Consider the following 57671-nt stretch of genomic DNA (forward strand, 5'->3'; position numbering starts at 1 on the left):
GACGAGACGCCTGAGCCGGCCGGCTTTTCGCGTAAGGGGCATGACAAGCCCGGGTCTGGAACGCACAAGGACACCCCGTTTTCCATGAAGAGGGCAGACGGGGGCCCCACTCGAAGAGGTGACGTGTGCCGTGGCGGCGGTCAGAGCCGCCGGCCCCTCCCCATGGCGACGCTGTTCCCCCGGTCGCTGATGGTCGTGCGCGGTGGCCAAGTGGTCGGCTCAGCTCAGTGCGCGCACCCCACTTTAGTAAACTTGTGTGACACCTTTGAAGAATTTTTGACCGAACGAGATCATCGTGCACCGGTCCGCGGGGCCCCGCGGACACGACGAGGGCCCGGTGGTCTGTGACCACCGGGCCCTCGCAACATGGAGATTGTGGAGATGGCGGGAATCGAACCCGCGTCCAACGGTGCAGAACCAGGGCTTCTCCGTGTGCAGTTCGCTGTGCTTTTCTCGGCCCCGGCGATCACGCGAACAAGTCGCCGACGGGCCCAGTCACTGTTAGATTTCCCTCTTCACCCCGTGACCGGGATCAAGGTTTAGTCCCCTAGCTGATGCCAGGATCCGGGTCGGGAACAGCCCCGGGCTGACACTCCCTTTGTAGGAGGCTCGCTATCGCTACCTGAGATCAGGCAGCGAGGGCGAAGGCCTGCTGGGAGGAATCGCGCTTGGAAGTGGCGATTATTTTTTTCGGCCTGTGGTTTACGAGATCATGGCCGCTTTCTCGACACGCTTCCCCTGCCTCGACATCCGCTGTCGAAACCGATCATCCCCATGTTGATTTTTCAATCTTCACACCGGCTTCCTCCGGTGTTGGTGCCATCGTACGTGACTAACGCACGCGGGTGCCACTACATTCCCGTGGCCCTACGCGTCCCGCTGCCGCCGCTTCGCCGCCGCGATGGCACGCCCGGCCTCCCGGCGGTCCTGCTGCTCACGCAGGGTCTGCCGCTTGTCGTACTCCTTCTTGCCTCGGGCGAGCGCGATCTCCGCCTTCGCCCGGCCGTCCCTGAAGTACAGGGCGAGAGGCACGATCGTGTGACCGGTCTCCTGGGCCTTGACCTCCAGCTTGTCGATCTCCTCCCGGTGCAGCAGCAGCTTGCGCTTGCGGCGCACCGAGTGGTTGGTCCAGGTGCCCTGGCTGTACTCGGGGATGTGCGCGTTGTGCAGCCACGCCTCGTTGCCGTCGATCTGCACGAAGCCGTCGACCAGCGAGGCCCGGCCCTGCCGCAGCGACTTCACCTCGGTGCCGGACAGCACCAGACCGGCCTCGTAGGTGTCGATGATCGCGTAGTCGTGCCGCGCCTTCTTGTTCTGCGCGACGATCTTGCGCTTGCCGCCCTTCTCGCCGTCCCGGGCTTTGGCGGCCGTCCCCTGCTGCTTCTGCTGGGACTCTTTCGGTACATACATTCCCTTGGCCATAGTGCCCTCCATTTTCGCACTACGGAGGGGGTGCGGGGGAAGCGGATTAGCGGCGGGTTCCACAGGGCCGCGAGAACCCTCGCCGGGCTACGACGGATCGCCCAGGCCGCTGAGGACCGTCTCCGCGCGCCGCAGCGCCCCGGAGGAGACCTCCAGGTCGGGGGTGATGCCCCGGCCGTCGACGGCGTGGCCGGAGGGGGTGCGGTAGTGGCCCACGGTGAGCTCGGCGACCGAGCCGTCGGGGAGGCGGGTGGGCATCTGGATGGAGCCCTTGCCGAAGGTGCGGGAGCCGAGGACGACCGCGCGGCCGCGGTCCTGGAGGGCGCCGGTGAGCATCTCGGCCGCGCTCATCGTGCCGCCGTCGACCAGCGCGACCAGCGGCCTCGCGGTGTCCCCGCCCGGTTCGGCGTGCAGGGCGCGCTGGACGCCGTCGACGTCGTAGGTGGCGACCAGGCCGCCGTCGAGGAAGGCGGAGGCGGCGGTGACGGCCTCGCTGACCAGTCCGCCGGAGTTGCCGCGCAGGTCGAGGACGATGCCGGCGTCGGCCGGGGCCTGGCGGACAGCGGCGCGCACGAGCTCCCCGGAGCCCTTGGTGAAGGCGGAGATCTTGATGACGGTGATGCCGGCGGACGGCTTCCGCACGGTCACCGAGTCGGTGGACAGCAGCGCCCGGCACAGCGTCTCGCTCCACGCGCGCGTGCCGCGCTGGAGGCCCAGGGTGACGGTCGTACCGGCGCGGGCGTCGGTGGCGTCACCGCGCAGTAACGCGACGACGTCGGTGACGGGCCGCCCGTCGACGTCCTCCCCGTCCACGCTGCGCAGCCGGTCGCCCTTCCTGATCCCCGCGGCGGCCGCGGGCGACCCGGCCTGCACCTTGCTCACGTCGATCCGCCCGTCCGCGGTCCGCCGGGCCCACAACCCCACGCCCGTGTACTGGCCGTCGAGCGCTTCCTGGAACTCCTGGTACTCGCCCTCGGAGTAGACCGCGGCCCACCGGTCCCCGCTGCGGCTGACCGCGCGTTCCGCCGCCTCCACGGGGGACTTGCCGTCAGCCATCGCCTCGGCGGCGGCCTTCGCGACATCCTCGTGCCCGGTGCCCGGGTGGGCGGCCCGGGCGGGCGTCTTCCGGTCGGACTGCCCCGGGTCGGGGAACGCCCCGGTGGCCGCCCCGGTCACCAGCAGCCCGGCGAACACCAACGTCAGAGCCGCCCCCCGGCGAACCCGGCGGGGCTGACAGAACAGCTCTCGGCCTGACATGCGGGTGAGTCTAGGACAAGGCAAGAGGGCCGTACGGGCTGTTGCCCGTACGGCCCTCTTGGCATGCGTCACACCTTCAGGTACTTGCGCAACGCGAAGAACGCGGCAAGCGCGGGCATCAGAAGGCTTGTTGCGAGGATGAGGGGGAGCTTGGTCAACACGGCGTCCCAGCCGATGAAGTTGATCAAGTTGAGCTTGTGGGACAGGTCCAGGCCGTGGTCGATGATGAAGTAGCGGGCGATCACCAGGAATCCGCACGCGACCGTGCCGCCGATGAGGCCGGCGACGGCGGCCTCCGCGATGAACGGGGCCTGGATGTAGAAGCCGGAGGCGCCGACCAGGCGCATGATGCCGGTCTCGCGCCTACGGCTGAACGCGGAGACGCGCACCGTGTTGACGATCAGCATCAGGGCGACCACCAGCATCAGGGCCATGACCATGCGGGCCGCCCAGTTCATGCCGTTGAGCAGGCCGAAGAGGTTGTCGAGGATGCCCTTCTGGTCCTGGACGGACTGGACCCCGTCACGACCGTCGAAGGCGGTCGCGACGACCTGGTACTTCTCCGGGTCCTTGAGCTTGATCCGGTACGACTCCTGCATCTGGTCCGGGGTGAGGGAGTCGGCGAGCGGCGAGTCGCCGAACTGCTCCTTGTAGTGCTTGTACGCCTGGTCCTGGGACTCGTAGGTGACCTTCTCGACCACCGACATCTTGCTGAGGTCGGCCTGGATCTGCTTCTTCTGGTCCTCGGTCACCGCGCCCTTGGCACAGTTGGGGTCGGACTCGGCGTCGCTCTTGTTGCAGAGGAAGATCGAGACGTTGACCTTGTCGTACCAGTAGCCCTTCATGGTGTTGACCTGGTCGCTCATCAGGAGCGAGCCACCGAAGAGCGCCAGGGACAGGGCGACCGAGACGACGACCGCGAAGGTCATCGTCAGATTGCGGCGGAGACCGACTCCGATCTCCGACAGTACGAACTGGGCACGCATGGCCTCGGGTTATGCCTTTCCGTAAACGGTCGCGGTCAGTGCTGGTAGCCGTAGACGCCGCGGGCCTGGTCGCGGACGAGGCGGCCCTTCTCCAGCTCGATGACGCGCTTGCGCATCTGGTCCACGATGTTCTGGTCGTGGGTGGCCATGATCACGGTGGTGCCGGTGCGGTTGATGCGGTCCAGCAGCTTCATGATGCCGACCGAGGTCTGCGGGTCGAGGTTGCCGGTGGGCTCGTCCGCGATCAGCAGCTTGGGCCGGTTCACGAAGGCGCGCGCGATGGCCACGCGCTGCTGCTCACCACCGGAGAGCTCGCCGGGCCTCCGGTCCTCCTTGCCGCCGAGCCCGACGAGGTCGAGCACCTGGGGCACGGACTTGCGGATCTCGCCCTTGGACTTGCCGATGACCTCCTGGGCGAAGGCCACGTTCTCGGCGACCGTCTTGTTGGGCAGCAGGCGGAAGTCCTGGAAGACCGTCCCGAGCTGGCGGCGCATCTGCGGCACCTTCCAGTTGGACAGCCGGGCGAGGTCCTTGCCGAGGACGTGCACCTGGCCTTGGCTGCACCGCTCCTCACGGAGGACCAGCCGCAGGAAGGTGGACTTTCCGGAGCCGGAGGACCCCACGAGGAACACGAACTCGCCCTTCTCCACTTCCAGGGACACATCCCTGAGTGCGGGGCGGGTCTGCTTGGGGTAGACCTTGGAGACATTGTCGAATCGGATCACGGATGCACCACGGGTCGCCGGGGGTAGATGAGCGTGACCATACGCGAGTCGGGTGAGGAAGCGCAGGCGCCGGTCACGGTTGGGTGAGGCTTGTGCGGTTTTATTCCCTGGCGGTCCCGGCCGAGTACCCCCGAGCGCCGGGGCGAGGTCGCCGGACGGCCGCGCTCTTTCCGGGGGAACCTGGCACAGTGGGAGGGGAACGTTCTCGTTCCGCGGAGCGTTGTGTAGGCGATGGCCGGTGCAAGGAGGGCGAGCGCATGACGTACGACCGGTTGGTGTGCGCGAACTGCGCGGCGCCCGTGAGCGAAGGCCGGTGCCCTGTGTGCCGCGCCAACCGCGAGCGTCTTCAGCAGGAGAGTTTCCTCGGCGGTCTGAACCCGATGGCGCTGATCGGGCTGCTGGCGGTGCTGATCGCCGCGGTGGCGCTGCTGGCGGCGCACCAGACCGCGTAACGAAACTCACACAAGCAGGGTAAGGGCCCGGAGCGGTTGCTCCGGGCCCTTCACCGTGCGATGCGCGTACGCTCCGTGAGCGGCCGCCTACGGTCAGGCGGCGGCGCCGCCGCGGCCGCCCATGAGGCGCGGCAGGACGCGGAAGCCGATACCGCCGGCGATCATCGTGGCGGCGCCGACGATGAGGAAGGCCGTCTGTCCGGCACCGGTCTCGGCGAGCTGGTCACCGCCGCCCTGGGCCTGGGTGTTCGACGAGCCGGTGTCGGTGAGGGCGGAGGAGCCCTCCTCCTGCGCGGAGGTGCCGGAGTTGCCGTCGGTGCCGGTGTTGTTGCCGCCACCGTGGCCACCGTGGCCGCCGGTACCGCTGCCGCCGGTGCTGCCGTCGGACGGGGTGTCGCTGGTCGGCTCGTCCGTGGGCTCGGTGGGCTCGTCGGTCGGCTGGGTGGGCTCGTCCGTCGGCTCGCTGGACTCGGAGGGTTCCTGAGTCGGCTCGCCGGTCGCCGTCTCGGTCGGATCGGCCGAGGTCGTCGGGATCTCGGTCGGGTTGTCCGTCGGGTCGTCGGCGCCGAGGTTGACGTTGGCCGAGACACCGCTCTCGTCGGCGCTGACGCCGATGGAGAGGGCGGAGGCCGCGCCGGCCGCGGTCAGCGAGGCACCGGCGGCGATCACGGCGCCGGCGGCGAGCCGCGCGACCCGGATCCGCGTCTTCTTGGTCATCTGGTTGCTACCCCCAGTAGCTGATAGTCAATGAGCGGGCGCATGGGGCCGGCCGTGATCGACGGGGGCGGTAAAGGCGTTGCCAAGTCCCCCGGTTCACATGCGCCCCAGAGATACGCATGCCACGCTTCACCCTTCCCACTTTTCAAAGCAACGTCAAGGCCGTTGCGGGCGCGATGTCCAATTGCGCGCCGAATGCGGGGAGTTGAAGCCTGTGAGTGTGACGTAAAACCCAGGCATACCAGAACTGCCGCCCCTGGGGCGGCAGTTCCCGATGAGACGACTTACCGTGGGCAAGTCGACAAAGTTACTTCTCCTGCTGCTTGCGCCAGCGAATTCCGGCCTCCAGGAACCCGTCGATCTCGCCGTTGAAAACGGCCTCGGGGTTGCCCACCTCGTACTCGGTGCGCAGGTCCTTGACCATCTGGTACGGGTGCAGGACGTACGACCGCATCTGGTTGCCCCAGGAGTTGCCGCCGTCGCCCTTGAGTGCGTCCATCTTGGCCTGCTCCTCCTGGCGGCGCCGCTCAAGGAGCTTGGCCTGGAGCACGTTCATCGCGGTGGCCTTGTTCTGGATCTGCGACCGCTCGTTCTGGCAGGAGACCACGATCCCGGTGGGCAGGTGCGTGATGCGCACCGCGGAGTCGGTCGTGTTGACGCCCTGGCCGCCGGGCCCGGAGGACCGGTAGACGTCGATCCTGAGCTCGCTCTCGTCGATCTCGACGTGGTCGGACTGCTCGACCACGGGGAGCACCTCGACACCGGCGAAGGAGGTCTGGCGGCGCCCCTGGTTGTCGTACGGCGAGATCCGCACGAGCCGGTGCGTGCCCTGCTCCACGGAGAGGGTCCCGTAGGCGTACGGGATCTGTACGGCGAAGGTGGTCGACTTGATGCCGGCCTCTTCGGCGTACGACGTCTCGATGAGCTCGGTCTTGTATCCGTGCTGCTCGGCCCAGCGCAGGTACATGCGCTGCAGCTTCTCGGCGAAGTCGGCGGCGTCGACGCCACCGGCCTCCGCGCGGATGTTCACGAGCGCTTCCCGGGAGTCGTACTCCCCGCTGAGCAGCGTCCGGACCTCCATCTCGGCCAGCGCCTTGCGGACGGCGGTCAGCTCGGACTCGGCCTCGGCGCGGGTGTCCGGGTCGTCCTCCTCCTCGGCCATCTCGAAGAGCACGGCAAGATCGTCGATCCGCCCGCGCAGCGCCTCCGCCTTCCTGACCTCGGCCTGCAGGTGGCTCAGCTTGCTGGTGATCTTCTGCGCCTCGTCCGGGTTGTCCCAGAGGGACGGCGCGGCCGCCTGCTCCTCAAGCACGGCGATGTCTGCCCTCAGCTTGCCGAGGTCCAGAACGGCCTCGATCGACTCCATGGTCGAGGAGAGGGACTTGAGCTCTTCGGATACATCGACAACTGCCACGCCTCCAGCGTAACGGCTCGTTCAACCAACGGACGCCTGCCCACCCACGCCGGGGGCGCCCGCGGGGCCACGCCAGGGGTGCCCGCGGGGCCACGCCGGGGTGCCTGCGGACCCACGCCGGGGGCGCCCGCCGGCCCACGCCGGGGGTGTCCGCCGACCCACGCCGGGGGTGTCCACGGGCCCGCGTACCGCGTACGCGCGGGCCCGGCACTGGGCGACGTCTCGCCTGCCTCTGTGCAGGGTCTTCGCCCATCCTCAACGGGCGCCTCGTCCCGCTCACGCGCGGATGCCCGCCCCCACCACCGGGCGCTTCGACCGCTTGCCTGCCGCGTGCTCGTCACCCGTCGGGGTCCGGGGCGGAGCCCCGTGACGGTGACTCGCCGTCTACCGAGTCGGGCGGGCGAGTGGGCAAAAAGGACCGCCGAAGCCACCACCCGCACCCGACCCATCACACCGTCGGCCTGCTCGCACCCCTCCGGGTCCGGGGCGGAGCCCCGTGACGGTGACTCGCCGCCCACCGAGTCGGGCGGGCGGGTGGGCGAAAAGGACCGCCGGAGCCACCACCCGCACCCGGCCGGTCACGGCGTCGACGTGCTGTGCGTCTCCTGCGAAGGAGCCGAGTCGTCCCCCGACGACGCCAGCCACGCGCCGACACCGACCACCGCCGCGACCACGACCCCGGCCACCGCGAACGTCACCCTCCGCCGCCGCGCCGCCACGCGATGCCGCGCCGACCCCGGCCGCGGCGCCCCCGCCGCCCTCGGCACCCGTGCCGTGCCCCGGGCGCCGCCCGCCAGCTCGTCGGGGCCCGGCACCCGCATCGACGTGTGCGTGTCCCGGTTGGAGTCCGGCTTCGCGCCCGGCACCAGGGAGACGGCCCCCCGGCGCCGTACCCGCTGCTCCTCCGCGGCCGGAGCGGCGGCGGCCGGCTCCTCGGTCTCCTGCGGCGTCTCGGTCTCCGGCTCGTCGACGTCCAGCGGCGGCATCCCCGCCAGCGTCTGCAGCTGCTCCCGCAGCCGCGCGGCCAGCTCGGACGCCCGCAACCGGGACGCCGGCGCCTTCGCCAGGCACTGGACGAGCAGCTGCCAGAGCTCCTCGGGGATGCCGGGGAGCGGGACGACGGTCTCCGTGACATGGCGGCGCAGGACCGCGCCCGGGTGGCCGCCGCCGAACGGGGTGAAGCCCGCGAGAAGCTCGTAGAGAACCGTCGCCAGTGCGTAGATGTCCACCGACGCGCGGGGCGGCAGGCCCTCGACGATCTCCGGGGCCAGGTAGTCCGGCGTACCGATGATCTTCGTGGCGCGGGTCCGCTTCGGGGAGTCGATGAGCTTCGCGACACCGAAGTCGGTCAGCAGCGCCGGGTGCGAGCCGCCCGGTCCCAGCGGACCCTGCATGTCGAGGAGGACGTTCTCCGGCTTCACGTCCCGGTGGACGATCCCGGCCGCGTGCGCCGCCGCCAGCCCGTCCGCGACGTCCGCGACGATGGCGACGGCGGCCTCGGGGGCGAGCCGCCGCTCCCGGTCCAGGCGGGTGCGCAGATCCGTGCCCCGGACCAGGTCCATGACGAGGGCGAGGTCGTTGCCGTCGACGACGAGGTCACGGACGGACACCACATGGGGGTGCTCAAGGCCCAGCAGTGCCGTGCGCTCCTGCACGAAGCGGCCCACCAGCTCCTCGTCGGACGCGAGATCCTCGCGCAGCAGCTTGATGGCGACGGGCCCCTCCGGCCCCTCGCCCAGCCACACCGTGCCGGCGCTGCCCCGCCCCAGGATCTGGTTCGCGGTGTACCGGCTGCCGATCTTCCGTGCCAAGGCTGCTCCTACAGACGCGTGTTGCCGACAAAACTACGCGCACGAAGAGCCAACCTTCACCAGGGAGGCGGAAATCACCCGTCAGATGTCGACAAATCCACAGACTGGCGGTCAGTTGCTGGAGCTGTTGCCCAGGTCGCCGATGAAGCTGCCGACCGACTTCGCCCAGTCGCTCAGCTGGTGCCAGTAGCCCCTGCCCTGGCCGACCCAGGTGTGCACCGGGGTCAGGTCCCAGATCAGCCAGCCCGCGACGAACAGGATGACGACCAGGAAGAGACAGCCCTTGAGGCAGCCGAGCCCGGGGATCCGCATCGGGTTGGCGCTGCGCTGCCGCGGCTCGCGCGGGGCCCGCTGCTGCGGCTCGGCGGGGGCGGGGGGCGCGTACCGCTGCTGGGGCTGCTGCGGCGGCGGGGCGTACTGCTGCGGCCGCCCGCCGCCGTACCCCGCGGGCTGCTGCTGGCCGTACCCGGCGGGCGGCTGCCCGTACCCGCCCTGGCCACCCGGCCCGCCCTGGCCGCGCGGCTGCGGCCGGCGCACCGGCTGCTGCTGCGGGGCCTGGCGTGGCGGCTGCTGCTGCGGCCGGGCCACCTGCCGCTGCGGGCGGCGGCGCAGGGGGTCCTCACCCGGGTCGAAGTACTGGACCTGGGTCTGCTCGTTGCGGTCGCGGGCCGCGCGGAGCTGGCTCTGCCAGGGGTGCGGCTCCTCCGGCTGCTGCCCGCCGGACTGGCCCGGCTGCCCCTGGGGCATCGGCGGCATGACGGCCGTGGGGTCGGCGGCACCGGTGTTCGGCAGCACGGCCGTCGGGTCGGCGGCGCCGAACGGCCCCGGCCCGCCGGTGTGCGGGAGGACGCTGGTCGCGGCGTTCGGGTCGTACGCCCCCATCGGCGTGCCGGTGTTCGGCAGTACCTGGGTCGGGTCGGCCGCGCCCGGTACGGCGGTCGGCGCCGGGTCGGGTGCGAGCAGCGCGCCGACGCCCTCGGCCGCCGCGATCTGCGCGGAGTTCGCGTGCACGCCGACGCCCTCGGCGACGACACGCAGGCCGCGCGCGAGGTTCTCGGCGCTGGGGCGGTCGTCGGGGTTCTTGCGCAGGCAGCGCTCTATGACCGTCCACAGCGGGTCGGGGACGGTCGAGGGGCGGCGGGGCTCGGCGCTGAGGTGCTGGTGGAGGACTTCCAGGGCGCTGCCGCCGGAGAACGGCGGATGGCCGGTGACCAGCTCGTACAGCAGGATGCCTGCGCCGTAGATGTCGACGGCGGAGGTCTGGGGGCGGCCCTCGGCGGACTCGGGAGCTATGTACGCGGGCGTGCCGACGAACTCATGGGTGCGGGTCAGGCCCGGGGAGTCGGCGAGGCGGGCGATGCCGAAGTCGGTCAGCATCGGGTGCATCTGGCCGTTGTACTGCGCGAGCAGCACGTTGGCGGGCTTCAGGTCGCGGTGCACCACGCCGTCGGCGTGGCTGGCGGCGAGCGCGTCGGCGACCTGGGCGGTGAGCAGCGCGGCGGCGACGGGCGTGAAGGGGCCGTTCTCGCGCAGGTAGCGGTGCAGGTCGGGGCCCTCGACGAGGTCCATGACCAGGGCGAGGAGATCGCCCTCCACGACGAGGTCCCGGACCCGGACGATGTTCGGGTGGGTGAGCCGGAGCAGGACGGAGCGCTCCCGCAGAAAGCGCATCACGATGTCGGAGTCGTTCGCGAGCTCTTCCTTGAGGACCTTGATCGCGACGGTCTCGCCGGGCTGGCCGGGCACGGCCGCCTCGGCGCCCGCGGTCTCCCGCTGGCGGGCACGCCAGACGGTACCGGTGGCGCCGCGTCCCAGCGGCTCCTCCAGGAGGTACTTGCTGCCTACCGGCCGCACGTCATGCGCTCCCTGCTGCTTGCTGAATGTCTCCGACCCGTGTGTCCGACCCACTCTAGTGCCGTGGCCCCTGGGACCGGGCTGTCGTCCGGCTGTGCTTTCCCCTCCCCGGTAGGGAGCCGATAAGCGTTCCCGACGTATCCCCATACGTTGGCGTTCCGGCCTGCGTTCGATGGAAAGACGCTTGCTTCGGTCCACTGGTTGCCAGGCTCGGACGTGACCGATCTCAAGTGATCGTCCGCGCGGTGTCGGGCAGGCACTTTTGGGGGCAGAGCTGACCAATCAAGATCACTTACCATCGGGGCGTGGGCGCGTTGTCAGTGGCAGGTGCGAGGATGCGTTTGACAGCAGAACTGGCCGACGTGCTCGTGGCGGTGGGGGGAATTCCGCGCCCGCGCAGAAGGGACCGCTGACGGCGATGCAGATCCGGCTGACCGTCGTAGACCCGCTGGGTCCTGCCGCGCAGCGGGGCCGGGCCGTGAGCCGCGACGTGCTGGTGACGGCACCCGCGGGCACGGACCTGGCCGCGGTGGCGTCGGGGCTGGCCTCGGCGGTCACCGGGGACGGCAGCCTGGGCGGCCGTGAGCAGAGCGGCGCCCCGGTCGTGCTGTACGCCGGGGCGGAGCGGCTGGACGCCCGCCGCCGCGTCCTCGGCGAGCCCCCGCTGGTCGACGGCGCGGTGCTGTCCCTGGGCGCCCCCGCGGCCCCCGAGCCGCACCCCGAGCTGGACGACGCCCCGACCCAGCTGCACGTGATCGCCGGCCCGGACGCGGGCGGGGTCCACCTCCTGCACGGCGGCCAGATCACCATCGGCCGCTCCGCCGAGGCCGACGTCCCGCTCGACGACCCGGACGTCTCCCGGCTGCACTGCGCGGTCACGGTCGCGGCCGACGGCCGGGTCTCGGTCGCCGACCTGCACTCCACCAACGGCACGTCGCTGGACGGCACCCGCGTCACCGACCGCCCGGTCCGCCTCACCCCGGGCTCGCTCCTGCGGATCGGGGAATCGGCCCTGCGGCTTACGCCGTCCGGGGGACCGGGGGCCCGGGTGGGCACGGCGCCCGACGGGGAGGGGTACGTGCGCGTCCTGACCGGGGACGAGGAGGCCGACGACGGTTCCGCCGGCCCGGGGGGCGGTACGGCAGGTCCGGCGGGCCGTACCCATCACGCCTACGGCACCGCGGGCTGGGGAGCCGCGGGCGGGGGATCCGGGGGCCAGGAGCACGGCCCGGTGGTGCCGGCGCAGGGGGAGGCACCGCGGATCGAGAGCCGGGACGGCGGGCTGCCGATGGCCGGCCGCGGGGGCGGATCACCGCGGACCGAGCGGGAAAGCGGGCGGCCGACCGGGCACGCGGGCGGGTTCCCGTCGTCCGCCGGACAGGGGATCGAGTCGCCTCCGCCCCGGCGCGGGAACGAGAGCGGCCGCCGCGGATACCCGCCGGCCGGCGATCGCGGGACGCTGCCGGGCCCGCGCGGCGGTTCCGGCGCCGCACCCGCCTCCGCCGCGAACGGCGGTGCGGGTGACACGCATGCCGGCCGAGCCGGAGCGCTCGGCGGCCCGAGCTCCCCGGGAAGTCCCGGAAGCGCCGAAAGCTCCGCCACCAGCTCCCCGGCCCCGGCAACCGCGTTCCCCGCCCACACCGACGGCGGCGTCCACCCCGACGGCGGCGCCCTCGCCGGCACCCCCACCGATGCCGCCGCCCCCTCCGGCAGGCGCAAAGGCACCCCCCTCCGCGGTACCGACGCCCCCGTCCTGCCCGGCGCCCGCAGGCGCGGCGGGCTCGGGGCCTGGGCGCGGCGGCTGGCCGGTGGGCGCGGTGAGCCCCCGTCGGCCGCCGACGACGAAGCCGCGGCGGCGGACGGCGGCATCGCGTCCGTCGGTGTGCCCGCCCACCCGGAGACCTGGCCCGATCCCGCCGCGCTGCTGCTGACGGCCCTCGGCCCCGGCCCCCGCCTCTGGGAGCGCGGCCCCGGCCACCCGGAGGCGCTCACCGTCCGGCTCGGCACGGCGGACCGCCCGGCGCCCGACGGCTCGGGCCTGCTCCCCGCCGTCCCGGTCACCGCCGATCTGCGCGAGGCCGGCGCCCTCGGCCTGGCAGGACCGCGCACCCGCCTGTCCGGCCTCGCCCGCGCGGTCCTGGCCCAGCTCGCCGCGCTGCACTCGCCCGACCTGCTGGAGATCGTGCTGATCAGCGCGGACCGGGCCCATTCCCTGGAGGAGCGCACGGCCGAGTGGTCCTGGCTCGGCTGGCTTCCGCACGTGCGCCCCGGGCACGGCCAGGACTGCCGCCTGCTGCTGGCCTACGACCGCGAACAGGCGGCGGCCCGCGTCGAGGAGCTGCTGCGGCGCACCGAGGAGCTGTCCGCTCCCCGCAGACCGGCCACCCCCGCCGGCCGTCCGGCACCGGCCCACGCACCCGCCCCGCCCCGTCCGGCGGCGCAGGCCTCGCCCGCGGATGCCGCCCACCGCCCCTCCTGGGCCCGTGACCTCGGCGCCGACGAGGACGGCAGGGGCGGCTTCCCGGGGCCGTACACGGTCGTCGTCGTGGACGGCGACCCCGGCGGCTCCGCGCTGCGCGACGCGGTGGCGCGGCTGGCCGTCGCCGGACCGCGGGCCGGAGTGCACGTGCTCTGCCTGGCGGAGACGGCCCCCGCCTCGTCCGCCTCCCCGGTCGACCGGACCTACGAGGAGGCGTGTGCGGTGACGCCGACGTTCCGGGAGTGCGGCGCGGTGGCCCTGCTCAGCGGAGACGTGGCGACGGCGCTGCACCTGATGCGGGTCTCGGCCGCGCACGGCGGTCACCCGGGCCCGGTCGGCCCCGGCACCCTGGCGGCGGTGGACGCGGTCTCCGCCGCCTGGGCCGAGCGGTTCGCGAGGGCGCTGTCCCCGCTGCGCCCAGGCGGCCCGGCCGCCGACCGGCACCCCCGGGTCGCCGCGCCGCTCCCCCAGTCCGCCCGGCTGCTGGACGAACTGGGACTGGCGAGGGCGACCCCGGCGTCGCTGATGGCCCGTTGGGCGGACGCCGCCGACGACACCGAGTCGCTGGGCGGCCGGGCGCGGGCGGTGCTCGGCGCCGGACCGCACGGCCCGCTCACCGCCGACCTGGTGTCCGAGGGACCGCATCTGCTGATCGAGGGCCCGCCCGGCAGTGGCCGTACGGAGCTGCTGCGGGCGATAGTCGCCTCGCTGGCCGCCGCCGAGCGCCCCGACCGGCTCGGGATCGTCCTGATCGACGGCCGCGACGGCGTCGGCACCGGTGCCGGGCACGGCGAGGGCCTGCGGATCTGCACGGACATACCGCATGTCACGACCCACCTCACCGCCAATGACCCGGTGCGGATGCGGGAGCTGGCGCAGTCACTGAGCGCCGAGCTGAAGCGGCGGGCCGAGCTGCTGGGCCGCTCCGACTTCACCGACTGGCACGGCCGGCGGGAGGTCTCCGGCCGCATCGTCCCGCAGCGCGCCCGCCCGGCCGCCTCGGGCGCCGGCGACATAGAGGCCCCGCCGAGTTCGACACTCCGCCTGCGCCCGTCGGCCGGCGCCGCGGCCCGCGGACGGGCGGAGGTGCCGCCGCCGCTGCCCCGGCTCGTCGTCGTGGTCGACGACCTGGACGCCCTGGTCTCCCCCGCCCTCGGTTCACCGGGCCGCCCGGCCGCCGGTTCCGTGATGCGGGCGCTGGAGGCGGTGGCGAAGGAGGGCGAGCGGCTCGGCGTGCACCTGGTCGCGGCGGCCGGCACCGGCGGCCGTACCGCGGAGACGGAGCCGGCCCGGCAGGCCACCCTGCGCATCACCCTGGACACCCCGGCCGACGGCCCCGACGAACCGGCGCCCGGCCGCGGCCGTCTGACCACCCCGGACGGCCGGACCACGGGGTTCCAGACGGGCCGCGTCACGGGCCGCATCCCGCGCACGGCGACCCAGCGCCCCACCGTCGTCCCCCTCGACTGGCACCGCATGGGCGACCCCCCGGCCCGCCGCCCGATCCGAGAGCTGGGCAACGGCCCGACCGACCTGGCCCTGCTGGCCAGCGCGGTGGAGCGGGCGGCGAAGGAGGTTTCGGCGGCGGAGGTGCCCTCGCTTCTGTGAACGAGGGCGGAACACCGGCCCGTCCGGCGTTCGAGGACGAGGCCGTTCAGGCCGAAGCGGGGGTCCGGGGGCCCCAGCCCCCGGTGGACACCCGCACCGACCCCGGTCACTGATCACGAGGCGATCACGATCCCCGGCACTCCCCCGTAGGCACCCTTGCCGCACAGGCGGCCCCCGCGTAGACCGGTTGCCCACGGGACAGAGTTCTGACGTTCAACGAGGAACGACGAACGGGGAAGTGATGCGCGTCATGAGCAACACCAGCCGGACACACAGGGCCCTCGCCGCACTCGCCGCACTGCTCGCGGGATCCCTCGCACTCACCGCGTGCGGTGGCAACGACAAGAAGTCCGACGGCGACAACAGCACCGGCGCCACCGAGACCAGCACCCTCACCCTGCCGAAGCTGGACGGCACCACCCTCGAGGTGGCCGCCGTCTGGACCGGCCAGGAGCAGAAGAACTTCAAGCAGGTCCTCGCGGAGTTCGAGAAGCGCACCGGCGCGAAGGTCACCTTCGTGCCCGCCCAGGACCCGATCATCAACTTCCTCGGGTCGAAGATCGCGGGCGGTCAGCCGCCGGACATCGCGCTGCTGCCGCAGCCCGGCGCCATCAAGCAGGCCGTGCAGAAGGGCTGGGCCAAGCCGCTCGGCGCGGACGCGGTCACGGAAGTGCAGAAGAACTACTCGCAGGGCTGGCAGGACATCGGCAAGGTCGGCGGCAAGCAGTACGGCGTCTACTACAAGGCCGCCAACAAGTCGCTGGTCTGGTACAACACCAAGGTCTTCGAGAACGCGGGCGCCAAGGTGCCGGCGACCTGGCCGGACCTGCTGACGACGGCGCAGGCGGTGTACGACTCGGGGGTCACCCCGTTCTCGGTCGGCGGCGCCGACGGCTGGACGCTGACCGACTGGTTCGAGAACGTCTACCTCTCCCAGGCGGGCCCGGAGAAGTACGACCAGCTCGCCCAGCACAAGATCAAGTGGACCGACCCGTCGGTGAAGCAGGCGCTGACCACGCTCGCCCAGGTCTGGGGCAAGAAGGGGTACGTCGCGGGCAACGCGTCCGGCGCGCTGCAGACGGAGTTCCCGGCCTCGGTCACCCAGACCTTCACCGGCGGCGACCAGCCGAAGGCGGCGATGGTCTACGAGGGCGACTTCGTGCAGGTCAACATCGGTGAGACCAAGGCGAAGGTGGGCACGGACGCCAAGGTGTTCCCGTTCCCGGCGGTCGGCTCCACCGCCCCCGTGGTCTCCGGCGGTGACGCGGCCGTCATCTTCAAGGACTCCAAGGGCGCCCAGGCGCTGGCGAAGTTCCTGGCCTCCCCGGACGCGGCGACGATCCAGGCGAAGCTCGGCGGCTACCTCTCGCCCAACAAGAACGTGCCGAACTCGGCCTATCCGAACGAGGTGCAGCGCACGATCGCCAAGTCCCTGATCGCCTCCGGTGACGACTTCCGCTTCGACATGTCCGACCAGGCCCCGCAGGCGTTCGGCGGTACCCCGGGCAAGGGCGAGTGGAAGGACCTCCAGGACTTCCTGCAGAACCCGGCGGACGTGGCGGGCACGCAGGCGAAGCTGGAGAAGGACGCGGCGGCCGCCTACGGCAGCGGAAGCTGACCGGGCCCCGGCGATGGCATCACCCGCAACGGCGGGGGTCGCCGCGACCCCCGCCGCCCCCAAGCCCCGCAAGAGCGTGACCGGTACCCGTAGGACCGTGGCGGCCCTGTTTCTCCTCCCCGCCCTGGTGCTGCTCGGCGCGCTCGTGGTCTACCCGATCGGGTACTCGCTGATCCGCAGCCTCTACAACGCCGACGGGAGCGGTTTCGCCGGCTTCGACAACTACAAGGCGATCTTCACGGACGACAGCATCCGTACCGCCCTGAAGAACAACGTCATCTGGGTGGTGTTCGCGCCGGCCGTCTCCACGGCCCTCGGTCTGGTCTTCGCCGTGCTGACCGAGCGGGTGCGCTGGGGCACGGCCTTCAAACTGGTCGTCTTCATGCCGATGGCGATCTCGATGCTGGCCGCCGGGATCATCTTCCGCCTCGTCTACGACCAGGACCCGGACAAGGGCGTCGCCAACGCGGTGTGGGTCGGCATCCATGACACCTTCGCCCAGTCCTCGGCGTTCCCGAACGCCCACCCGGGCCGCGAGTCGCCCCTCGAACCGGACCAGGGCGGCTTCATCACCAAGGCGACGGTCCACACCGGCCGGACCGTCACCCTTCCCCTCGTCGGCGTCGCTCCCGACCAGATGCCCGACGGCGTCGAGAAGGCCGTGGCGGCCAAGCCGGACCCGGGGAAGATCACCGGCACCACCTGGCAGGACTTCACCCGAGGCAAGGGCGTCGGCAGGCTCGGCTCCCCCGACCCCTCCGAGCTCGGCTACTCCGGCATGCGCATCGAGGCGGTCCGGAACGGCGTGGTGGTGGCGTCCACCAAGGCCGCCGGCGACGGCACCTTCACCCTCCCCGCCTCCGCCGACGGGGCCCAGCTCCGGCTGCCGGCGAGCAACTTCAAACAGCCCTACAACGGCGTCGACTGGCTCGGCCCGTCCCTCGTCACACCCGCGATCATCGGATCGTACGTCTGGATGTGGGCGGGCTTCGCGATGGTGCTGATCGCGGCCGGGCTGGCGGGGGTGCCCCGGGAACTGCTCGAGGCCGCGCGGGTCGACGGGGCGACCGAGTGGCAGGTGTTCCGCAAGATCACCGTGCCGCTGCTCGCACCGGTCCTCGCGGTGGTCACCGTCACTCTGATGATCAACGTACTGAAGGTCTTCGACCTCGTGTACATCATCGCGCCGGGCTCCTCACAGGACGACGCCAACGTGCTCGCCCTGGAGCTGTACCGCAAGGGCTTCTCAGAGGGCCAGCCGGGCATCGCGAGCGCCATCGCGGTGTTCCTGCTGCTGCTGGTCATCCCCGTGATGCTGTTCAATGTTCGCCGGCTGCGGCGGGAGGAGCGGCGATGAGCTGGCTGCTGGAGAAGATCAACGGCGGGCTGGTGCGGGTCTTCCTGATCGTCGTCGCCCTGTTCTGGCTGGTGCCGACGATCGGGCTGCTCGCGTCCTCCCTCAGATCCCCCGAGGACATGAGCGCGAGCGGCTGGTGGCAGGTGTTCGGCAAGCCGTCCCAGCTCACCTTCGAGAGCTACCAGAAGCTCCTTGAGAACGGCGACATCACCAGCTCGCTCTGGAACACGGTGCTGATCACCGTCCCCGCGACGATCCTGGTCGTGATCATCGGGGCGCTGGCCGGTTACGCGTTCGCGTGGATGGAGTTCCCGGGCCGGGACTGGTGGTTCCTGATCGTGGTCAGTCTCCTGGTCGTGCCCGTCCAGGTCGCCCTGATCCCGATCGCCGAACTCTTCGGGAAGATCGGCCTGTTCGGGACGATCTTCGGGGTGATCCTCTTCCATGTCGGCTTCGGGCTGCCGTTCGCGGTGTTCCTGCTGCGGAACTTCTTCGCGGAGATCCCGCGGGAGCTGCTGGAGGCGGCCCGTCTCGACGGCGCCGGTGAACTGCGGCTGTTCACCCGGGTGGTGATGCCGCTCGGCGGGCCCGCGATCGCGAGCCTGGGCATCTTCCAGTTCCTGTGGGTGTGGAACGACATGCTGGTCGCGCTGGTGTTCACCAAGTCGGGCACCCAGCCGATCACGGTCGCGCTGCAGACCCAGGTACGCCAGTTCGGCAACAACGTCGACGTCCTCGCGCCCGGCGCCTTCATCTCGATGGTGATCCCGCTGGCCGTTTTCTTCGCGTTCCAGCGGCAGTTCGTGTCGGGGGTGATGGCCGGCGCGGTCAAGTGACCGCACAGTCGGACAGCCTCACACGGGGCGGACAACCACGCGAAGGGTTCTGAAAAGGGGCGAGCCGGCCAGCGGCTCGCCCCTGACCTCTCACGGAACGTAACCCACATGACGTAGGGAACCGTAACCAAATCACTCCATTGGCCGTTCCCGGGCAGAACGCCCGCGCCGACCGACCCATGGATGTCCCTTGCCCAGGTTCAGTGTCATCGTCCCCGCGTACCAGGTCCAGGCGTATCTGCGCGAGTGCCTGGACTCGGTGCTCTCGCAGTCGTACCCCGATCTGGAACTGATCGCCGTGGACGACTGCTCACCGGACGCCTGCGGCGCGGTCATCGACGAGTACGCGGCCGGGGACGCGCGCGTGCGGGCCCTGCACCTGCCGGAGAACCAGGGCCTGGGCGGCGCCCGCAACGCGGGGACGGCGCAGGCGCGCGGCGACTACCTGCTCTTCCTGGACGGTGACGACACGCTGAGGCCTCACGCGCTGCGGGCGATCGCCGACCGGATCAAGGAGACCGGCGATCCCGACGTGCTCGTGTACGACTACGCGCGGACGTTCTGGACCGGCCGGGCGGAGCGCAACAGGCTCGCGTCGCACCTGACCGAACAGGGCCCGGCGCCTTTCCGGCTCGAAGACCGGCCGGGCCTGCTCCGCGTGCTGATGGTGGCCTGGAACAAGGCGTACCGGCGGGAGTTCGTCGAGGAGCACGGCTTCGTCTTCCCGCCCGGCTACTACGAGGACACGCCCTGGACCTACCCGGTCCTGATGACCGCCGAGTCGATCGCGACCCTCGACCGGGTCTGCGTGGACTACCGGCAGCGGCGCCAGGGCAACATCCTCGGCACCACGAGCCGCCGGCACTTCGACATCTTCGAACAGTACGACCGGGTCTTCGCGTTCCTGGCACAGCGGCCCGAACTGGCGCACTGGCGGCCGGTGTTGTTCCGCCGCATGATCGACCACTTCAGCACGGTGTTCACCAGGCGGAACCGGCTCCCGAAGGGCAGCCGCGCCGAGTTCCTGCGCACCGCCCGCGCCCACTACCGCCGTTACCAGGCCAAGGGCACGCCGTTGCCGTGGCGCACCCGGCTGCGTCACGGCCTCGTCCACTACGGCCTGCACCGCACCTATCGCGCCCTCCAACTGGCGATGTCCGCCCGCCGCCGCGCCCTGAAGGCCGCCGTCAAGTCCGCCCGCGGCCTGCGGTCGGCCCTGCTCCAGCTGCACTACCGCGTCCAGCTGCGGCTCCCGCTGCGCGCCGACCGCGCGGTCTTCGCCGCCTACTGGAACCGCGGTCACAGCTGTAATCCGGGCGCGCTGGAGAAGGCGTTCCGCACCCATGCCCCGCACATCCGCACCGCGTGGATCGCCCGCTCCGAACACCACCACACGATCCCGCCGGGTCCGCGCCGGCTGCGTCCGGGCACCTTCGCCTACTGGACGGCGCTGGCCCGCTCCAAGTACCTGGTCAACAACGTCAACTTCGACCGGCGGCTGCGAAAACGCCCCGGTCAGGTGTTCGTGCAGACCCAGCACGGCACCCCCCTCAAGCACATGGGCCTCGACCTCCAGGAACACCCGGCGGCTGCCGCCGGCATGGACTTCGAGGAGCTCCTGCGGGGCGTCGACAAGTGGGACTACGTACTGTCCGCCAACCGGCACACCACCCTGACCTGGGAACGCGTCTACCCCGGCGGATACCGGACCCTCGAATACGGCTACCCGCGCAACGACGTGTTCCAGCAGGCCACCTCGGCCGACGTCACCCGGATCCGCGAGTCGCTCGGTGTCCCGCGGAACACGGTCGCCCTGCTGTACGCGCCGACCCACCGCGACTACCGGCGCACCCAGCGCCCCGTCCTCGACCTGGACCGGATCGCGCGCCGCCTCGGCCCGCGCTTCGTGATCCTGGCCCGCGCCCACTACTGGCACGGCGCTCCGCTGTCGTCCGGGGACCGGGTGATCGACGTCAGCGGCCACCCCAGCGTCGAGTCGCTCTGCCTGGCCGCGGACGCGCTGGTCACCGACTACTCCTCCCTCATGTTCGACTACGCCAACCTGGACCGGCCGATCGTCGTGCACACCGAGGACTGGGACGCCTACCACGCGGCCCGCGGCACCTACTTCGACCTGCGCTCCAGCCCGCCCGGCGCGGTCGCCCGCACCGAGGACGAACTGATCGACATCTTCGCCACCGGCCACTGGTGCGGCTCCCGCTCCGCCCAGCTGCGCGCCGCGTTCCGCGAACGGTTCTGCCGGTACGACGACGGACGCGCCGCCGAGCGGGTCGTCCGGCACGTGGTGCTCGGCGAGACGGGCGGGCTGCCGGAGTTCATCCCGTTGGCCAGGCGGCACCCCGTGCCCTCGGCGGTCCCGGGGCTCACCCACTCCCCGCTGGCCACCGTTCCGCAACCTTCCGGCCATCCGCCCGTCACCGAGGGCCGCTGAACGCCGTTTGCCTTGCAGGGAGTCCTCTCATGTCCCCCAACACCTCGCGGCCCACTCCGTCCCGGCCGTCCACCTGGCGGCCGGCGGGAAGGCCGGGCCGCGTGCACACCTGAGAAAGAGCAGCATGCCCCGCTTCAGCATCATCGTCCCGTCCCACGGGGTCGCCGGCCGGCTCTCCCAGGCGCTGGACTCGGTCCTCGCCCAGTCCTTCGGCGACCTGGAGCTGATCCCGGTCTGCGACGCGCCCGACGCCCCGGCCGCCTCGGTCGCCGCCGCCTACGCCGAGCGGGACTCCCGGGTGACCCCGGTGCACTCACCGCCGTCGGCCGGGCTGAGCGGAGCCCGGAACACCGGGATGCGGGCGGCGAACGGCACATACCTGCTGTTCCTCGACGGCGACGACGTCCTGGTCCCGGGCGCGCTGGCGCTGCTCGACGCGCGGCTCGCCGAGACAGGTGACGTGGACGTCCTGTACCTGGAGCACGAGCGGACCCCCTGGTGGGAGGGCGAGCCGACCAACCCGGCGGCACCCCTGCTGGCGGGCGCCCCGAACGGCGCGTTCTCCCCGGACCGGGCGCCCCGGCTGACGGGCGTGGCCCTGCCGGCCTGGAGCGCGGCCTACCGCCGTTCCTTCCTGGCCGAACGGCGGCTGCGCTTTCCGGACGGGCACTTCACCGACCTCGGCTGGGGCGGCCTGACCACGGTCGCCGCCGAGCGGATCGCGGTGCTGCGCTCGGTGGTCGTACGGCACCGGCTGCGCAGGCAGGGCAGCCGGCTGAATCTGCCCGGGCCGCACCAGCATGAACTCCTCGACCAGGCGGAGCTGGTGCTGGAGCGGGCGGCCGGGCTGCCCGGCGACCGGGCGCGGGCGCTGTTCGAGCAGGTCTTCGGGGTGGTGCTGAAGACGGCCGCGCGGCCGGACCGGATGCCGTCCGGGCACCGGGCGTTCTTCCGGCGGGCGGCCCGGCTGCACCGCACGCACCGGCCCGCCGGGTTCCGGATGCCGGGCGGGAGTGTGGGAGTCCAGCACCGGCTCCTCGCGGCGGGCGCGTACACGGCGTTCCGGGTCCTGCGCGGGGCCAACCGGGTCGTGGACGGCGCGGCCGAGCTGCTGCCCCGCCCGCACCTGCCGCTCACCCGGCTGCGGTACGCCCTCGACCTGCGCCGCCCGCTGGATCCGAACCTCGCCGTGTACTGCGCCTACTGGGGGCGCGGCTACGTCTGCAACCCGGCCGCGATCCACGCCGTGGCCCGCGATCTCGCCCCGCACATCCGCTCGGTGTTCCTGGTCGAGGCCGGCCAGGAGCACACCATGCCGCGGGACGTCGATTACGCGGTGATCGGCAGCCGCCGCTACTGGCAGGTGCTGGCCCGCGCCAAGTACCTCGTGAACAACGCCAACTTCGCCGAGGGGGTCGTCAAGCGACCGGGCAGCGTGCACGTCCAGACGCAGCACGGCACCCCGCTGAAGAAGATGGGCGTCGACCAGTCGACGTACCCGGTGGTCGCCGCGCAGACCGGCAGCTTCACCAAGCTGCTCGGCCGCGTCGACCGCTGGGACTTCAACCTCTCCTCCAACCGCCACTCGACCCAGACCTGGGAGCGCGCCTTCCCCGGCTCGTACCAGACCCTGGAGTACGGCTATCCGCGCAACGACGTCTACTACACGGCGACCGCCCACGACGTGGTCCGGGCCCGCCGCAGACTCGGCGTCCCGGACGGCAGGACGGCCGTGCTGTACGCCCCCACCCACCGCGACCACCACACCGGCTTCGAGCCCGGCCTCGACCTGGAGGCGTTCTGCGAGGCGGCCGGCGAGGACGTCGTCGTCCTGCTGCGCGCCCACTACTTCTACGACCGGGGCGCCGGCAAGGGCGGCGGCCGGGTCATCGACGTCACCGCGCACCGCTCGGCGGAGGACGTGTGCCTGGCCGCGGACGCCCTGATCACCGACTACTCCTCCATCATGTTCGACTACGCCAACCTGGACCGGCCGATCGTCGTCTACGCCGACGACTGGGAGGTCTACCGGCAGACCAGGGGCGTCTACTTCGACCTGATGGCCGAGCCGCCGGGACCCGTCGCCCGCACCCCGGAGGAGCTGGCCCGGCTCTTTCGCGACGGCTCCTACCGGGGCCCGGAGTCCAGGCGGCTGCGGGCCGAGTTCCGGGCGCGCTTCTGCCAGTTCGACGACGGCCTGGCCGCCGAACGCGTCGTACGGCGGGTGTTCCTCGGCCGGCCGCCCCAGGACATCCCGACGGTGATCCCGCTCGCCGAACGCCTGCCCGCCCCGGCCGCGACCCTCGTCAGGAGCTGACCGTGCCCCGACTCAGTGTGATCGTCCCCTGTTTCAGGGTGCAGGGCTTTCTCCGTGAGTGCCTCGACTCGGTCCTGGAGCAGTCCTTCCACGACATCGAGGTGATCGCCGTCGACGACCGCTCCCCGGACGGGTGCGGCGCGATCCTCGACGAGTACGCCGCCCGCGACCCCCGGGTGAAGGTCCTGCACCTGCCGGAGAACGTCGGCCTCGGCCGCGCCCGCAACGCCGGCATCCCGCACGCCACCGGTGACTTCCTCCTCTTCCTCGACAGCGACGACACCCTCACCCCGGGCGCGCTGCGCGCGATCACCGACCGGCTGGCGGAGACCGGCGATCCGGACGTGCTGGTCTTCGACTACGCCCGCACCTACTGGTGGGGCGGGACGCGGCGCAACGCCCTCGCCGAGGTGCTCGGAGTCACGGCGGACGTGTTCACGGCGGCCGAACACCCGGAGATCCTCGACCTGTTGATGGTGGCGTGGAACAAGGTCCAGCGCCGGGACTTCGTCGAGGAGAACGGCTTCCGGTTCCCGCCGGGCTACTACGAGGACACCCCCTGGACCTTCCCGGTCATGCTCAGCGCGGCCCGGATCGCCACCCTCGACCGGATCTGCCTCAACTACCGGCAGCGCCGGCAGGGCAACATCCTCTCCACCACCAGCCGCAAGCACTTCGACGTCCACGACCAGTACAAGCGGGTCTTCGCCTTCGTCGACGCCCGCCCGGAACTGGCCGGCTGGCGGCCGTACCTGCACCGGAAGATGGGCGAGCACTGCCTGGACATCCTCGCCAAACCGGACCGGCTGCCGCCGGCCGCCAAGGGCGAGTTCTTCCGGCGCACGGCGGAGCTGTACCGGGCGTTCCGGCCCGCGGGAACCGGCCCAGCCGGCCCAGCCGGCCTCGGTGACCTCGGTGACCTCGGTGACCTGGGTGTGCTGGGTGGCTCCTACGCGTCGTACCGGCTGCGACAGGAGGCCGGGCGGGCCGGACGGGCGGCCGGCAGGCAGGCCCTGCGGGTGCGGCGGGCGGCGGGTGCCCAGGCCCGGCGCGCACTGACCGGACTGCGCGGCCTGCGCCCGCTGGACGAGGACCTGGTCATGTACTCGGCGGCCTCGCACCAGGGGCTGCGGGGCGACCCGGCGGCCGTGTACCGGGCGGCCCGGGAGCTCGCACCCCGGTTGCGTGGCGTCTGGGTGGTGCGGGACGCGGAGGCGGCGGCACAGCTCCCGGCCGACGTCGAGCACGTACTGCTGGACTCTCCGGAGTACCTGCGGCTGACCGCCCGCGCGAAGTTCTTCGTCAACGACGTCAACTGGCCCGGCGCGCTGGTGAAACGGCCCGGCAGCGTGTACATCCACACCCACCGCGGCACCCCGCTCAAGTACCTGGGCGCCGACCTGCTCGGCAAGCCCGGCGCCCGGCTCGGTTTCGACGTGCCGCAGATGCTGCGCAGGGCCGACCGCTGGGACCACAGTCTGGTCGCCAACCGCCACTCGGAACTGGTGTGGGAGCGGGCCTACCCCTGCCACTTCGCGTCGGCCCGCACGGGCAGCCCGCGCAACGACGTCCTGGTCACCGGCGGCCCGACGGACTTCCGGACCCGGCACGGCATTCCGGCCGGCCACACGGTGGTGCTGTACGCGCCGACCCGCCGCGACTACGTCCGGGGCGGGCACGTCGACCGGATCGACCTGGCCCGGTTCGCCGCCGACCTCGGCGCGGGGCACACGCTGGTGGTCCGCCTGCATCCGGCCCTCGCGACCGGTCCGGCGCGCGGGATGGGCCTGGCCGAGCTGCACCGGCGCGGTGTCCTGGTCGACGCGACCGGCGAACCGCACGCCGAGGACGTCATGCTCGCCTCGGACGCCCTGGTCACCGACTACTCCTCCCTCATGTTCGACTACGCCAACCTGGACCGGCCGATCGTCGTGCACGCGGACGACTGGGCCGCGTACACCGCGAGCCGGGGCGCCTATCTCGACATCACCGCCGAGGCGCCCGGTCATGTCTCCCGCACCTACCGCGAGTTGGCGTGGCTGTTCGCCTCGGGCGCCTGGCGGGACGAGGAGTCGGCACTGCTGCGGGCCCACTTCCGGTCCCGGTTCTGCGAGTTCGACGACGGCAGGGCCGCCGAACGGGTCGTACGGACGCTGCTGCTGGGCGAGCCGATGCCGCCGCCGGCCCGGGTGCCCGGTCCGGCCGGGTCCCGTGACCTGTCGGTGACGACGTGAGACCGCGCACCTGGGTGCTGGTGCTGGCCGCCGTCTTCGCGGTGCTGCAACTGGCGAACGTCACCGGCCGGGACACGCCCGACTCCAAGAACTACGTGTCGTACGCGCTGGCGCTGGGCGGGGCGGGCAAGCGGGCGGCGGCCGCCGAGACGGTGGACTGGGTGTGCGCCGGCGACGCGTCGGCGGCGGAGCGCGCGCAGCGCGTGGACGTGCTGCGCTTCCACGCGCCGAGTCCGGCGGGCCGGGTGTCCGCGGACTGCCGGACCGGTGAACTGCGGCGGGTGGAGCGGCGGTTGTGGGCCGGGGGCGCGCAGACGGACGGGCACATCGTGCCGTTCGTGGGTCCCCGGCTGCGGCGGATCTTCGAGGTGCGGCCGGGCTATCCGGTGTTCCTGCTGCCGTTCGTCACCGTGTTCGGGGTGACGTGGGGGGTGTGGCTGGCGAGTGTGCTGGTCGCGGGCGCGGGCGGGGTGCTGGTCTTCCTGGTGCTGCGGACGGTGTCGGTACCCGTGCCGCTCGCGCTCACCGGGCAGGTTCTGTACTACGTCCTGCCGGTCGGCACGACCGCGATGCGGCCGATGGCGGAGGGGCTGATGCTGGCCCTGACCCTGACGGCGGTGTGGGGCTGCGCGCTGGCCCTGACCGGGCGGGCCGGGACGCACAGCAGAGAGGGGACGGGGCCGACCGCACGGGCGGCGCGCACGGCGCGCACGGCGCGGGCGGGGACGGGGCTGGTGGCGGGCGCGCTGGTCGCGCTGGTCGCCGTGAAGCATTCGCAGGCGCTCTTTCTCGGCGGGTGCCTGGCCGCGGCCGCCGCGGTGGTCGCGCTGTGGCGGCACCGGCACGGGCGGCGCCCCGGGCGCGCGGTGGCCACGATCGCGGCGGTGGCATGCGCGGCGGTGGCCGGCACCCTGCTCCTCGCCCGGCTGCTGCGCTACCCGTCCGAGACGGAGAGCGTGCAGGACCTGCTGACCGGCCACTACACCCACCCCGACCGGGCCCACCCGTGGCGGGAGTTCCTCCATCTGGAGTCCGACTTCTGGGTGGAGTGGCTGCGCCGGCAGCTGCTGGCGCCGCTGTTCCCGGCAGCGCTGGCCGCGGGGGCGTGGGGAGCGCGACGGCGGCCCGCCTTCGGCGTCTTCCTGCTGGCGGCCGCCGGCACCGGCATCCTCACCCAGGCCGGGCACCCCGACATCACCATCGGAGGCGACCGGCTGATCGTGCTGGCCTGGCTGCTGCCGGTGGTGGGCGTGCCCCTGCTCCTCGAACCGCTGGCGCACCGGCCGGTCCAGGTTCCCGCCCAGGGGTCACCCAGGGCGGTCGGCGTCACTCGATGAGGTGATGGACGGCAACGCCGTCGGGACGCGCGGGAACACTGGACAAATGGTCCGCCCTGCCCGTTTCCTCCAGTGAGCACCGGCGCCCTGCTCCGGCGCGCCACGCGTGGCTCCACCGCCCTGCGCGGCGGCCAGGTCCGCAGGCTCACTCCGTACCAGGCCTTCGGCCTGCTGTTCTGGCTGCTGATGACCCTGGCGTACTGGCGGGTGCCGCCGTGCTGCGAGGCCGGACTGCACGCGGCGGCGGTGGCCCGGCTGCGGGCGGGCCTGCCGGACCCGGCCGTCTCACCGTATGTGCTGGCGCAGGGGGCGCTGGCGCGGCTGACCGGACTCTCCGGATGGCAGCTGCTGCGGGTGTGCGGCCCGCTGAACCTGCTGGTGCTGCTGACGGGCCTCGGCCGGCTGGTCCGCGTCCTGACCCCGCGCCCGTGGGCACCGGTGCTGGCGCTGGCCTTCGTGTCCGTGCTGTGGGGCACCCGGCCGGCGTGGGGCGGGGGCTCGCTGGCCCTGCTGCCGCTGACCGGCAGCCTCGGTTACCCGTCCGCGTTCGCCCTCGGGCTCACCTTCTGGGCCTGGGCCCTGACCGGCGCCCGCGCCCGCGACCTGCGCCGGGTGCGCTATGTCGGCCCGAGCGGCCTGCGCAGCCTGTCCGGATACGCGGCGCTCGGGCTGCTGTACGGGGCGGTGGCCCTGGTCGACCCGGTGACGGGGGCGGGCGCGGCGGCCGGGGCTGTGGCGTTCGCGGCGGGGTGGCAGCGGGGGTGGCGGGGAGCGGTGTGGGGGCGGTGGGCACTGCTGTGCGCGGTGGCGGCGGCCGTCCTCGCCTTCGGGACGCACGCGCGCGTGCTCTCGCCGTCGCCGTACGGGCCGTACACGTCGTACGACGGGCTGGCCGCCCGGTGCTGGCTGGCCCTGCTCGGGCTCCCGGCGCTGTGGCTGCGGGCGCGGCGGGCGGCCGGGCCTGCCCCGCGGAGCGCGGCGGGGCGCGCGGCCTGGGGTGATCCGCTCGTGCTGCTGTTCGTTCTGGAGTGCCTGGTACTGGCGTGCGGCCGGCTGGTCGGAGTGCTCGGGCTCGTTCTGCTGGCGCCGCAGTGCGCGCTCGCCGTGGAACTGGCGGCGCGGCGGCCCTGGTCCGGTCCGCGGCGGGCGCTCGGCTGGGCCGCGGCCGGCGGGGTCTGCCTGGGCTTTCTGGCCGCGCAGGCCGGGGCGGTGGTACCCCGCTCGGTGGACCCGGTCGGCTTCCTCCAGCCGCCGCGCTGGCCGTCGTACGACTGGGCGGCCCGGCACATCGGCCCGGGGGAACCGGTGATCACGGACGCGTACTACGCCGTCCGGCTGCTCCCCGGGTACGGCATCGAGCTGGCCGACGGCCACGCCCACCGCCCCCGGGTGCGCTGGCTGCTGCTGACGCGGCAGGAGCGGCTGCCCGCGGAGGCGGTGGTCGTGGACTGGAGCCGGCGAACCGGGGAGGTGCTCGCGCGGCTCACCCGGACGGGGCACACTCCCCCGGTACCGCCGGTTACTCGATGACGAGCTCGACCGGGATGTTGCCCCGGGTGGCCTTGGAGTAGGGGCAGTAGGCGTGGGCCTGGTGGACCAGCTTCTCGCCGGTCTCGTCGGCGAGCGCCTCGGGAAGCTCGACGCGCAGGGTGACCTTGAGCGCGAAGCCGCCGTCGGACTCGTCCTTGCCGATGCCGACCTCGGCGGTCACGGAGATCTCGCCGGTGTCGACCTTGGCCTGGCGGCCGATGGCACCGAGGGCGCTGGCGAAACAGGCGGCGTAACCGGCGGCGAAGAGCTGCTCGGGGTTGGTGCCCTGGCCGTTGCCGCCCAGCGCGGGCGGGAAGGCCAGCGCGAGGTCCAGCTGCCCGTCCGAGCTGACCGCCCGTCCTTCCCGGCCGGTGGCGGTGGCGGCTGCGGTGTAGAGCGCGTCCATGGAAGACCATCCCTCTCGAAGTGCTCGATGCGTCGGCGTTCCGGCGGCTCCGTTCCGGCCGCCTTCACGACCCCAAGTAGAGCACACAATTAAATTGTGCACAACTAAATGACTCGCGAGCGCTACGCTTGAGCCATGACCGCGACGACCCCGACCCCCAGCCCCGTCCCCGACGCGGAGTGGCTCCACCTGGACCGCCAGATCTGCTTCTCCCTGCATGCCGCGTCCCGCGCCTTCAACGGCGTCTACCGCGTGATCCTCAAGGACCTGGGGCTCACCTACCCGCAGTACCTGGTGATGCTGGTGCTGTGGGAACAGGGCGACCTGCCGGTCAAGAAGCTCGGCGAACATCTGCGCCTGGACTCCGGCACCCTGTCGCCGCTGCTCAAACGGCTGGAGGCGGCGGGCCTGGTGCACCGCGAGCGCAGCGCCCGGGACGAACGCTCGGTGGAGGTACGGCTGACGGAGGAGGGGGCCGCGCTGCGGGAGCGGGCCGTCCAGGTGCCGCGGCGGATCGCGGCGGCGACGGGCTTCGACCTGGAGGAGATCCGGGACCTGAAGGAGCGGCTGGACCAGCTGACGGGGAAGTTGGACGCGGCGGCGCTGCGGGAGGGTTCCTACTGAAAGGGGGCCGGGGGCCCTGGGAAGCACTCCCTTTCTACCGGCTCTCAGGGGCACGGGGGTGTAGCCGGTGGCTCTCAGGAGCGCGGGGCTGTAGCCGGCGTGCGGCTACCCGCGTGGGCGCGGCCGGCCCCCGTCGACCCGCAGCCCGGACTCCTCCGAGCCCACCCGAATCGGGCGCACGTACAACCGCAGCGCGACCCGGTCGATCACCGTCTCCTCCCGAAGCACGAACTGCTGGTTCAACACCTCCAGCTTGGCCCGCTCCGTAGCCAGCCGCGGCCGGTACCCGCCCATCGCGTACTTCTCCACCACCGCCCACACCTCGTCCGCCCCAGCGAGCCGCCGCCGCAGCGTCCCCGCCCCCACCTCCCGCCCGTACAGCGTCCCCGACTCCGGCCCCGGCTCGGCCAGTGCGACGTCCCTCGTGGCCGTGAAGCCGGCCGGATACGCGAGCTCCGCCCCGCGCGCGTGAGCCGGCAGGAACAGCACGGGGTCACCGGGCCGCAGCGCCCGAGCGACGGCCGCCGCCACCGCCCCGAGGTTGTCGGCACGGGTCCCCGGCAGCCGGTCCGCCCGCAGCAGCGGGACCTGGTGGGCGAAGGCGAGGAGAATCGCCAGGACCCCGGCCAGGGTGAGCGCGGCCGAGCGGGGCACGGGCGCCACGGCACGCGACCAGAGCCGGCCGAGCAGCCCGGCGACCCGGTCCGCGCCGAGTGCCACCAGCAACGGCGCCCCGGCGAGCGCGTACAGCACGTACCGGTCGACGTACAGCGGGGTGAGCTGTGAGGCCAGCATCAGCGCCACCGGCGGCAGCACCGCGAGCGGCAGCGCGACCGCCGCGAGCGTCACCTCGCCGCGCCGGCCCACCAGCCGCGTCAGTCCGAGCAGCCCGAGCGCCAGGCACGTCCAGTACACCCCGTCGGTCGGTCCGAGGTACTGGCGCAGCAACTCCTGCGCGGTCTCCACGTCCGGCTCCCGCAACCAGGCCACCTGGGCCGACTGCCCGTGCGAGACCACGACCATCGGCAGCAGCGACAGCGCCACGCCCCCGGCCGCGCAGCCCCACCCCCGCCACACCTTTCCCGACGAACGGGCCAGCGCCAGCGTTCCCGCGTGCGCGAGCAGCAGCAGGACGGCGAACTCGTGCAGCCAGCAGGTGACTCCGAGGACGGCGCCGTACCACCACCAGGCCCGCCGCCCCGCTTCCCGCACCGCCCGGACGAAGAGCAGCGTCGCTCCGGTGGCCCCTGCGGCGACCAGGGCGTACGAGCGGCCCTCCTGCGCGTAGTGACCGACCAGCGGGGTGACCGCGTAGAGCAGCCCGGCCCACAGGCCGACCCGCGGCCGGGCCAGGCGGGTGCCGAGGACGGCCACCAGGCCGGCGGTGACGGCCGCCGCGCACACCGAGGGCAGCCGGAGGACGACCTCGCCGGGGTGGCCGGGGTCGGCGGCGAGGACGACGTGCATCAGCAGGTAGTACAGGCCGTGCACCGCGTCCACGCCGTGCAGCAGCCGCCAGATCTGCGGCACCGTGCGCCGGGCGACCTGGTAGGTGACGGCCTCGTCGCGCCACATGCCGCCGCGGTGCAGCCCCCAGAACCCGACCGCGAGCATCGCCGCGGCCGGGACGGCCACGGCGAGGACCCGGGCGGCCCCCGCCCACCGGGGCGGGCAGCCCAGCGGACACGGCCGGCTCCCTGGAGCCGGCCGGCCGTCTTCCGCTGTTCGCGTCGTGCGCGGATGTGTTTTTACCAGAGGCCCGATAGTCACCACGGCCCGATCTTTTGCGATTAGCCAACCTTTGCCGGGTAATGACGGCGTATCGGCATGGATACACCATCCACGCGGCTTACGCTCGCGGTCGATGAACCGCCACCCGTACACCCCGCCTCCACGTGTTCCGTTCGCCTCCCCTGTTCGACTCCCCCGGCTCTTCCGGCCCTTCCGGCTCTCCCGGCTCCGCCGTCCGCCCGGCCTTCCCCGTCTCCTCTGCCTCGCCGTCGCCTGGGCCGCCACGCGCACGCTGATGCTGTGGCTCCTCGCCCACAACAACGAGCGGCCCCTGGGTCACGGAGCGGTCGCGCGCGAAGTGTGGCGGCTGTACTTCCACTGGTACGGCGTCCTGTCGCACGGCGCGTTCCCGGCGCACGACACGTTGTGGCAGTACCCGCCGGGCGCCGGCGCGGTGCTGCTCGCGCCGGGGCTGGTGCCCGGGCTCAGCTACTTCCAGGCGTTCGTGGCGCTCACCCTGGCCACCGACGCGCTGATCACGGCGGCGCTCGCCCGCGCGGGCACGCGCTCCGGCCGCACCCTGCTCGGCGCGGCCTTGTGGACCGGCGGCCTGCCCCTGCTGCTGCACCTCCCGCTCGCCCGCTACGACGTGGAGGTCACCGCCTTCGCCGTGCTCTCCCTGCTGGCGCTGTCGCGCTCCACGCGCGCGTGCGGTGCGCTCGCGGCGCTGGGCGCGCTGGTGAAGGTGTGGCCGGCGCTGGTGCTGCTGGGCCTGGAGCGCGGGCGTCCGACCCGTACGGCCTGGCTGTCCGCGGCCCTGACCGGGACCGTCACCCTCGCCGCCTTCGTGGGGTCGTTCCGCAACCCGCTGGCCTTTCTCCGTCAGCAGGGCGGCCGGGGCGTGCAGGTGGAGTCGCTCGGCGGTACCGCGCTCAGCCTCGCACGGCACGCCGGCTGGCCGGGCAGGACCCGCTACCAGTACGGCGCCATCGAACTGGTCGGTCCGCACGTGCGCGCGGTCGCGACCGTCTCCCTCGCGCTCACCGCGGCCGCCTTCGCGCTGCTGCTGCTGTGGCGGGTGCGGGCCCGGCACTGGAGCCCGGCCACCCCGTACGACGCGGCCCTCAGCGCCGTACTCCTCTTCACCGTCACCAGCCGGGTGATCAGCCCGCAATACATGATCTGGCTGCTCGGCCTGGCCGCGGTCTGCCTGTCCTCACGGCACACCACCCAGCGTCCGGTCGCCGCGCTGATCGTGGCGGCGACCGCGCTCAGTGCCGTCGCCTACCCCGCGTTCTACACCGAGGTCGTCCGGTGCACCTGGACCGGCTGTCTGCTGATGCTCGCCCGCAACGGCCTGCTGGCCACCGCCGCCGTGCTCTCCCTGACCCGCCTGTGGCGGGCCACCCGCCGCCGCGAGAGCACGGCACGGGTCCGCCCGGCCGCGGTGGGCCGGGCCGCGGTGGGCCGGGCCGCGGTGGGCCGGGCCGACCGTCCGCGGATGTCGGCGGCACCTGCTTCACTGAGGGGTGACGGCGGCTGACGAAACACCTCGGCCAACTCACGAAGGGGACGGCCACACATGACCTGGCTGATCACCGGCGGCGCCGGTTACATCGGGGCGCATGTCGTACGCGCGATGACGGAGGCGGGCGAGCGGACGGTGGTGTTCGACGACCTGTCCACCGGGATCGCCGAGCGCCTGCCCGAGGACGTGCCCCTGGTGACGGGCTCCACGCTCGACGGTGAGAAGGTCGCGCGCGTGCTGGCCGAGCACGAGGTGACCGGGGTGGTGCACCTGGCGGCGAAGAAGCAGGTCGGCGAGTCGGTGGAGCGCCCGCTGCACTACTACCACGAGAACGTCGAAGGCCTGCGGGTGCTGCTGCAGGCCGTGACGGAGGCGCGGGTCGCGTCCTTCGTGTTCTCCTCGTCCGCCGCCGTCTACGGCATGCCGGACGTCGGCCTGGTGACGGAGGAGACGCCGTGCGTGCCGATGTCGCCGTACGGCGAGACGAAGCTCGCGGGTGAGTGGCTGGTCCGCGCGACGGGCCGGGCCACCGGTCTCGCCACGGCCTCGCTCCGCTACTTCAACGTGGCCGGCGCGGCCCGCCCCGAGCTCGCCGACGTGGGCGTGTACAACCTCGTCCCGATGGTCTTCGAGAAGCTCACGGAGAACGCGCCGCCGCGCATCTTCGGCGACGACTACGCGACCCCGGACGGCACCTGCGTCCGTGACTACATCCACGTGGTGGACCTGGCCGAGGCGCATGTGGCCGCCGCCCGCGCCCTCCAGGCCGGGCCGGGCCGCGAGCTGACCCTGAACATCGGGCGGGGCGAGGGCGTCTCGGTCCGCGAGATGATCGATCTCATCAACGCGGTCACCGGCTACGACCTCCCCCCGGCCGTCGCCCCGCGCCGCCCCGGCGACCCGGCCAGCGTGGTCGCCTCCGCCGACCGCATCACCACCGAACTCGGCTGGAAGGCCGGACACGACGTCCAGGACATGATCGCCTCGGCCTGGGAGGGCTGGGTACGCCTGCACCCGGAGGCGGCCCGAGGCTGACCCCGTACCCTGCGGGAACGCCCTGCCTCCGCGATCCTGCACGAGCTGCTGCGGGTGGCCCTGGCCGGAGACGACCCGGCGGCCGCCGTACCGGGAAACGCCGGCGGCGGTCCACCCTGGCCACCGGGGCCGGTGGGCCACCGTTCTCGCCCCCGCCCGGCACCCCGGCCTCACGACCGAGTTCAACGGCGCCGTGCGGCCCTGCCAGGCTTCGGCGACCGGGTGCTGCGAGTGTGGTGGACCTAATGGCGCTGGCCCAGCCTGGTGTCTTGCGAGGAGGCCCCGGTGTTCACCGCGCTGGCCCGGCAGCGCCGAGTGAAGGCGAACGCGTGTACCCGTGTTCGCTGGTAGGGCTGACTATGAGGGGAGTCAGGAGTGAGTGTGCGAATCTCGCTCGTATGGTCGTGAGGGACAAGCGACGGGAACGGGGTGTGTCGGCGTGACGGAAGCGGTGGGGACTGACGGCATGGGCCATGCCCGGTACACCTACCGGCTGCGCGTGTCGTCCGCCGCCCGTACTGCCCTGGCGGCGGAGTGGGCCCGTTGCCGCTGGGTCTGGAACGAATGCGTCGCCAAGTCCAGGGCCGTACACCTGCACAACAGGGCCACCGGCCAGCAGGCCACGTGCGGCCCGGCGCAGCTCGACAGGATGCTGACCGAGGCCCGAACTCGCACACCGTGGCTGCGGGCGGGCGCGTCCGTTCCCCAGCAGCAGATCATCCGCGATTTCGGCCGCTCCCGCGCCAAGGCGCACAAGGACATCCGGGGGCGGTTGCCGATGGCGCGCCGGGCCGGGATGCCCGGGCACAAGAAGAAGCGCGATGCACTGGCGAGCCTCAACTACACCCAGCGCGGCTTTCGGCTGAAGGACGGCCGTCTGCATCTGGCGGGCGGCATCGTGGTGACGGTGGTGTGGTCGCGGGAGTTGCCGGCCGAGCCGTCCTCGGTGCGCGTGTACCAGGACAGCCCCGGGCACTGGTATGCCTCGTTCGTCGTCCCCGCCCAGGCGCAGCCGCTGCCGGAGACCGGCCGTGTGGTCGGCGTGGACTGGGGCGTGAAGGAGACCGCCACCACCACGTCCGACGACCACGACCTGCCGCACGCCGGGCACGGCAGGAAGGCGCAGGCGAAGCTGACCCGGTACGACCGGATGATGGCCCGCCGCAGACCGAAGAAGGGGCAGCCCGCCTCCAAGGGCTACCGCGAGGCGAAGAGGCTGCGCGCGAAGGCGTACAAGAAGGTCGCCCGGCAGCGAGAGGACACTGGCCGTAAGTGGGCCAAGAAGGTCGTGCGCGACCATGACGCTGTCGCCGTCGAGGACTTCAGGCCGAAGTTCCTGGCCAGGACCACCATGGCCCGTAAGGCCGCTGACGCCGCGATCGGCGCCACCAGGACGGCCCTGATCGAGATGGGCCGCAAGCACGGGCGGGACATCCGCCTCGTACACCCCGCGTACACCACGATGGACTGCGCGCACTGCGGAGCGAGAGCCAAGCACGCACTGCCGCTGGGTGAACGCACCTACACCTGCACCGTGTGCAGTGCCGTGTCACCACGGGACAAGAACTCCGCACAAGTGATGCTCGTCCGGGCTGGTCTCAACCCGGCTGGTGCCGATGGCGCAAGACCTCCTGGAGCGCTGCTCCAGGAGGCGGCCTGAGCCAGGAATCCCCTCCCTTCAAGGAGGGGAGGACTCAAAGCGCCTTGAGCGCCTCCGTGGTCCCGCGGGCCAGCGCCGCCAGATAGCCCTTGGGCAGCTTCGGGGTGCGGATCACCACCGAGCGCCAGTACAGCGGGCCGGAGATGAGGTCCATGGCCAGGTCGTCGTCGAGGCCCTCGGCGAGTTCGCCACGCCGCTGCGCCGCCTCGATGATCTTGCTGGCGACGCCCTCCTGGCCCTCGCGCAGCGTCTTCTGCATGGCCTCGGCGATGTCGGGGTTGCGGGCCGCCTCGGCCTGGAGGTCCGGGATGATCTGCGAGGCGACCGGGTGGCGCAGCGCGCGGGAGGTGACCTCGTAGAGCAGCCGCAGGTCGCCCTCCAGGGAGCCGGTGTCGGGCACCGGCAGGCCCATCACGGCGAGGGCGGAGACGACGTCGAGGACCAGGTGCAGCTTGGAACGCCAGCGGCGGTAGACGGCGGTCTTGCCGACGCCCGCGCGGCGCGCGATGCCCTCGATGGACATCCGGGCATACCCGACCGCCGCGAGCTCCTCGAAGACGGCCGCCCGGATGGCCTCGGTCACGTCCTCGCGGAGGACGGCCGCCCCGGCGGGGGCTCGTCGGCGCGGACGCGTCTGGGGCTCCTCGGCGTTCGTCGTCATGGCCCCAGCATAGGCGCGTAACGACGAAACGGTTGCGTTCCGACGACGTCCCGACGCGGATCCGCCACTCGAACGCCGCAGCGCGGGCGCGCTGAACGCGCCCCAGCTCACCGCCGTACCGAACGCGTGCCCATACCGCAGCGCAACGAATCGGTCGCGCCCCGACCTCGAACGTGTTACGGCGCACATCCGTCCGTGACGACGAAACGGTTGCGTTCCGACGCCGACTCCGCCTACGCTCCCGTTGCGACGATACGGTTCCGTCCCGACGTAAGAAAACGTGAAGAGAAGCGTAAGGAAACTTCGGATGACGGGCCCGGCGCCCAGCCGGACGCCGCACCCCCACCCCCCGAGTGAAAGCAGCGGATGTGACCCAGGTTCTCCACACACCGCCCCCGGCCCCGGTCACGGCCGAGGACGACCTCGCGGCGCTCGCCGCCCGGCACGGACTCTCGGTCAGCGGCGCCCGTCCTTCCCTGCCCCAGTACATCCGCCAACTGTGGGCGCGACGGCACTTCATCACCGCGTTCGCCACCGCCAAGCTCACCGCCCAGTACGCCCAGGCGAAGCTCGGCCAGGTCTGGCAGGTCATGACCCCGCTGCTGAACGCCGCGGTGTACTTCTTCATCTTCGGTGTGCTGCTCGGCACCAAGCGTGGCGTACCGGACTACATCCCGTTCCTGGTCACGGGCGTGTTCATCTGGACGTTCACGCAGAGCTCGATCATGGTCGGCACCCGCGCGATCGCCGGCAACCTGGGTCTCGTCCGCGCCCTGCACTTCCCGCGGGCGGCGCTGCCCATCTCCTTCTGCCTCCAGCAGCTCCAGCAGCTGCTGTTCTCCATGGCCGCCCTGGTCGTCATCCTGCTCTGCTTCGGGGTTCCGGTGGCCGCCTCCTGGCTGCTCGCGATTCCCGTGCTGATCCTGCAGTTCACCTTCAACGCCGGCTTTGCGATGATCATGGCCCGGTGGGGTGCCAAGACCCCGGACATCGCCCAGCTGATGCCGTTCGTGCTGCGCACCTGGATGTACATCTCCGGCGTCATGTGGAGCATCGACAAGCTGACCAAGAACCACCACGGTCTGCCGAGCTGGGTGAACCCGGTACTCAAGGACAACCCGGCCGCCGTCTACATCGACCTGATGCGCTACGCCCTGATCGACAGCTTCCACTCCAGCCAGTTGCCGCCGCACGTGTGGATCGTCGCGACCGGCTGGGCCCTGCTCTTCGGCGTCGGCGGGTTCATCTACTTCTGGAAGGCTGAGGAGACGTACGGCCGTGGCTGAGAACGTGAGCGACACCCCCAGCATGAGCGACACGCGCGTCGGAAACGACCCCCGCATCCCCACCGTCGTCGCCGACCGCGTCGACATCGTCTACCGGGTCAACGGCACCGGCGCCGGACGCGGCTCCGCCACCGCCGCCCTCAACCGCATGCTGCGCCGCAAGCAGACCGAGAAGGCGTCCGGTGTCCGCACGGTGCACGCCGTCAAGAACGTCTCCTTCGTCGCCTACAAGGGTGAGGCGATCGGCCTCATCGGCACCAACGGCTCCGGCAAGTCCACCCTGCTCAAGGCCGTCGCCGGCCTCCTCCCGGTGGAGAACGGCGCCATCTACACCGACGGCCAGCCCTCCCTCCTCGGCGTCAACGCCGCCCTGATGGGCGACCTGACCGGCGAGAAGAACGTCTACCTCGGTGGCCTCGCCATGGGCATGTCCCGCGAGGAGATCAAGGAGCGCTACCAGGACATCGTCGACTTCTCCGGCATCAACGAGAAGGGCGACTTCATCACCCTCCCGATGCGCACCTACTCCTCCGGCATGGGCGCCCGGCTGCGGTTCTCCATCGCCGCCGCCAAGGACCACGACGTCCTCCTCATCGACGAGGCCCTGGCCACCGGCGACGCGTCCTTCCGCATGCGGTCCGAGGAGCGCATCCGCGAGCTGCGGGAGCGTGCGGGCACGGTGTTCCTCGTCAGCCACAACAACAAGTCCATCCGCGACACCTGCGAGCGGGTGCTCTGGCTGGAGCGCGGGGTGCTGCGCATGGACGGGCCGACCGAGGACGTCCTCGCGGAGTACGAGGCCTTCACCGGCGACAAGTCCGACAAGGCGAAGCCGAAGGCCGCCCAGCCTTCCTGAAGCGGCGTTCCCGAAGCAGCCTCAGGAGAGAGTCCCGCAGAGTTCTACGACCGCGAGCCGCGCCGTTGCCCGACGGCGCGGCTCGCGTCCGTCTGGAACACCCACGTCCGGTAGACGAGGAAACGGAAGGCGGAGGCGAGCACGATCGACAGGGCCTTCGCCACGTTGGATTCCAGCGGGCCGTCGAGGCCGAGGCCGTGATAGCCGGCGTAGAACAGACCGCTTTCCAGCCCGACACCCAGGCCGCTGAACACGAAGAAAAGTGCGATCTGCTGTCGTGTGCGCGAGGCCCGGTCCCGATAGGCGAAAAACCGGAAGCCCGCGTAATTGGTCGCCATCGCCAGGCAGCTGGCCGCCACTGTGGCGGTCATGGCCGGCCAACGCAGGCCGCTCAGCAGCAGGTTGAAGAGCAGGAAATTGACGAGGACACCGCTGCCGCCGACGACCCCGAATTTCACGACTTCGAGCACGACCTGCGGGACCGGCCGCCCCACCGCGAGTTGAACTGTCACACGGCAGACCATATCCGAGACGCCCCGATTAGCAGGAAACGGTAAATTCCACGTCCGTTTTCCCCTGGATACCGGCAAGAACAAACACCGGCAGGAAAGAAGGCGCCCCGGACCGTCACCGGCCCGGGGCGCCTTTCATGTCGTACGACTAATTTGTACGGCCACTTCGTACGGCCACTTCGTACGGCTACGAGTGCGTGCGCAGCAGCGTCCGCATCGTCCGCATGGCCACCGAGAGGTTGGCCAGGTCGAAGGAGTCCGAGCTGCGGATCTCCTCCAGGGTGGCCCGGGCCCGGCCCAGGATCGCCGCGTTCCTCCGCTCCCAGGCCTGGTAGCGCTGCTCGGGCGTCGCCGCGCCCTCGCCCGCGGCGAGCACGTCGGCGGTGAGCAGCGCGTGGGCCGCGTACAGGTCCTCGCGGATGGAGGCGCGGGCCATCGACTGCCAGCGGTCGGCGCGCGGGAGCTCGATGATGCGGTCCATCAGCTGGGTGACGCCGAGCCGGTCGGCGAGGTCGTAGTAGACCTCAGCGACGTCCAGCGGCTCCTTGCCCATGCGGTCGGCCACCGAGACGATGTCCAGCGCCGGGAAGGCGGAGGAGAAGCCGGCCACGCGGGTGGCCACCTCGTCGGGCACCCCGGCGCCGGACAGCTCGTCGTACACGTGCTGGTACCAGTCCAGGTCCGCGCCGCGCAGCAGCTTGGGCAGCTGCTGCCAGACCTGCTCGACGCGCTCGGAGAAGAAGTCGACGGTCTCCAGGAGCTGGAGCGGCTGCGGCCGGTTGTTGAGGAGCCAGCGGGTGCCGCGCTCCACCAGGCGGCGGGAGTGCAGCCGGATCCGGGTCTGGACGGCCGCGTCGACCCTGTTGTCCAGTTCCTCGACCGCGTCCCACACCGGGGCCGAACGGAAGATCGCGCGGGCCGCGGTCTGCGCCCGGACGATCTCCTCCAGGGAGGCCCCGGTCTCCTCGCGCAGCCGGTGCAGATAGGTCGTACCGCCGGTGTTGACCGTGTCGTTGACCAGGACCGTGGTGGTGATCTCGCGGCGCAGCGGGTGGGTGGCGAGGGCGGCGGCGAACTGCTCGCGCAGGGCCGTCGGGAAGTACGCGTGCAGCAGGCCGCTGAGGTACGGGTCGTCCGGCAGCGTGGTGGCCAGCAGCTCGTCGGCCACCGTGATCTTCGTGTACGCCAGCAGGACGGCCGTCTCCGGGCCGGTCAGGCCCTGGCCGCTGCCGAGGCGCTCGCGGATCTGGCGGTCGGTGGGCAGGAACTCGAGCGCCCGGTCGAGATGGCCTTCCCTGACCAGGTGGCGCAGGAACCGCTGCTGGGCGTGGAGCATGTCGCCGGACTGGGCGAGCGCGTTGGCGATCGCCACGTTCTGCGCGTAGTTGTTGCGCAGCACCAGGGCGCCGACCTCGTCGGTCATCTCGGCGAGCAGCTTGTTGCGCTGCTTGACGGTCATGTCGCCGTCCGCGACCACGCCGTTGAGCAGGATCTTGATGTTCACCTCGTGGTCGGAGGTGTCCACGCCCGCGCTGTTGTCGATGGCATCGGTGTTGATCTTGCCGCCCTGGCGGGCGAACTCGATCCGGCCGAGCTGGGTCAGGCCCAGGTTGCCGCCCTCGCCGACGACCTTGACGCGCAGGTCGGCGCCGTCGACGCGAATGGCGTCGTTGGCCTTGTCGCCGACGTCCGCGTTGGACTCGGTCGACGCCTTGACGTAGGTGCCGATGCCGCCGTTCCACAGCAGGTCCACCGGCGCCCCGAGGATCGCCTTCATCAGGTCGGCCGGGGTCAGCTTGGTGACCTTCTCCTCGATGCCGAGGGCCTCGCGGATGTGGCTGTTGACCGGGATGGCCTTGGCGCTGCGCGGGAAGATCCCGCCGCCCGAGGAGAGCAGGTCGGTGTCGTAGTCGCCCCAGCTGGAGCGGGGCAGGTCGAACAGGCGGCGGCGCTCGGCGTAGGAGGTGGCCGCGTCCGGGTTCGGGTCGATGAAGATGTGCCGGTGGTCGAAGGCGGCGACCAGGCGGATGTGCTCGCTGAGCAGCATGCCGTTGCCGAACACGTCACCGGACATGTCACCGATGCCGACGACCGTGAAGTCCTCGGTCTGGGTGTCGACGCCCAGCTCCCGGAAGTGCCGCTTCACGGACTCCCAGGCGCCGCGCGCGGTGATCCCCATGCCCTTGTGGTCGTAGCCCGCGCTGCCGCCGGAGGCGAAGGCGTCGCCGAGCCAGAAGTTGTAGCTGCCGGCGACCTCGTTGGCGATGTCGGAGAACGTCGCCGTGCCCTTGTCGGCCGCGACCACCAGGTAGGTGTCGTCCTCGTCGTGCCGGACCACGTCCTGTGGGGGCACGACCTCGCCGGCCACCATGTTGTCGGTGATGTCGAGCAGCGCCGAGATGAACGTCCGGTAGCTGGCGATGCCCTCCGCCAGCCACGCGTCCCGGTCCACGCTCGGGTCCGGCAGCTGCTTGGCGACGAAGCCGCCCTTGGCGCCGACCGGCACGATGACGGTGTTCTTCACCATCTGCGCCTTGACCAGGCCGAGGATCTCGGTGCGGAAGTCCTCACGCCGGTCGGACCAGCGCAGACCGCCGCGCGCGACCTTGCCGAAGCGCAGGTGCACACCCTCGACACGCGGCGAGTACACCCAGATCTCGAACGCCGGGCGGGGCGCCGGAAGGTCGGGGATGGCCCGCGGGTCGAACTTCATGGAGACGTACGAGTGCGGGGCGCCCTGCGTCGCCTGCTGGAAGAAGTTGGTGCGCAGCGTCGCCTTGATGACGGTCAGGAAGGAGCGCAGGATGCGGTCCTCGTCGAGGCTGGCGACCTGGTCAAGCGCCGCGTCCAGCTCCTCCAGCAGGGCGTCGGTGATCTCCAGGCCGGCCTTCTGCCGGTCCGGCGACATCCGCGCCTCGAACAGGGAGACGAGCAGCCGGGTGGTGTGGACGTTGTTGCGGAGCGTCGTCTCCATGTAGTCCTGGCTGAACGTGGAACCGGCCTGCCGCAGGTACTTGGCGTACGCCCGCAGCACCATCGCCTGCCGCCAGTTCAGACCGGCGCTCAGCACCAGGGCGTTGAAGCCGTCGTTCTCCGCCTGGCCGGTCCAGGTCGCCGCGAACGCGTCCTGGAACCGCTCACGCCCGTCGTCGCCCAGGTAGTCGCCCGTCGTGCTGCCCTGCGCCTTCGGCACCCGCAGGCCGAAGTCGTAGATCCACGCGGCCGTCCGGTCCGCGCAGCGCAGTTCGTACGGCCGCTCGTCGATCACCTCGACGCCGATCCGGCTCAGGACCGGCAGCACGGCCGACAGGGAGATCGCCGCGCCCTTGCGGTAGATCTTGAACCGGCGCTCGTCGGGGGCGGCGCCCACCGGCTCGTAGAGGCTGAGCGCGAAGTCGTTGCCCGCCTCCTCGGTGAGCCGCTCCAGGTGGACCAGGTCGGCGACCGCGGCGCGCGGGGTGTGGTCGGCCTTGTAGCCCTCCGGGAAGGAGTTGCCGTAGCGGTGCAGCAGCGCGGCCGCGTGCTCCTCGCCGCACTCGGCGTGGAGCGCCTCGGCGAAGGCGTCGGTCCAGGAGCGGGCCGCCTCGACCAGGCGGGCCTCGATGCGGTCCTTGTCGGCCTCGGACAGCTCGGGCAGTTCGGTGCCCTGCGGGACGCGGACGACGAAGTGCAGCCGGGACAGGATCGACTCGGTGTTCCAGGCCGTGAAGTCGACGCTGATGCCGTCGAGTTCCTCCTTCAGGATGTCGATGATCCGCAGCCGCACGCCGGTGGTGTAGCGGTCGCGCGGGAGGTAGACGATGGCCGAGTAGTAGCGGCCGTACTCGTCCTGGCGCAGGTACAGCCGCAGCCGGCGGCGCTCCTGGAGGTAGAGGACGGACGTGACGATCGACTCCAGCTCCGGGACCGGGGTCTGGAACAGCTCGTCACGGGGGAAGGTCTCCATGATCTGCGTCAGGTCACGGCCGTCGTGGCTGTTGGGCGAGAAGCCCGCCCGCTCCAGCACGGCGTCGACCTTGCGGCGGATGACCGGCACCCGGCGTACCGACTCGGTGTAGGCCGCGGACGAGAACAGGCCCAGGAAGCGCCGCTCACCCACCACGTTGCCGTCCGCGTCGAACTTCTTGACGCCGATGTAGTCCAGGTACGACGGCCGGTGCACGGTCGCCCGGCTGTTCGCCTTGGTCAGGACGAGGAGCTTGTGCTCGCGGGCCTTGGCGCGCGCGTCGGCCGGGAGCCGCTCGAAGGAGGGGCTGACCGGGTGGCCCTCCTCGCCGGCGTGCTGCGGGTCGGAGCGCAGGATGCCGAGGCCGGTGCCGGGCACGGCGGCCAGCGAGTCGTCCTCGCGCAGCTGGTACTCGCGGAAGCCGAGGAAGGTGAAGTGGTCGGCGGCCAGCCAGCGCAGCAGCTCGCGGGCCTCCTCGACCTCGGCGCGCGGCAGGTCACCGGGCACCGGCTCCTCGCCGAGGTTCTCGGCGACGCGGACGGCGCACTCCCGCATCTTCTCCCAGTCCTCGACGGCCTCCCGGACGTCGGAGAGCACCCGCAGCAGGTCGGCGGTGATCTGCTTGAGGTCGGAGCGGTCGGTCTCCCGGTCGATCTCGACGTGGATCCAGGACTCGACGTGCGTGTCGTGCGGCAGCTCAACGTCGGCGGGCGGGGTCGGCAGCACCTCGATCAGCTTGCCGGTGAGGTCGCGGCGGACGACGAACTGGGGGTGGATCACGACGTGGATCCCGCGCCCCTGCCGCGTCAGCTCATTGGTGACCGAGTCCACGAGGAAGGGCATGTCGTCGGTGACGACCTCCACCACGGTGTGGCTGCAGGTCCACCCGTTCTCCTCGACGGTCGGGGTGTGGACGCGGACGTTCGCGGTGCCCTGAGGGCGGGTCTCGGCGAGACGGTAGTGCGAGACGGCGGCGCCGAAGACGTCGACCGGGTCGCGGTCGGCGAGGTCCTCCGGTGCGGTGTGCAGGTAGTAGCGCTGGAGGAACGCGAAGACGGACTCCTGGTCCGCCTCCCCCGTGATCCCAGTCGGTAGGTGCCCCCCGGCCGGGCTGTTCTCAGCTACCCGAGCGGCCCGTTCGAGCAGCTCGGCCTTGGCTTCGTCCAGCTTGGTCTGCATTGTCCTCTGGCTCCTGTCGCGCGCCATTGCGTGACGTAGAAGGAAGTACGGGCTCTTCCCCCTGCGGCTCGACGCCACGGCCGGGTTCTCCGGTCTGCTCCGACGCTATGCCGCGGGGTGAGACGGGCGGGGGGTATTGAGCCATATTCGAGTTGCTCCGCAGGTGTGATGCTGCTCTCGGCAGCGCCCCTGCCTGGGCCGTCTCCGGCACCCTCCGCCCGGGAAGACCAGCTACCGCCACCCGGTCACGGAGGTGGTCCGTGCTCACCGGGCGCAGGGCAGGGGCATCGAGGCCCCCGCGAACTATCGCGCTGATCACGCCACCAAGGCTATCGCTCTCGACGGGGGGGTCGTCATGAGCCGTATGTGTACAAAACCGGGGGTGGAACTTTGACGTTCTGCACAGGGGCGCTGCGCCGGCTTGGCCGACATGGGGGGGGTGGGGGCTGCGGCGGGTGGTGATGCGCGGGTGGGTGGGGGCTGGTCGCGCAGTTCCCCGCGCCCCTTACGGGGCGCTGCAGTCGCGTCAGACATAGCTGCGGGCAGGCGTGCCGCAGGGCGATGGGGGTCCCCCCGCTCGAGCGAAGCCGAGAGTGGGGGAGGGTGGGCGCTGGGGGTCCCCCCGGCCGAAGGCTGGGGGAGGCACCCGGCCAGCGCCGGTAAGCGTCCCTACCCCCGGCCCGCGCGGCCCGCCGGCGCCCGCTCACGCCACCAGTCGCTCCGCCTCCTCGACCGCCTCCGCCAGGGAGTCGACGACCGGGACCCCGGCCTCCTCCAGGCTCGCCCTCCCGTGTGACCCCCCGGTGTACAGCACCGCCTTCGCTCCCACCGCCCGCGCCGCCACCGCGTCATCCGCCGCGTCACCGATCACCACGGTCCGACCCGGCTCCACATCCGCCAGCCACCGCAGATGCCGCACCATGTGCTCGGCCTTGCTGCCCCCCGACGGCCCGAGCCGCCCCTCCACCCGGACGAAGTGCGACTCGATGCCGAACCCCCGCACCAGCGGGACCAGTTCGTCATGCACGTACATGCTCAGCAGCGACTGGCTGCGGCCCGCCGCACGCCACCCGGCCAGCAGGTCCGGCGCCCCCTCGGTCAGCGCGCACAGGCCGCGGTGCTCGGCGTAGTAGCGGTGGAAGATCTCGTCCATGGCCTCCCACTCGGCCTCGGTCGGAAGCCTTCCCATGAGCCGCTCGTAGAACTTCGGCACCGGCACGCAGTACAGCTCCCGGTACTGCTCCAGCGTGATCGGCGCCAGGCCCAGCTCGGCCGAGGCCGCGTTCGTCGCCCCGATGATCGCGTCGTTGTCGTGGAACAGCGTCCCGTTCCAGTCCCAGACGATGTGTGCGCCTTCGTGCTTCCCCATGCCCAGAACGCTACCCGCCGCCACTGACAATCAAGACCCGGCAGGTCAGCCGCCCAGCCCCACCAGGTTCGGGATCTCCTGCGTGGCGTACCAGAGCAGCTCGTGGTCCTCGGCACCGTCCACGACGAACTGCGCGTCGTCGTCCCCGCCGTCCGCCGCCGCCAGCGCCCCGGCGGCCGCCGTGACGTCCTCCTGGGCGTCGTCGGAGTCGACGTGCACCGAGGCCGCCCTGGCCAGCGCCACCGTCCCGGTCACCCGGACCTCGCCCAGCGCCGCCGGGTCGAGCCCGCGGTCCGGGTCGGCCGCCGCCGTGCCGTCGGGCACGTCGACGGCGACCACGACCCGGCGCCGTACCGCGCCCGGGTCGGCGGCCAGCAGCCGCAGGGACGCCAGGGCTGCCCGGTTGAGCGCGGCGTACTCCAGTTCCTCTATGTCGTCGGAGAGGTACCACTCGCGCAGCGCGGGCGTGACGGCGTAGGCGACGAAGGGACCGGTCCCCAGCTCGCCCGTCCGGTGCGCCTCGGCGAGCCCGGGGAGGGTCAGGGGGACGTAGACGCGCATGACTGGCCGCTCTTCTCTTCCGGACTCTTCGACTCTGCGCCTCCCGAAGCCTCTGACGCCTCCCGGAGGGCCTTCAGGATACGTGCGGGCGTCCCCTTTCGGGTCCCGGGCGGTGTCGTCGCGGGCGTCCACCCGGCGCCCCGCGATTCACCCGGTGCCACCGCCCACCCGCCGGGATTCCCGCACCCCCGACCACTCGGATAGGTGAACCTTCCCGGGCCCCCGACACGGACCGCCACCGCCTTGCCGCCGCCGGCCCGGCCCCGTACAAGGTCCGTGACTGTAAGTTACTGCCCGGTTACTCTCCGGGCCCGCCGAACGGGGATCCCCATGAACAAGGTCATGACCAGGACCGCCCAGCTCCGCCCGGCCACCCGGCCACCCGGCCGCCGCGACCCCCGCCGGCCGGGCGCCCCCTCCTCACGCCGTCCGCTCACGCCTCCGGCGGCCCCGCCGGGCCCGCGCCCCACCGACCTGTTCGCGGAGCGTCTGCTGGCCGTTCTGAGCGGCCGCCGCCCCGTCCACTGGATGCTCCGGCACACGGCGGGACCCGCCTACGACGACCTGGCCCGGCTCGCCGAACGCGGCCCCCTGCGCACCCGCGGCGCCGACCCCGTCGTCCGCGACATCGGCTACTACGTGCCGCGCGCCGGCGCCCTGGAGGTCTTCGCGCGCATCGCCGCGGGCGACAGTCTGCGCGCGATGGCCTTCCGCCTGGAGCAGGGCGCGGACCTGCGCTGGCGCTGCACCGCGGTGGAGATGGGCGGCCCCCGCACGCCTCACGACGACTGACAGCCGACCCGAGGTGCCTCACGACGACTCGCGGTCGCCCCCAGGAGCGGCCAAGTCCCTGACCGGCCCCCGGGCCCCGGCAGCAAGCCGAAGGGCCGGCCCCCTTTCCAGGTGACCGGCCCTGACGAGACGCTGGCGCCGGGGTTACTTCCTGCGGCCGCGGCGGCTCTTCGCCTGCTTGCGGCGTTCGGCGCGGGTCAGGCCGTCGGCCTCGGAGCGGGTGGGCTCCTCGTCGTCGTAGGCGAAGTCGCCCTCGACGATGCCGCCCTCGCCGTCCACGGTGGCCGCCGAGAAGTGCATACCCCGTCGCTGCGGCGCCTCCAGACCCTTGGCACGGATCTCCGGACGCGGACCCGCCTGGGCCGGCACCGCGTCCTGGACGCCCTCGACGGCCGCCTCGGTGTCCTCGACCGGGACCTCCTCGACCTGCTGCTCGACCTGGACCTCCAGGTTGAACAGGTAGCCGACGGACTCCTCCTTGATGCCGTCCATCATCGCGGTGAACATGTCGAAGCCCTCGCGCTGGTACTCGACCAGCGGGTCCTTCTGGGCCATCGCGCGCAGGCCGATGCCCTCCTGGAGGTAGTCCATCTCGTAGAGGTGCTCGCGCCACTTGCGGTCGAGGACCGACAGCACGACCCGGCGCTCCAGCTCACGCATGATCTCGGAGCCGAGCTGGGCCTCGCGCGCCGCGTACTGCTCGTGGATGTCGTCCTTGATGGACTCGGAGATGTACTCGGCGGTCAGGCCCGCGCGGTCGCCGGCCGCCTCCTCCAGCTCCTCGATGGTGACCTTCACCGGGTAGAGCTGCTTGAAGGCGCCCCACAGCCGGTCGAGGTCCCAGTCCTCCGGGAAGCCTTCGGCGGTCTCCGCGCCGACGTACGCGTCGATCGTGTCGTCCATGAAGTGCTGGATCTGCTCCTGCAGGTCCTCGCCCTCCAGGACGCGGCGGCGCTCGCCGTAGATGACCTCGCGCTGCCGGTTGAGCACCTCGTCGTACTTCAGGACGTTCTTACGGGTCTCGAAGTTCTGCTGCTCGACCTGCGACTGCGCGGACGCGATCGCGCGGGTGACCATCTTGTTCTCGATCGGCACGTCGTCCGGCACGTTCGCCATGGACATCACGCGCTCGACCATCTGGGCCTTGAACAGGCGCATGAGGTCGTCGCCGAGGGAGAGGTAGAAGCGGGACTCACCGGGGTCGCCCTGACGGCCGCTGCGGCCGCGCAGCTGGTTGTCGATCCGGCGCGACTCGTGCCGCTCGGTGCCCAGCACGTAGAGACCGCCGAGCTCCTTCACCTCGTCGAACTCGGCCTTGACGGCCCGCTCGGCCTTCTCCAGGGCGGCGGGCAGCGCGGCCGCCCACTCCTCGATGTGCTCCTCGGGGTCGAGGCCGCGCTGGCGCAGCTCCGCCTCGGCGAGGTCCTCGGGGTTGCCGCCGAGCTTGATGTCGGTACCACGGCCGGCCATGTTGGTGGCCACCGTCACGGCGCCCTTGCGGCCGGCCTGCGCGACGATCGACGCCTCGCGCTCGTGCTGCTTGGCGTTGAGCACCTCGTGCTGGATGCCGCGCTTGGAGAGCTGCTGCGAGAGGTACTCCGACTTCTCGACGGAGGTCGTGCCGACCAGGATCGGCTGGCCCTTCTCGTGCTTCTCCGCGATGTCGTCGACGACCGCCTCGAACTTGGCGACCTCGGTACGGTAGATCAGGTCCGACTGGTCCTTGCGGATCATCGGCCTGTTCGTCGGGATCGGGACCACGCCGAGCTTGTAGATCTGGTGGAACTCGGCGGCCTCGGTCATGGCCGTACCGGTCATGCCGGACAGGCCGGGCAGTTCCTTGCCGTTGTGGTCGTGGCGCTTGTAGAGGCGGAAGAAGTTCTGCAGGGTGATCGTGGCGAGGGTCTGGTTCTCGTCCTTGATGTCCACCCCTTCCTTCGCCTCGATCGCCTGGTGCATGCCCTCGTTGTAGCGGCGGCCGGCGAGGATACGGCCGGTGTGCTCGTCGACGATCATGACCTCGCCGTCGAGGACGACGTAGTCCTTGTCCTTCTTGAAGAGCTCCTTCGCCTTGATGGCGTTGTTCAGGTAGCCCACCAGCGGGGTGTTCACCGACTCGTAGAGGTTGTCGATGCCCAGCCAGTCCTCGACCTTGGACACACCGGACTCGTGGATGGCGACCGTGCGCTTCTTCTCGTCGACCTCGTAGTCGCCGGTCTCCTCGATGCCCTTGAGCGGGTTGCCGGCCTCGCCCTTCTTCAGCCGCAGGACCAGCTTGGCGAAGTCGCCGTACCACTTGGTGGCCTGGTCGGCCGGGCCGGAGATGATCAGCGGCGTACGGGCCTCGTCGACCAGGATGGAGTCGACCTCGTCGACGATGGCGTAGTTGTGGCCGCGCTGGACGAGCTCGTCCTGGGCCCACGCCATGTTGTCGCGGAGGTAGTCGAAGCCGAACTCGTTGTTCGTGCCGTACGTGATGTCGCACGCGTACTGTTCGCGGCGCTGGGCCGGCGTCATGTTGGCGAGGATGCAGCCGACGGAGAGACCCAGGAACTTGTGGACGCGGCCCATCATCTCGGAGTCGCGCTCGGCCAGGTAGTCGTTGACCGTGATGAGGTGGACGCCCTTGTCCGACAGCGCGTTGAGGTACGCGGGCAGGGTGCCGACGAGGGTCTTGCCCTCACCGGTCTTCATCTCGGCCACGTAGCCGAGGTGGAGGGCCGCGCCACCCATGATCTGCACGTCGTAGTGACGCTGGCCGAGGGCGCGCTTGGCGGCTTCGCGCACCGTGGCGAACGCCTCGGGGAGCAGGTCGTCAAGGCTCTCGCCGTCGGCGTAGCGCTGCTTGTACTCATCGGTGAGGGCCCGCAGCTCGGCGTCGGAGAGGTCGACGAAATCCTCTTCGATGGAGTTGACCTGGTCCGCGATGCGGTGCAGCTTGCGCAGGATCTTGCCTTCGCCTGCACGCATGATCTTCGAGAGGACGGACACGGGGGTTAGTCTCCTTGCCGGTCGGGCCTGGGAGGGTCGGTTTCCATTTGACGTACTGAGCAACGGCCATCGTATGCGAGGACCCGGCCGCGTCGGGAGGCCTGTCGCCCCGACGACCGCCCGTCGCTTTCCCGAGGGCCCTGCGAGCACATTTCGTGCCTCACACGGGACAACGGCCGGGACCGTCCGATAGTGCCGCGCCGGGGTGAGGAATTGCGCGAAATGTGATCGCGGGATCACGCAGCGCGAAACCGATGGCGTACCGGACACCGGGGCGAGCAGAATCGGCCGATGGAACCCGTCACGCTCACCACCCCTCGTCTGCTGCTGCGCGCGGTCGGCCCGCAGGACACCGACGCGGTGTACGCGGCCGTCCAGGATCCCGACATCCAGCGCTGGACGACGATTCCTTCCCCCTACCTCGCCGAGCACGCCCGCAGCTTCACCGAGCAGATGGTCCCCGACGGCTGGACCGAGGGCTCCATGTTCACCTTCGGCGTCTTCCTGCCGGCCGGCGGGCTGGCCGGGATGCTCGCCCTGACCATGCGCTCGCTGGGGACGGCCGAGGTGGGGTTCTGGACGGTCAAGGAGCACCGCGGCCACGGCTACACCGCGGAGGCCACCCTCGCCGCCGCCCGCTGGGCGTTCACCCGGATGGCGATCGACCGGGTCGAATGGCGCGCCGAGGTCGGCAACCACGCCTCCCGCGCGGTCGCCGAACGCGCGGGCTTCACCGTCGAGGGCGTTCTCCGGTCCTGTCTCAACAACAGGGGCGTACGACGCGACTGCTGGGTCGGCTCCCTGCTCCCCTCGGACCTGGGCCTGCCGTCGGCGGCGCCCTACCTGCCGGCCCCCGCGCGGGGCTGAAACCCCAGCTCGTGCCGGGCTGTCAGTGCCACCCTCTATCGTCCGACCCATGACGACCCTCCCGCGCCCCGCCACCGCTCTCTCGGCGGACGAAGCCCGCCGTATCGCGCTGAAGGCACAGGGCTTCCTAGGCGCCCCCGACCGCCGCCTGGGCGTCCGGGGCGTGCTCCGCCACCTCGGCGCGGTCCAGCTCGACACCATCTCGGTCCTCGCCCGGTCGCACGAGCTCATTCCGTACGCCCGCCTCGGCCGCGTCGGCCGCAGAACGGTCGAGGCCGCCTACTGGCAGGACGCACACGCCTTCGAGTACTGGTCGCACGCCGCCTGCATCCTGCCCATCGAGGAGTGGCCGCACTTCGCCTTCCGCCGCCGCGCCTACCGCGACCGCCCGCACTGGAACCACGCCCTTCCGGACGGCACCTACGACCAGGTCATCAAGCAGCTGCGCGGCGAAGGCCCGCTGACCGCGACGGAGTTGGGCGGCGCGAAGAGGACCAGCGAGTGGTGGGACTGGTCCGGCACCAAGGTCGCCGTGGAGCGCGCGCTGATGTACGGCGAGGTGGTGTGCGTCGAACGGCGCGGCTGGAAGCGGGTGTACGACCTCGCCGAGCGCGCGGTCCCGGGCGAGCTGCTCCATGACGAGCTGGACGACACCGAGTGCCTGCGCCGCCTGGTCCGGCTGGCCGGGCAGTCGCTGGGCGTCGGCACGCGCACGGACATCGCCGACTACCACCGGCTCAAGGGCGAGCAGGTCGACGCCGTGATCGCCGACTCGGGTCTGGTCCCGGTGTTGGTGGAGGGCTGGGGAAAGCCCGCCTGGGCGGACCCGGCGGCCCTGGCCACGCCCCCGCGCGGCCGGCACCGTACGACGCTGCTCTCCCCGTTCGACTCCCTGGTCTGGGACCGGGCGCGCACGGAGCGGATCTTCGGCTTCACCCACCGCCTGGAGGCGTACGTCCCGAAGCCGAAGCGGGTGTACGGCTACTACGCGATGCCGGTGCTGGCAGGCGGCCGGCTGGTGGGCCGCGTGGACCCGGCGCGGGAGGCGGGCGGGATCCTGGTGGCCCGCCAGGTCACGCTGGACGGCCCTAAGGCGGTCCCGGCGGTGGCGGAGGCGCTGGTCGAGGCGGCGAGCTGGGTGGACTGCACGACGGTGCGCGTGGAGCGCGTCGACGCCCCCGAGTTGCGCGAGCCGCTCATGAAGGAGGTGACCCGCTCCCTGACAGCGGCGCTGCGCTGACCGGCGCCGGGTCCGACGCCGGCGCGGCCTCAGCGGATTTCGAGGATCTTCTCCCGCATCGCGTAGACCACCGCCTCCATCCTGGAGTGCAACTGCAGCTTCTCCAGGATGTTGCGCACATGGTTCTTCACGGTGTTCTCGGAGATGAACAACTCCTTCGCGATATCGCGGTTGTTCATCCCCGTGGCGACCAGCTTGAGCACTTCGAGTTCCCGGTCGGTGAGCCGCGGCGCCGGCACCAGCCGGCGCTCGTCGGTGCGCTGGATCATCGACTTGAACTCGGTGAGGAGTTTCGACGCCATGGACGGGCTGATCTGCGACTGCCCGTCGGCCACCGCCCGAATGGCGGTGGCCACCTCGTCGGTGGAGATCTCCTTGAGAAGGTATCCGGTCGCACCCGCCTTGATCGCGTCGTAGAGATCGGCCTCTTCGTCACTGATCGTCAGCATGATGATCTTCGCGCTGGGCGCGACCTCCTTGATGGAGGTGCACGCCTCGATTCCACCGCGCTTGGGCATCCGGACGTCCATCAGCACGATGTCCGGCAGCAGGTCGGCGGCCTTGTCGACGGCCTCCGCGCCGTCGCCCGCCTCCCCGACGACCTGGATGTCCTCCTCGGCGGCGAGCACGATCTCCAGTCCGCGGCGGAAGAGGGCATGATCGTCGACGACAAGGACTCTGATCGGTTCCTTGCGTGGAGTACCGCCCGTGTCCGGGCCCATGCCGGCGACGCCGCCGTCGGCATCACCGTCCCGCATCGGTCCGAAGCTGTCCGCCATCGTTCCTCCCCCTGAAGGCTGTGGCCTGTGGTGCTGTGCCATCCGCCAACCCAAGGCAGCGGCCCACCGGTTGGACCGTTACGGCCATGATTCCATGCCCGGACCGGAACGCGGTGACAGAGCGGGGCGCGAAGTGGTCGCACACCGGTGCCCCTGGGGGCGCACGGCACTCCCAGGGGCACCGGTTCAACTGCCGGCCGGGCGGGTCAGCCGCCGAGCGTGCCCCCTGCCGCGGGGGGCTGCGCCTGGGCGACCATCGGGTCCGTGCTGAGGTGGATGACGCCGTAGTCGTACGCGTGCCGCCGGTAGACGACACTCGGTTCCTTGGTCTCGGAGTCGACGAACAGGTAGAAGTCGTGCCCGACCAGTTCCATCTCGTAGAGGGCCTGGTCGAGGGTCATCGGGGAGGCGACGTGGGTCTTCTCGCGGACGACGAGGGGGCCTTCGCCCTTCACCTCCAGGGAGCCCATCTTCTTGGTGGGCACGCCGTCGGTCTCTTCCTCGTGGACGGGGCTGCCGTTCCCGTTGAGCGTCGCCGCGCCCGGGACGTGGTCGGGGACCTCGGCGGCCGGGATCCGCCGTGCGCCGCGGCGTGAGAACCGCTTGTCGTGCTGCTTGCGCAGCCGCGCGTCCAGCTTCTCCGCCGCCAGGTCGAGTGCCGCGTACGGGTCACTGGCCGATGCCTCCGCCCGGATCACCGGACCGCGGGAGCGGAGCGTGATCTCCACTCGGTCACAGCGGTCGGCCTGTCGGGGGTTGGGCTCCTTGGACACCTCGACGTCGAGGCTGATCACCTTGCCGTCGAGCTTCTGGATCTTCTCCAGCTTCAGCTTCTCGGCCACGTGCTTGCGGAACCGCTCGGGCACCTCGGTCTTGCGGCCCTTGACGACGATGTCCACGCAGAACTCCGTTCCCGGATCGCTCCGCTGCACTGCGGAGCATCTCCCTTTTGCACCCAGCTCCGGTGAACCCCGGAGCCTTGGACTCGGCGACTTCACCTCCTCCTCCCCCATGGGCGAGTCTCCACCCCAGCACCGCGATGATTACGGAAAACCCGCGGCACGGCATTCGGATAGGGGAGCCATGGCCTGCGGCTTTCTCCCTCACAACCGAACATATCTCGCCCGGACGGATGTCGTCACCCTCTACTGATGCGTACCTCCATTCAAGTGAATTGGCCTCGTCTCTAGCTGCAACGATGTACGTTCACCATCAGTTCCGGTTCATTTCGAAAGAATCCGGGGTGGCCGCGACCACGGCCGCACGGATCGGCCCCGCGAGGCCGTTCACCTCGGCCATTCCCGATACGTCCCGTGTCCACTCGGCCTGCTCTTCTCTTGATCCGGCCTTCCGTTCCTCCCTTCCTTCCCAAGCCGCGCGCCGATACACGGCCCTTGCTCCCTCTCCTGCCCCTGCGGCTCCCGCGGCCTCCCGTACCGCACGCGCCGCCTCGGCGAGGGTGGCACCCGTGGTGACCAGGTCGTCGACGAGGACGACACGGCCCCCGGCGAGCAGCCGCGCACCACCCGCCGTCACCTCCAGCGCACCCGCCAGATTCGCGAACCGCTGCCGGGAGTTGAGCCCCGCCTGGTCGGCCACGGCCCGCCGCTGCCGCAGCACCGGTACCACCCGGGCCGAGGCCCCGGCCCGCCGCAGTTCCGCGGCCGCCGCGAGGGCGATCCGCCGCACCGGGTCATGCCCCCGCGCCCGCACGGCCCACGGCGCGGACGGCACCGGGACGAGCAGCACGGGCCCGGACGCGGCGACGCCACCCTCCGTCCCGCGCCACGAGGCGACGATCCGCAGGCTCCGGCCGTCCCGGAGCCCGGCCCGCACCGCTCCCGCCAGCGCCGCGCCCAGCGCACCGGCGAGCACCAGCGCACCGCGCTCCTTGTGGCCGAGAAGGGCCGCCCGTACCTCGTCCGCGTAGGACGCCGCCGCGTACACCACCGGCAGCCCGGGCGGCTCCGGCACCGGTCGCACCCGGCGCGGTACGGCCCCGCTCAGGGCGGCACGGCACTCGGCACAGAGCACCGTGCGCGGTGTCCCGCAGCCTCCGCACTCGGCCGGTAGCACCAGGTCGGTGAGATCCTGCCACCACCCCCGCATGTGCCCACTGTGCCCACAGCCGGCCAGGTCTGCCACCCCTGTGGACAACCGCCTGTGGACAACTCCGGGCGATACGCACGGCACGTCACCCACACAGGTCAGGAAGCCGATGTCAGCACACGAAAACGGCCGTCCCGCCCGGCTCGACGCCGGAACGGGACGGCCGCTCACGCACGGCCCGGGGCTCAGCCCGGATAGACCGGCGCCGACCCGTCCTTGACCACCTTCTGCCACTGGTCCCCCGACGGCAGCCGGACGATCCCGTCGTCCTGCGAGCGGGCCACCAGCGGCACCCGGTCGTCCTCGGACGCGGCGATGGCGAGGACACCGGTGAGCGCGGCGGGCGCCGCCCCGTCCGGTGTGGACCCGTCGACCTGGACGTACCGCGTCTGCTGCACACCGCCCTGCTCGCGCCCGACCACCACGAGCCGGCTGTCCCCCGCCCAGGACATCGCGGTGACCTCCTCGGAGCCGGGAGTGGCGGAGCGCAGTTCGAGGACCGAGACCTCCTGCTGGTCGTCGGACTTGGTGCGTTCGATCCGCCCGACGAGCAGCGACTGCTTGCCGTCCTTCTCCACCACGAGCGCGATCCGCACCCCGTCCGCGGCGACCCGCACGTCCTCGACCCGGCCGTTCAGTTCGGGGACCTGCACGGCCAGCGGCTGCCCCACGCCGTGCTCCAGCATGTACAGCTGCGGCTTCGCCGGGTCGCGGTCGGCCACCCACAGGTCGCCGCGGGCGTCCCAGCTCGGCGCCGTCAGCCGGTCGTTCTCGGTGGCACCGTGACTGGTCAGCACGGCGTCGCCCAGCGAACCGTCGGACGCGAGCGAGCTGACGTACAGCGTCCTGGCGTCGCTGGTGACCCCGGCCGCGGTCCGCTCGTCGCGGGCGACCGCCACCGACCGCAGCGGCTTGGTGCCCGCGCCGAACGGGCCCGGCACGGCGAACGCGCTGGTCCCGGTACCGCCGGCCGCCATCCGCACCAGCCGGTGCTTGCCATCGAGGAAGTACAGGTAGTCGGGGCGCTTGGTCGAGGCACGCCAGGCGGTGGCTTCGGCCTGGCTCTCGTCGACGTCGCACATGTGTGCGCCGCTGACGGACTGCAGCGCGACCGAGTCCACGGTGGGCGTCAGGTTCCGCAGCGTGAACAGCAACTGGGTCGCCATCTCGCTGCACTTGGCCGAGCCGATCCGGGACGCCTTGACGTTCAGCGGCACCGTGACCTGATTCTGGTCGTCCGGGGTCAGCCCGGACACGCCCTTCTTCAACGCCGTACCGGTCGGGAAACTCGACCGGACCACCGGGCCGAGCCAGGCGGTGGGACCTTTGATCAGTGAACGCACCAGCTGGGTCGTCGGATCCACCCGGCTGCGCACGAAGACGGGATCGGCGACCGCCACCGGCTGCCCGGTCTCCCCGGCCGACGTGTCCGAGGCGAAGTAGTACTTGTCGACCGACGTGTAGTTGCGCTGGAAGTCGGACTTGCCCATCACGACCCCCTGCGGCAGCGAGTCGATCCGCCACTGCCCGCTCTTGGTGTCCCTGGTCAGATGCACCGTCCTGCTGTACGACCCGTCCGCGGGCGTGTAGGCCTGCTGCGCGTCGACGGTGGCCACCCGGCTGCCCTGGAGCGTGTACGTGATGCTGTTCGTGCCCTCGCGGCCCGCCGGACGCGGGTTCGTCTGGATGCTCGGCCCGTTCGCCAGCACGGTGGCCTGCACCTGCGGCCGCCAGCTCTTCGAGGCCGCCTTGGTCAGATACTGGCGCGCCGTGTCGTAGTTCGGATCGTCACTGGTCAGGGCCTCCAGAAAGCCCTGCACGATCTCCGTGGACGAGGCGTCCTGCTGCGGCGGCATGGCGAAGACCCGCACCTGCGTGTCCTGCCGTGGCGTGGACTCCACGTCCTGCAGGTTGCCGCTGTCCGGCATGGAGGCACAGCCCGCCAGCAGCAAGGCCCCACAGGCGGCGTACGCCACCGCGCGCACCGGACCGCGCCGGGCGCTCCCCTCTCGGTCAGCGCCCACGAAATGCCTCCCCTGGCTTGTTCGACTCGTCCGCCCCGCCGGCCTGACCGGTCTCGGGCGGCCCCTCCGAGCGCCGTACGCCCTGGACCGGCCGGGGCACCACGCGCGCGCCGCTGCCGGGCAGCGCGGTCGGGTCGGCCGTGGGCACCGTGGTGGTCATCCGCTGCGTCATCGGCGCGAGCGGCGGCGCCTGACCGCCGGACTGCACCGGTACCGTCGCCCGTTTGTCCTCGCCGCCGCTCGGCAGACCGGCCTCACCCAGCCCCCGGTTGCGCCGGGAGTCCTTGGGTTCCAGGGGTATCGGCGAACCGCGCAGCGGCTCGTCCGCCGTCCTGGGAAGCGTCAGCCGGAACTGCGAGCCGCCGCCCGGTTCGCCCCACGCCTGCAGCCAGCCGCCGTGCAGCCGCGCGTCCTCCAGCGCGATCGACAACCCCAGGCCCGTACCACCGGTGGTACGCGCGCGTGCCGGGTCCGCCCGCCAGAAGCGGCTGAAGACCCGGGTCGCCTCGCCGGGCTTGAGCCCGACGCCGTAGTCGCGCACCGCGACCGCGACCGCGCCGCCGGCCGCCGCCAGCTTGACGACGACGTCCTTGCCCTCGCCGTGCTCCACGGCGTTGACGACAAGGTTGCGCAGCACCCGCTCCACCCGCCGGGCGTCCGCCTCGGCCACCACGGGCTGCAGGTCTCCGACCACACGTATGTGCGTGCCCTTGCGCTCCGCGAGCGGCGCCGCGCCGCTGACCACCCGCCGTACGACCTCCCTGAGGTCTATCGGCTCGGCCTCCAGCGCCGCCGCGCCCGCGTCGAAGCGGCTGATCTCCAGCAGGTCGGCGAGGAGTGACTCGAACCGGTCCAGCTGGTCGGCGAGGAGCTCCGCGGACCGCGCGGTCACCGGGTCGAAGTCCTGGCGCGCCTCATGGATGACGTCGGCCGCCATCCGGACCGTCGTCAACGGCGTCCGCAGCTCGTGCGAGACGTCGGACACGAACCGGCGCTGCATCCGCGACAGGTCCTCCAGCTGCTGGATCTTCAGCTGGAGGTTCTGCGCCATCTTGTTGAAGGCCTCGCCGAGCCGCGCGATGTCGTCCTCGCCGGTGACCTTCATCCGC

Annotated in this window: 40 protein-coding genes and 1 other RNA gene (1 of these 41 running past the window's edge); 19 read left to right on the forward strand and 22 right to left on the reverse strand. The window is 71.7% G+C overall.

Annotated features, from left to right (window positions below):
• Positions 1 to 373: 373 nt before the first annotated feature.
• The 5 genes from ssrA to ftsE form a co-directional block, all read right to left on the reverse strand.
• Positions 374 to 774, reverse strand: a transfer-messenger RNA (tmRNA) gene (gene ssrA / locus LQ326_RS40260).
• A gap of 93 nt (positions 775 to 867) precedes the next feature.
• Positions 868 to 1410, reverse strand: coding sequence for an SsrA-binding protein SmpB (gene smpB / locus LQ326_RS40265; RefSeq protein WP_234544037.1), 543 nt, complete (start codon positions 1408 to 1410; stop codon positions 868 to 870).
• Between the two features lie 99 nt (positions 1411 to 1509).
• Positions 1510 to 2679 (reverse strand): S41 family peptidase, encoded by a 1170-nt coding sequence (locus tag LQ326_RS40270; RefSeq protein ID WP_234544038.1) that lies wholly within the window; start codon positions 2677 to 2679, stop codon positions 1510 to 1512.
• A 68-nt stretch (positions 2680 to 2747) separates the two neighbouring features.
• Positions 2748 to 3665 carry a permease-like cell division protein FtsX gene (ftsX, locus tag LQ326_RS40275; RefSeq protein ID WP_181806164.1) on the reverse strand — a complete coding sequence of 306 codons (918 nt, stop codon included), beginning with the start codon at positions 3663 to 3665 and terminating at the stop codon, positions 2748 to 2750.
• 35 nt (positions 3666 to 3700) lie between these two features.
• A complete protein-coding gene (ftsE, locus tag LQ326_RS40280) occupies positions 3701 to 4390 on the reverse strand; it encodes a cell division ATP-binding protein FtsE (protein WP_234544039.1) in 690 nt (229 codons plus the stop codon).
• 257 nt (positions 4391 to 4647) lie between these two features.
• On the opposite strand from ftsE, the gene LQ326_RS40285 reads away from it, so the two are divergent.
• Positions 4648 to 4842, forward strand: coding sequence for a hypothetical protein (locus LQ326_RS40285; protein WP_089106595.1), 195 nt, complete (start codon positions 4648 to 4650; stop codon positions 4840 to 4842).
• A 93-nt stretch (positions 4843 to 4935) separates the two neighbouring features.
• On the opposite strand, the gene LQ326_RS40290 is transcribed toward LQ326_RS40285, so the two are convergent.
• From LQ326_RS40290 to LQ326_RS40305, 4 genes are all read right to left on the reverse strand, one after another.
• The gene (locus LQ326_RS40290) at positions 4936 to 5559 is read right to left on the reverse strand and encodes a hypothetical protein (RefSeq protein ID WP_234544040.1); all 624 of its coding nucleotides are present in this window, start codon (positions 5557 to 5559) and stop codon (positions 4936 to 4938) included.
• A gap of 307 nt (positions 5560 to 5866) precedes the next feature.
• Positions 5867 to 6973 (reverse strand): peptide chain release factor 2, encoded by a 1107-nt coding sequence (gene prfB / locus LQ326_RS40295; RefSeq protein WP_234544041.1) that lies wholly within the window; start codon positions 6971 to 6973, stop codon positions 5867 to 5869.
• A gap of 578 nt (positions 6974 to 7551) precedes the next feature.
• Positions 7552 to 8784 carry a serine/threonine-protein kinase gene (locus LQ326_RS40300; RefSeq protein ID WP_234544042.1) on the reverse strand — a complete coding sequence of 411 codons (1233 nt, stop codon included), beginning with the start codon at positions 8782 to 8784 and terminating at the stop codon, positions 7552 to 7554.
• Positions 8785 to 8895: 111 nt separating this feature from the next.
• A complete protein-coding gene (locus LQ326_RS40305) occupies positions 8896 to 10638 on the reverse strand; it encodes a serine/threonine-protein kinase (protein WP_234544043.1) in 1743 nt (580 codons plus the stop codon).
• Positions 10639 to 11056: 418 nt separating this feature from the next.
• Here LQ326_RS40305 and LQ326_RS40310 point away from each other — a divergent pair, with 418 nt between their 5' ends.
• The 9 genes from LQ326_RS40310 to LQ326_RS40350 all read left to right on the forward strand — a co-directional run bounded on the left by LQ326_RS40310 (position 11057) and on the right by LQ326_RS40350 (position 28406).
• On the forward strand, positions 11057 to 14725 hold the full coding sequence (locus LQ326_RS40310; protein WP_234544044.1) for an FHA domain-containing protein: 3669 nt from the start codon (positions 11057 to 11059) through the stop codon (positions 14723 to 14725).
• Between the two features lie 241 nt (positions 14726 to 14966).
• Positions 14967 to 16343, forward strand: coding sequence for an ABC transporter substrate-binding protein (locus LQ326_RS40315; protein ID WP_234544045.1), 1377 nt, complete (start codon positions 14967 to 14969; stop codon positions 16341 to 16343).
• Between the two features lie 13 nt (positions 16344 to 16356).
• Positions 16357 to 17700, forward strand: coding sequence for a carbohydrate ABC transporter permease (locus LQ326_RS40320; RefSeq protein ID WP_234544046.1), 1344 nt, complete (start codon positions 16357 to 16359; stop codon positions 17698 to 17700).
• Positions 17697 to 18536, forward strand: a complete 840-nt coding sequence (locus LQ326_RS40325; protein WP_234544047.1) for a carbohydrate ABC transporter permease — start codon at positions 17697 to 17699, stop codon at positions 18534 to 18536. Before LQ326_RS40320 ends, LQ326_RS40325 begins: the two co-directional genes overlap by 4 nt.
• 190 nt (positions 18537 to 18726) lie before the next feature.
• Complete coding sequence (locus tag LQ326_RS40330) at positions 18727 to 20988, forward strand: bifunctional glycosyltransferase/CDP-glycerol:glycerophosphate glycerophosphotransferase (protein WP_234544048.1); 2262 nt, start codon at positions 18727 to 18729, stop codon at positions 20986 to 20988.
• A 124-nt stretch (positions 20989 to 21112) separates the two neighbouring features.
• Positions 21113 to 23305, forward strand: coding sequence for a bifunctional glycosyltransferase family 2 protein/CDP-glycerol:glycerophosphate glycerophosphotransferase (locus tag LQ326_RS40335; protein WP_234544049.1), 2193 nt, complete (start codon positions 21113 to 21115; stop codon positions 23303 to 23305).
• A gap of 2 nt (positions 23306 to 23307) precedes the next feature.
• Entirely contained in the window at positions 23308 to 25539 is a 2232-nt protein-coding gene (locus LQ326_RS40340) for a bifunctional glycosyltransferase/CDP-glycerol:glycerophosphate glycerophosphotransferase (protein WP_234544050.1), read from the forward strand.
• Entirely contained in the window at positions 25536 to 26876 is a 1341-nt protein-coding gene (locus LQ326_RS40345) for a hypothetical protein (protein WP_234544051.1), read from the forward strand. The genes LQ326_RS40340 and LQ326_RS40345 overlap by 4 nt, the downstream gene beginning before the upstream one ends.
• Positions 26877 to 26948: 72 nt before the next feature.
• A complete protein-coding gene (locus LQ326_RS40350) occupies positions 26949 to 28406 on the forward strand; it encodes a hypothetical protein (protein ID WP_234544052.1) in 1458 nt (485 codons plus the stop codon).
• On the opposite strand, the gene LQ326_RS40355 is transcribed toward LQ326_RS40350, so the two are convergent.
• A complete protein-coding gene (locus LQ326_RS40355) occupies positions 28396 to 28812 on the reverse strand; it encodes an organic hydroperoxide resistance protein (protein ID WP_234544053.1) in 417 nt (138 codons plus the stop codon). The two genes, LQ326_RS40350 and LQ326_RS40355, sit on opposite strands and share 11 nt — an antisense overlap.
• 135 nt (positions 28813 to 28947) lie before the next feature.
• On the opposite strand from LQ326_RS40355, the gene LQ326_RS40360 reads away from it, so the two are divergent.
• Positions 28948 to 29436 carry a MarR family winged helix-turn-helix transcriptional regulator gene (locus tag LQ326_RS40360; protein WP_234544054.1) on the forward strand — a complete coding sequence of 163 codons (489 nt, stop codon included), beginning with the start codon at positions 28948 to 28950 and terminating at the stop codon, positions 29434 to 29436.
• Positions 29437 to 29541: 105 nt separating this feature from the next.
• On the opposite strand, the gene LQ326_RS40365 is transcribed toward LQ326_RS40360, so the two are convergent.
• Entirely contained in the window at positions 29542 to 31071 is a 1530-nt protein-coding gene (locus LQ326_RS40365) for a glycosyltransferase family 39 protein (RefSeq protein WP_308402132.1), read from the reverse strand.
• 391 nt (positions 31072 to 31462) lie between these two features.
• On the opposite strand from LQ326_RS40365, the gene LQ326_RS40370 reads away from it, so the two are divergent.
• The 3 genes from LQ326_RS40370 to LQ326_RS40385 all read left to right on the forward strand — a co-directional run bounded on the left by LQ326_RS40370 (position 31463) and on the right by LQ326_RS40385 (position 35390).
• Positions 31463 to 32710: a glycosyltransferase 87 family protein gene (locus tag LQ326_RS40370; protein ID WP_234544077.1), complete on the forward strand. Its 1248-nt coding sequence runs from the start codon at positions 31463 to 31465 to the stop codon at positions 32708 to 32710.
• Positions 32711 to 32749: 39 nt separating this feature from the next.
• A complete protein-coding gene (gene galE, locus LQ326_RS40375) occupies positions 32750 to 33730 on the forward strand; it encodes a UDP-glucose 4-epimerase GalE (RefSeq protein WP_234544055.1) in 981 nt (326 codons plus the stop codon).
• A gap of 466 nt (positions 33731 to 34196) precedes the next feature.
• Positions 34197 to 35390 carry an RNA-guided endonuclease InsQ/TnpB family protein gene (locus LQ326_RS40385; protein WP_234544056.1) on the forward strand — a complete coding sequence of 398 codons (1194 nt, stop codon included), beginning with the start codon at positions 34197 to 34199 and terminating at the stop codon, positions 35388 to 35390.
• A 34-nt stretch (positions 35391 to 35424) separates the two neighbouring features.
• Here LQ326_RS40385 and LQ326_RS40390 read toward each other — a convergent pair whose 3' ends face one another.
• The gene (locus LQ326_RS40390; RefSeq protein WP_234544057.1) at positions 35425 to 36051 is read right to left on the reverse strand and encodes a TetR/AcrR family transcriptional regulator; all 627 of its coding nucleotides are present in this window, start codon (positions 36049 to 36051) and stop codon (positions 35425 to 35427) included.
• Positions 36052 to 36419: 368 nt separating this feature from the next.
• Between LQ326_RS40390 and LQ326_RS40395 the strand changes: the two genes are divergently transcribed.
• Both LQ326_RS40395 and LQ326_RS40400 read left to right on the forward strand, forming a co-directional pair.
• Entirely contained in the window at positions 36420 to 37337 is a 918-nt protein-coding gene (locus LQ326_RS40395; RefSeq protein WP_234544058.1) for an ABC transporter permease, read from the forward strand.
• 22 nt (positions 37338 to 37359) lie between these two features.
• Positions 37360 to 38193 carry an ABC transporter ATP-binding protein gene (locus LQ326_RS40400; RefSeq protein WP_234544078.1) on the forward strand — a complete coding sequence of 278 codons (834 nt, stop codon included), beginning with the start codon at positions 37360 to 37362 and terminating at the stop codon, positions 38191 to 38193.
• A 44-nt stretch (positions 38194 to 38237) separates the two neighbouring features.
• Here LQ326_RS40400 and LQ326_RS40405 read toward each other — a convergent pair whose 3' ends face one another.
• The 4 genes from LQ326_RS40405 to LQ326_RS40420 form a co-directional block, all read right to left on the reverse strand.
• Positions 38238 to 38705, reverse strand: a complete 468-nt coding sequence (locus LQ326_RS40405; protein WP_234544059.1) for a GtrA family protein — start codon at positions 38703 to 38705, stop codon at positions 38238 to 38240.
• A 187-nt stretch (positions 38706 to 38892) separates the two neighbouring features.
• Positions 38893 to 43830, reverse strand: coding sequence for an NAD-glutamate dehydrogenase (locus LQ326_RS40410; RefSeq protein ID WP_234544060.1), 4938 nt, complete (start codon positions 43828 to 43830; stop codon positions 38893 to 38895).
• Positions 43831 to 44533: 703 nt separating this feature from the next.
• Positions 44534 to 45199 (reverse strand): HAD family hydrolase, encoded by a 666-nt coding sequence (locus tag LQ326_RS40415; RefSeq protein WP_234544061.1) that lies wholly within the window; start codon positions 45197 to 45199, stop codon positions 44534 to 44536.
• A gap of 45 nt (positions 45200 to 45244) precedes the next feature.
• Positions 45245 to 45760, reverse strand: a complete 516-nt coding sequence (locus LQ326_RS40420) for a DUF6912 family protein (RefSeq protein ID WP_234544062.1) — start codon at positions 45758 to 45760, stop codon at positions 45245 to 45247.
• 330 nt (positions 45761 to 46090) lie between these two features.
• On the opposite strand from LQ326_RS40420, the gene LQ326_RS40425 reads away from it, so the two are divergent.
• Positions 46091 to 46552, forward strand: coding sequence for an Rv3235 family protein (locus tag LQ326_RS40425; RefSeq protein ID WP_234544063.1), 462 nt, complete (start codon positions 46091 to 46093; stop codon positions 46550 to 46552).
• Between the two features lie 144 nt (positions 46553 to 46696).
• Here the strand turns inward: LQ326_RS40425 and secA are convergent, their stop codons facing one another.
• Positions 46697 to 49543, reverse strand: a complete 2847-nt coding sequence (gene secA, locus LQ326_RS40430; RefSeq protein ID WP_234544064.1) for a preprotein translocase subunit SecA — start codon at positions 49541 to 49543, stop codon at positions 46697 to 46699.
• 291 nt (positions 49544 to 49834) lie between these two features.
• Between secA and LQ326_RS40435 the strand changes: the two genes are divergently transcribed.
• A complete protein-coding gene (locus LQ326_RS40435) occupies positions 49835 to 50410 on the forward strand; it encodes a GNAT family N-acetyltransferase (RefSeq protein ID WP_234544065.1) in 576 nt (191 codons plus the stop codon).
• A 49-nt stretch (positions 50411 to 50459) separates the two neighbouring features.
• Complete coding sequence (locus LQ326_RS40440) at positions 50460 to 51650, forward strand: winged helix-turn-helix domain-containing protein (protein WP_234544066.1); 1191 nt, start codon at positions 50460 to 50462, stop codon at positions 51648 to 51650.
• Positions 51651 to 51679: 29 nt separating this feature from the next.
• Here LQ326_RS40440 and LQ326_RS40445 read toward each other — a convergent pair whose 3' ends face one another.
• The 5 genes from LQ326_RS40445 to mtrB form a co-directional block, all read right to left on the reverse strand.
• Entirely contained in the window at positions 51680 to 52429 is a 750-nt protein-coding gene (locus LQ326_RS40445) for a response regulator (RefSeq protein ID WP_181806400.1), read from the reverse strand.
• A gap of 206 nt (positions 52430 to 52635) precedes the next feature.
• Positions 52636 to 53328, reverse strand: coding sequence for a ribosome hibernation-promoting factor, HPF/YfiA family (hpf, locus tag LQ326_RS40450; protein WP_372497078.1), 693 nt, complete (start codon positions 53326 to 53328; stop codon positions 52636 to 52638).
• Positions 53329 to 53641: 313 nt separating this feature from the next.
• Entirely contained in the window at positions 53642 to 54538 is an 897-nt protein-coding gene (locus LQ326_RS40455) for a ComF family protein (protein WP_234544067.1), read from the reverse strand.
• Between the two features lie 185 nt (positions 54539 to 54723).
• A complete protein-coding gene (locus LQ326_RS40460; protein WP_234544068.1) occupies positions 54724 to 56562 on the reverse strand; it encodes an LpqB family beta-propeller domain-containing protein in 1839 nt (612 codons plus the stop codon).
• On the reverse strand, positions 56552 to 57671 hold the 3' portion of the coding sequence (gene mtrB / locus LQ326_RS40465) for an MtrAB system histidine kinase MtrB (RefSeq protein WP_234544069.1). 920 nt of this gene lie beyond the right edge of the window; the window shows 1120 of its 2040 coding nt (coding positions 921-2040); the start codon falls outside the window, past its right edge; its stop codon occupies positions 56552 to 56554. Before mtrB ends, LQ326_RS40460 begins: the two co-directional genes overlap by 11 nt.

The sequence above is a fragment of the Streptomyces shenzhenensis genome, assembly GCF_021462265.1.
GTDB lineage: Bacteria > Actinomycetota > Actinomycetes > Streptomycetales > Streptomycetaceae > Streptomyces > Streptomyces shenzhenensis.

What these genes read in the sequence shown, in the direction of transcription:
- LQ326_RS40400 (WP_234544078.1), top strand. Translation starts at nt 37,360, where the DNA reads ATGAGCGACACGCGCGTCGGAAACGACCCCCGCATCCCCACCGTCGTC.
- LQ326_RS40445 (WP_181806400.1), bottom strand. Translation starts at nt 52,429, where the DNA reads ATGGCGGACAGCTTCGGACCGATGCGGGACGGTGATGCCGACGGCGGC.
- LQ326_RS40390 (WP_234544057.1), bottom strand. Translation starts at nt 36,051, where the DNA reads ATGACGACGAACGCCGAGGAGCCCCAGACGCGTCCGCGCCGACGAGCC.
- galE (WP_234544055.1), top strand. Translation starts at nt 32,750, where the DNA reads ATGACCTGGCTGATCACCGGCGGCGCCGGTTACATCGGGGCGCATGTC.
- LQ326_RS40385 (WP_234544056.1), top strand. Translation starts at nt 34,197, where the DNA reads ATGGGCCATGCCCGGTACACCTACCGGCTGCGCGTGTCGTCCGCCGCC.
- LQ326_RS40370 (WP_234544077.1), top strand. Translation starts at nt 31,463, where the DNA reads ATGCTGTGGCTCCTCGCCCACAACAACGAGCGGCCCCTGGGTCACGGA.
- LQ326_RS40420 (WP_234544062.1), bottom strand. Translation starts at nt 45,760, where the DNA reads ATGCGCGTCTACGTCCCCCTGACCCTCCCCGGGCTCGCCGAGGCGCAC.
- LQ326_RS40270 (WP_234544038.1), bottom strand. Translation starts at nt 2,679, where the DNA reads ATGTCAGGCCGAGAGCTGTTCTGTCAGCCCCGCCGGGTTCGCCGGGGG.
- LQ326_RS40410 (WP_234544060.1), bottom strand. Translation starts at nt 43,830, where the DNA reads ATGCAGACCAAGCTGGACGAAGCCAAGGCCGAGCTGCTCGAACGGGCC.
- LQ326_RS40285 (WP_089106595.1), top strand. Translation starts at nt 4,648, where the DNA reads ATGACGTACGACCGGTTGGTGTGCGCGAACTGCGCGGCGCCCGTGAGC.
- LQ326_RS40325 (WP_234544047.1), top strand. Translation starts at nt 17,697, where the DNA reads ATGAGCTGGCTGCTGGAGAAGATCAACGGCGGGCTGGTGCGGGTCTTC.
- LQ326_RS40355 (WP_234544053.1), bottom strand. Translation starts at nt 28,812, where the DNA reads ATGGACGCGCTCTACACCGCAGCCGCCACCGCCACCGGCCGGGAAGGA.
- smpB (WP_234544037.1), bottom strand. Translation starts at nt 1,410, where the DNA reads ATGTATGTACCGAAAGAGTCCCAGCAGAAGCAGCAGGGGACGGCCGCC.
- LQ326_RS40320 (WP_234544046.1), top strand. Translation starts at nt 16,357, where the DNA reads ATGGCATCACCCGCAACGGCGGGGGTCGCCGCGACCCCCGCCGCCCCC.
- LQ326_RS40360 (WP_234544054.1), top strand. Translation starts at nt 28,948, where the DNA reads ATGACCGCGACGACCCCGACCCCCAGCCCCGTCCCCGACGCGGAGTGG.
- LQ326_RS40310 (WP_234544044.1), top strand. Translation starts at nt 11,057, where the DNA reads ATGCAGATCCGGCTGACCGTCGTAGACCCGCTGGGTCCTGCCGCGCAG.
- ftsX (WP_181806164.1), bottom strand. Translation starts at nt 3,665, where the DNA reads ATGCGTGCCCAGTTCGTACTGTCGGAGATCGGAGTCGGTCTCCGCCGC.
- LQ326_RS40435 (WP_234544065.1), top strand. Translation starts at nt 49,835, where the DNA reads ATGGAACCCGTCACGCTCACCACCCCTCGTCTGCTGCTGCGCGCGGTC.
- LQ326_RS40290 (WP_234544040.1), bottom strand. Translation starts at nt 5,559, where the DNA reads ATGACCAAGAAGACGCGGATCCGGGTCGCGCGGCTCGCCGCCGGCGCC.
- LQ326_RS40440 (WP_234544066.1), top strand. Translation starts at nt 50,460, where the DNA reads ATGACGACCCTCCCGCGCCCCGCCACCGCTCTCTCGGCGGACGAAGCC.
- LQ326_RS40335 (WP_234544049.1), top strand. Translation starts at nt 21,113, where the DNA reads ATGCCCCGCTTCAGCATCATCGTCCCGTCCCACGGGGTCGCCGGCCGG.
- LQ326_RS40455 (WP_234544067.1), bottom strand. Translation starts at nt 54,538, where the DNA reads ATGCGGGGGTGGTGGCAGGATCTCACCGACCTGGTGCTACCGGCCGAG.
- LQ326_RS40415 (WP_234544061.1), bottom strand. Translation starts at nt 45,199, where the DNA reads ATGGGGAAGCACGAAGGCGCACACATCGTCTGGGACTGGAACGGGACG.
- LQ326_RS40425 (WP_234544063.1), top strand. Translation starts at nt 46,091, where the DNA reads ATGAACAAGGTCATGACCAGGACCGCCCAGCTCCGCCCGGCCACCCGG.
- LQ326_RS40315 (WP_234544045.1), top strand. Translation starts at nt 14,967, where the DNA reads ATGCGCGTCATGAGCAACACCAGCCGGACACACAGGGCCCTCGCCGCA.